Source organism: Lentzea aerocolonigenes (genome assembly GCF_000955955.1).
Classification (GTDB): domain Bacteria; phylum Actinomycetota; class Actinomycetes; order Mycobacteriales; family Pseudonocardiaceae; genus Lentzea; species Lentzea aerocolonigenes_A.
This window is the reverse complement of the sequence record NZ_JYJG01000174.1, coordinates 1-43667: the sequence shown is the minus strand read 5'-3', so window position 1 is coordinate 43667 and position 43667 is coordinate 1. Positions and strand designations below refer to the sequence as shown.

The 43667-nt window shown below is 70.9% G+C and carries 27 protein-coding genes; 22 read left to right on the top strand and 5 right to left on the bottom strand.

Translation table 11 applies throughout. The annotated features are described in order from the left end of the window. Positions 1-38 precede the first annotated feature (38 nt). Complete coding sequence (locus UK23_RS24005) at positions 39-2642, bottom strand: LuxR C-terminal-related transcriptional regulator (RefSeq protein WP_045313865.1); 2604 nt, start codon at positions 2640-2642, stop codon at positions 39-41. 257 nt (positions 2643-2899) lie between these two features. On the opposite strand from UK23_RS24005, the gene UK23_RS24000 reads away from it, so the two are divergent. The 10 genes from UK23_RS24000 to UK23_RS23955 all read left to right on the top strand — a co-directional run bounded on the left by UK23_RS24000 (position 2900) and on the right by UK23_RS23955 (position 21080). Continuing rightward, positions 2900-5332 carry a right-handed parallel beta-helix repeat-containing protein gene (locus UK23_RS24000; RefSeq protein ID WP_045313864.1) on the top strand — a complete coding sequence of 811 codons (2433 nt, stop codon included), beginning with the start codon at positions 2900-2902 and terminating at the stop codon, positions 5330-5332. Positions 5333-5533: 201 nt separating this feature from the next. Beyond that, the gene (locus tag UK23_RS23995; protein WP_196777852.1) at positions 5534-8152 is read left to right on the top strand and encodes a helix-turn-helix transcriptional regulator; all 2619 of its coding nucleotides are present in this window, start codon (positions 5534-5536) and stop codon (positions 8150-8152) included. Positions 8153-8163: 11 nt separating this feature from the next. Continuing rightward, positions 8164-8784, top strand: a complete 621-nt coding sequence (locus UK23_RS23990) for a PAS domain-containing protein (RefSeq protein ID WP_045313862.1) — start codon at positions 8164-8166, stop codon at positions 8782-8784. A gap of 77 nt (positions 8785-8861) precedes the next feature. After that, on the top strand, positions 8862-9608 hold the full coding sequence (locus UK23_RS23985) for an IclR family transcriptional regulator (RefSeq protein ID WP_231114644.1): 747 nt from the start codon (positions 8862-8864) through the stop codon (positions 9606-9608). A gap of 279 nt (positions 9609-9887) precedes the next feature. Beyond that, a complete protein-coding gene (locus UK23_RS23980) occupies positions 9888-12557 on the top strand; it encodes a LuxR family transcriptional regulator (protein ID WP_045313860.1) in 2670 nt (889 codons plus the stop codon). Next, entirely contained in the window at positions 12554-14950 is a 2397-nt protein-coding gene (locus UK23_RS23975; RefSeq protein WP_045313859.1) for an ATP-binding protein, read from the top strand. The genes UK23_RS23980 and UK23_RS23975 overlap by 4 nt, the downstream gene beginning before the upstream one ends. After that, complete coding sequence (locus UK23_RS23970) at positions 14947-17745, top strand: ATP-binding protein (RefSeq protein WP_156213343.1); 2799 nt, start codon at positions 14947-14949, stop codon at positions 17743-17745. The genes UK23_RS23975 and UK23_RS23970 overlap by 4 nt, the downstream gene beginning before the upstream one ends. A 366-nt stretch (positions 17746-18111) precedes the next feature. Then, positions 18112-19062: a PucR family transcriptional regulator gene (locus UK23_RS23965; protein WP_082114920.1), complete on the top strand. Its 951-nt coding sequence runs from the start codon at positions 18112-18114 to the stop codon at positions 19060-19062. Between the two features lie 201 nt (positions 19063-19263). Then, positions 19264-20286 carry a LacI family DNA-binding transcriptional regulator gene (locus tag UK23_RS23960; RefSeq protein ID WP_045313858.1) on the top strand — a complete coding sequence of 341 codons (1023 nt, stop codon included), beginning with the start codon at positions 19264-19266 and terminating at the stop codon, positions 20284-20286. Positions 20287-20387: 101 nt separating this feature from the next. Next, positions 20388-21080, top strand: coding sequence for a GH12 family glycosyl hydrolase domain-containing protein (locus tag UK23_RS23955; protein ID WP_045313857.1), 693 nt, complete (start codon positions 20388-20390; stop codon positions 21078-21080). Positions 21081-21181: 101 nt separating this feature from the next. Here UK23_RS23955 and UK23_RS23950 read toward each other — a convergent pair whose 3' ends face one another. Then, complete coding sequence (locus UK23_RS23950) at positions 21182-21772, bottom strand: superoxide dismutase family protein (protein ID WP_045313856.1); 591 nt, start codon at positions 21770-21772, stop codon at positions 21182-21184. 208 nt (positions 21773-21980) lie between these two features. On the opposite strand from UK23_RS23950, the gene UK23_RS23945 reads away from it, so the two are divergent. Together UK23_RS23945 and trpC are read left to right on the top strand one after the other, a co-directional pair. Continuing rightward, positions 21981-22985 carry a class I SAM-dependent methyltransferase gene (locus UK23_RS23945; protein WP_196777850.1) on the top strand — a complete coding sequence of 335 codons (1005 nt, stop codon included), beginning with the start codon at positions 21981-21983 and terminating at the stop codon, positions 22983-22985. A 30-nt stretch (positions 22986-23015) separates the two neighbouring features. After that, positions 23016-23801, top strand: coding sequence for an indole-3-glycerol phosphate synthase TrpC (gene trpC / locus UK23_RS23940; RefSeq protein WP_045313854.1), 786 nt, complete (start codon positions 23016-23018; stop codon positions 23799-23801). 18 nt (positions 23802-23819) lie between these two features. Here trpC and UK23_RS23935 read toward each other — a convergent pair whose 3' ends face one another. Together UK23_RS23935 and UK23_RS23930 are read right to left on the bottom strand one after the other, a co-directional pair. Next, positions 23820-24791, bottom strand: a complete 972-nt coding sequence (locus tag UK23_RS23935; RefSeq protein WP_045313853.1) for an acetylxylan esterase — start codon at positions 24789-24791, stop codon at positions 23820-23822. A 141-nt stretch (positions 24792-24932) separates the two neighbouring features. Next, positions 24933-27785, bottom strand: coding sequence for a glycoside hydrolase family 3 protein (locus UK23_RS23930; RefSeq protein WP_196777849.1), 2853 nt, complete (start codon positions 27783-27785; stop codon positions 24933-24935). A gap of 161 nt (positions 27786-27946) precedes the next feature. On the opposite strand from UK23_RS23930, the gene UK23_RS23925 reads away from it, so the two are divergent. Genes UK23_RS23925 through UK23_RS23885 form a run of 9 tightly spaced genes read left to right on the top strand, consistent with a single transcriptional unit; the run spans position 27947 to position 42141 of the window. Then, positions 27947-29629 carry an ABC transporter substrate-binding protein gene (locus UK23_RS23925; protein WP_045313851.1) on the top strand — a complete coding sequence of 561 codons (1683 nt, stop codon included), beginning with the start codon at positions 27947-27949 and terminating at the stop codon, positions 29627-29629. After that, positions 29626-30573, top strand: coding sequence for an ABC transporter permease (locus UK23_RS23920; protein WP_045313850.1), 948 nt, complete (start codon positions 29626-29628; stop codon positions 30571-30573). The genes UK23_RS23925 and UK23_RS23920 overlap by 4 nt, the downstream gene beginning before the upstream one ends. Before the next feature lie 29 nt (positions 30574-30602). Continuing rightward, entirely contained in the window at positions 30603-31547 is a 945-nt protein-coding gene (locus UK23_RS23915) for a carbohydrate ABC transporter permease (RefSeq protein ID WP_231114643.1), read from the top strand. Positions 31548-31551: 4 nt separating this feature from the next. Continuing rightward, complete coding sequence (locus UK23_RS23910) at positions 31552-32583, top strand: LacI family DNA-binding transcriptional regulator (protein WP_045313848.1); 1032 nt, start codon at positions 31552-31554, stop codon at positions 32581-32583. Between the two features lie 38 nt (positions 32584-32621). Beyond that, the gene (locus tag UK23_RS23905) at positions 32622-34658 is read left to right on the top strand and encodes a TIM-barrel domain-containing protein (protein WP_045313847.1); all 2037 of its coding nucleotides are present in this window, start codon (positions 32622-32624) and stop codon (positions 34656-34658) included. Next, positions 34655-36634, top strand: a complete 1980-nt coding sequence (locus UK23_RS23900; RefSeq protein WP_045313846.1) for a beta-galactosidase — start codon at positions 34655-34657, stop codon at positions 36632-36634. The genes UK23_RS23905 and UK23_RS23900 overlap by 4 nt, the downstream gene beginning before the upstream one ends. After that, positions 36631-38673 carry an alpha-galactosidase gene (locus UK23_RS23895; RefSeq protein ID WP_196777848.1) on the top strand — a complete coding sequence of 681 codons (2043 nt, stop codon included), beginning with the start codon at positions 36631-36633 and terminating at the stop codon, positions 38671-38673. Before UK23_RS23900 ends, UK23_RS23895 begins: the two co-directional genes overlap by 4 nt. After that, positions 38670-40115: a glycoside hydrolase family 43 protein gene (locus UK23_RS23890; RefSeq protein ID WP_231114642.1), complete on the top strand. Its 1446-nt coding sequence runs from the start codon at positions 38670-38672 to the stop codon at positions 40113-40115. Before UK23_RS23895 ends, UK23_RS23890 begins: the two co-directional genes overlap by 4 nt. Positions 40116-40149: 34 nt before the next feature. Further along, positions 40150-42141 carry a cellulase family glycosylhydrolase gene (locus UK23_RS23885; RefSeq protein ID WP_196777847.1) on the top strand — a complete coding sequence of 664 codons (1992 nt, stop codon included), beginning with the start codon at positions 40150-40152 and terminating at the stop codon, positions 42139-42141. Here the strand turns inward: UK23_RS23885 and UK23_RS23880 are convergent, their stop codons facing one another. Beyond that, the gene (locus UK23_RS23880; protein ID WP_156213342.1) at positions 42142-42489 is read right to left on the bottom strand and encodes a hypothetical protein; all 348 of its coding nucleotides are present in this window, start codon (positions 42487-42489) and stop codon (positions 42142-42144) included. A 284-nt stretch (positions 42490-42773) separates the two neighbouring features. On the opposite strand from UK23_RS23880, the gene UK23_RS50540 reads away from it, so the two are divergent. Further along, on the top strand, positions 42774-43667 hold an 894-nt coding region (locus tag UK23_RS50540), incomplete at its 3' end, for a cellulose binding domain-containing protein (protein ID WP_045313866.1).

Below are 43667 nucleotides of genomic sequence, written 5' to 3'. Positions count from 1 at the left end.
CCTCACGTCGATGAAGGTTCCCTTCATCATGGGCCGGGTCAGGCCGTGAAGCGGCCGGTCAGCATGGCGGCCGCCAGTTCTACCCTCGAGCGGTAGCCGGTGCGGGAGAACAGGCGGGAGAGCCGGCCCTCGACGCTCTTCTCGCTCGTGTCGAGCAACGTCGCGATCTGCTTGTTGCCGAGGCCGTCGGTCACCAGCACCGCCAGCAACCGCTCGTTCTCCGCCACTGTCTCCTGCCTGCCCGGCACCGGGATGCCGCGGCTGCGCATCAGGTTGCGCAACACAGACCGGTGCAGCAGCGCGTCCACGGCGCCCGCCGCCTCGTAGGCCTCCGACAGCAGTTCCGGTGCGCCGACGCCGAACCGGACGAGTCGTTCCAGCCCTTCCGCCAGTTCCAGCGCCGGCCGGCCGCGCAGCAACTCGGCTGCCTCGGCCGCCGCGCCGCGATCGTCGTGCACGGTCGCATGCAGGACGAGCCTGCCGATCTCGGCCTGCTCGGTGTGCATCCGCTTCGCCACCGCGGCGATCCGATCGAGGTGGCACGGCAACGGCGACTGGTCTCCCCGGCTGACGGCGATGTCCGCCAGCGACATCCACAGCGGCTCCGTCAGGGCGACCACGCCCGTGGCCTCGGCGTGGTCCAGCGCCCGCAGGAGCACCGTGACGGCCTCCGCGTGCCGTCCGAACAGGACGTGGTGCGCCGCCTCGGCCGCCGCGGGCAGGTGGGGGAGTGCGGGCCCGCGCTCGCGCGCCGTGGTCACCATCTCCAGCGCCCGGACGAGCTTTCCCTTGCGCAGCAACAAGGTCGCGGCGATGTGGAACATGACGCCCTGACCGGGGTCGCAACCGGTGCGCGGCTCCGTGGCCACGCTCTTGCGCACCAGTTCCAGTGCCTCGTCCGCCCGTCCGCCGGCGGCTGCCAGGGTGGCCTGGCACGCGAGGCTGACCGGTGCCTGGCCGGCGAGCAGCGGTTCGGCGCGCCGCAGCTCGCCGAGCGCCACGAGCACCTCGGCGTCTCTGCGTGCCAGGCCGGGCTCACCGGCCGTGACCTCGGCGTCGAACGCGGCCGGCTCGCCCAGCCACAACCGGTTGACCGGCTCGAGGTCACGCAGGTGCCGTGCGACGAGGCCGGCCTCCGGGTGGTCGCGCACGCCGGCCAGCACCTGCTGGGCCGCCCGCCAGTCGCCGAGGGACGACAGCGCGGCGGCACGGCCGACCGCGCGCTCGACCTCGGTGCCCGGCCACGGCCACCAGCTGCCGTCGGCGACCCGGCGCAGCGTGTCGGGCTCGCCCGCCGCGCCGAGGGCGGCGAGGTGGCTCAGGCAGACGTCGACCAGTTGGTCGTCCGGCAGGTCGTCGAGGTGCTCGTGCAGCAGGGCTTTCGTCGAGTCCAGTGCCCTGCGGGCGGCGCCGTGTGCGAGGCAGGCGCGGGCGTGGGCGAGCAGGATTCGGACTCGTTCGGCCGGCTGCGGTGCCAGGTCGGCCGCGGCGCGTAGCCACCGCAACGGCTGGCCGGTGTGGCTGAGGCCGGGGTGGTCCGGTGTCGCCTGCCGGGTGTGGTCGGGCGGTTCGGCGTGGCACTGGCGGGCCTCGCCGGGAACCGCGTACCGGGCGCGGTCGAGCAGCTCGGCGCGGGCCCGCTCGGCGTCGACCAGGTTGCCCGCGTCGACGATCTGGTCCGCGAGGAACGCCGGGTCGGCGCAGTGCGCGGTGCCCTCCCACAGCGCTGTCACCGCGATCTGGGCGATCCGGCGCCGCTCGTAGGGGCCGAGTGAGGACCGCAGCGCGAGTTGCAGCAGCGGCAGCCGGAACCGCCACACCGCACCCCGCGACGGCAGCAGCACTCCGGCGTCGGCCAGTGCGGAGAGCATGGCGGTGGCCTCGTGTTCCGGCACGCCCAGCACCTGACCACAAAGACGGGGCGCCGCGGGGCCGAGCGGGGCCAGCACGGCGACGGCCTTGGCCGTGCTCCACAACGGCAGCCCCAGGCCGCGGACGTCGCCGACCAGGTCGTGCCCGGTCTGGAACCGCGCGGGCCAGTCCGAGAGGTAGCAGTGGCGGTCGACGACGGTGATCGCGCCGGTGTCCGCGCCGATGCGGAGCGCGGCGGCGACGGCACTGGGCCAGCCCCGCGTCATCGACCACAACTGCGAGCACAGCGAGGTTTCCGGCAGGGCGCCGGTCATCGACACCACCAGCTCGGGCAGTTCGCCGCGCGGCACCGGCCGCAACGTGACGGCGCGGATCAGGCCGTCGCGGTGCAGGCGTGCGAACGCCGTGGCGAAGGCGGATCGCGCGTGCACCGGCAGAGGCAGGACGACGGTGGCCAGGCACTGGGTTCCCGCGACCTGCCGCACCAGCGCCTCCACCGCCGCGGGTGGCAGGCGGTGCAGGTTGGTGAAGGCCGTCATGGCGACCTGGGCGCGCACGGCCGGCAACAGGCCCGCGGTCGACTCGCTGAACGACAGGTCGACGACCTTGAACCCCTGTTCGTGCCGCCGGCGGAGCTCGTCGACCACCGCCGCGAGGTCGGCTTCCGACCGGCCGCACACCACGGTCAGCGGGCGGCCGGGAGCCGAGCCGAGGTCGTCGGGAACGAGCGTGAGACGTTCGGCGGAGACGTTGAGTCGATCTTGCTGCACGGGGCGCTCTACCGGTTCGGGTCGCGGATGACGGTGACGGGACCGGGGTCCGTGAGGGAACTCCCTGGAGTGCCACGGGGTTCGGCGCCGACGGCACCGGTCCCCGCACTGCGGCGCCAGACTAGTCCAATCGGTGGACGGCCGCCATGCGAGCGTGCGCGGGTGCTCTCCGTGGATCGCGGAACTTCTTGCGCGAGAACGGACATGCGCGGGTGACGGCGTGGAGGATCGGACGCGGCGCAGACGGGAGGAAACGAGTGGGCCACGACGTGATCACGGTCAACGCCTCGGCGGCTCGCGGGTACCGGTCCATTTCGGACGCTCTGGCGTCCGCTGTGGACGGTTCCGTGATCCTGGTGAGTCCTGGCCGGTACCAGGAGTCCCTGGTGCTGACCAAGGCGGTCACCATCACCGCGGAGGACGGCCCCGGCACCGTCGAGCTGCTCGCCGCGGACGGGCCCGCGGTGCTGCTCCACGACGGTTCCGCGGCGCTGACCGGGCTCACCGTGTCCTCCGCGGACACCGACTCGCCCGCGGTGCTCGTCGCCGCCGGCCAGCTGAGCTTCACCGAGTGCGTGATCACCGCCGCCGCGTGGTCCGCGGTCTACGCCACCGGCAAGGGCACCGTGCTGATGCGCGGTTGCGAGGTCCGCAACCCGGCCGGCGCCGGTGTCGTGATCACCTCCTCCGGCGGCAACCTGATGGACTCCTGCCGCCTGCACGACCTCGGCACGTCGGGCGTGGTGATCGCCGAGCACGGCGAGCTCGTCATGCGCGCGTGCGGTGTGCGGGACGCGGGCGGCAACGGCATCTGCCTCAACGGGCACGGCCGCATCACGGTGACCGACTCGACCGTGACCGGCACCGCCAAGCCGGCCGTGGCGGTCGAGCAGCACGCGGGCGCGGTGGCCACCCGCCTCGCCGTGAGCGACGTCGAAGGCATCGGGTTCTACCTGGCGTCCTCCGGCGACGTCCTGCTCGAGGACAGCTCCGTGACCGGCGCCGGCGCGGAGGGCGTGTTCACCGCCGAGTCCTGCGCGCCCGTGCTGCGCCGGTTCCAGGTCCGCCGGACCAGGGAGCACGGCTACCTGTTCACCGGTCAGGCCGCGGGCACCGCGCAGGACTGCGAGGCTCGCGACGTCGTCGGAGTCGGCATCGGGGTGACCGACCGCGCCACCACCGAGATCACCCGCGCCTCCGTGTCCTCGTGCACGGGCGCCGGCGTGCGGCTGGGCACCTCGGCCGACCCGTTCTTCCGCCGGCTGCACGTCGTCGGCTGCGACGGCGCGGCGATCGAGGCGGGTGACGGCGGGCTCGGCAGGTTCGAGAACGTCGAGCTCGAACGGTGCGGCCGCAACGGCGTCGCGGTGGTCACCGGCGCCCGCACGTCGATCACCGGGGCGAGCGTCCGCGGTACCGCGGGTGCGGGTGTGCTCGTGCGGGAGGCGACACTCAGCCTGACCGACTGCGAGATCGCCGAGTCCGGTGGCGACGGCGTGCTCGTCGACACCGCGGGTGAGATCAACGCCGTCCGCTGCCGGGTGCGCGACGGCAAGGGCAGCGGCTTCCTGTTCGGCGTGGGTTCGTCCGGCACGCTGGAGGAGTCCGAGTTCACCGCGAACAGCGCCGACGGCATCGGCGTGCAGAGCGAGCTGAGCATCCGGATCGCCAACTGCCTCGTGCGCGACAACCTCGGTTCCGGCCTCCGGCAGACCAGGGGCAGCACCGCGCTGCAGGTGCTGGACCTGCGCAGCACCGGCAACGCGACGCGCGACGCGTACGGAACGATGTCGGCCAGCGGCACCACGACCTCCACGACCACAAACGCGAGCACAGCCGCACCCGCCCCGCCGCAACAACAGGAACGCGGCGTGGCAGGCGACCCGATCAGCGAGCTCAACGCCCTGGTCGGCCTGGAGGGCGTCAAGCGCGAGGTCAACTCGCTCGTCAACCTCAACCTGATGGCCAAGCGCCGGGTCGAGGCCGGTCTCTCGGCACCGCCGATGGCCAGGCACCTCGTGTTCGCCGGAGCGCCCGGCACAGGCAAGACCACCGTCGCCCGGCTCTACGGCACGGTCCTCGCGGATCTCGGCGTGCTGCGCTCCGGCCACCTCGTGGAGGTCGCGCGCGCTGACCTGGTCGCCCAGGTGATCGGCGGCACCGCCATCAAGACCACCGAGGTGTTCAACACCGCGCTCGGCGGCGTCCTGTTCATCGACGAGGCGTACACGCTCGCCGCCGGGCAGGGCGGTGGCACCGGCCCCGACTTCGGCCGCGAGGCGATCGACACGCTGCTCAAGCTGATGGAGGACCACCGCGAGGACGTGGTGGTGATCGCCGCCGGCTACTCGCGCGAGATGGCCGAGTTCCTGCGGTCCAACCCCGGCATGGAGTCGCGGTTCAGCCGCACCATCGAGTTCGAGAACTACAGCGCCGACGAGCTGGTCACGATCGTCCGGTCGCACTGCAAGCGGCACGACTACCGGCTCGACGAGAGCGCGGCCGAAGTGCTCGCCGACTACTTCGAGCACATCCCCAAGGACGGCACGTTCGGCAACGGCCGCACCTCGCGCAAGGTGTTCGAGGTGATGGCCGACCGGCAGGCGACCCGGCTCGCGCTGTCGTCCGAGGTGACCGCCGTCGACATGACCGTGCTGCTGGCCTCGGACTTCGACGCCTCAATGGTGTGACACGCGTCGGTCGCGAACATCCCGGAAATTGTTCAGTGCACTGCGGAAATCGCTGGGCTGACGCCGTCGTCCGCTTGTTTGCGAACTTTGCGGAAAGTCTTTCAGGCAACAGCTGACCTCCTCCTTTTCATGCTTAGCCTTGCGCATCGGTAATACCCGCTCGTGATTCCGCCCACCATGCGCAGGCGAGGAGACGTGATCGTGGCCAACGAACGCAAAGCTGTGGTGGGGCGCGCGGCGGAGCTCGCGGCGATGGGCGAATTCGCTGAGGCTGACGCGCTGGTCCTGCTGCGCGGGCCCGGTGGAATCGGCCGGACAACTCTTTTGAATGAATTCGCGCGGACGGTCCGGGAACGCGGAATCCGGGTGATCGCACTTCCGTGCACGACTGGTGAAGAACGCTGGGACCTGTTCCGGGTGAAGGCGGTGGTCGAATTCTTCCGGAGCTCGTTCGCCGAGTTCGGCTGCCCGGACGTGCTCGACTCCCTCGCGGCGGTCAACAGGTCGTTGCGGCCGGAGGCGTACGAGTCGAGCCGGTCGCGGATCGCGTTGTTCGCCGATCTGGTGCGCCTGTTCGAACACGTCCGCGCGGAGGGGTCTCTGGTGATCCTCGTCGACGACGTGCACCTCGCGGCACGGCCCGCGCTCGCCGTGGCGGCCGCGCGGCGGGCCGGGTGCACCGTCGTCGCCACCTCCAGGACGGACGGTGTCGTCGCCGGACCGGCCGCGTTGAGCGGGCTCGCCGACCAGGTGCTCGACCTCGGCCCGATGTCCGCGGGTGAGATGGGTGAACTGCTCAACCGTGCCGCGGGCGGCCGGCTGGACGTGGCCGTCGCACCCGCGCTGCGCACCGCGCTGGGATCGCTCTCGGGCAACCCCGCCGCCGCGCTCGCACTGCTCGGCCAGGTGCGGTGCGAGGGCGGCCTCACCGACGTGCTCGGCAGGTTGTGCCTGCGTGAGCGGAACGTCGTGACCGCGCTGCCGGCTGATCACGACCTGGTGCGCCACACCACGGGACTCGGCGCCGTGGCGGTGCGGCTGGTCGCGCTGTCCTGCGCGGCGGGATGGTTCGGCGTGGACGAGCTGCCGCTGTTCGCCGAGGCCTTCGGCCACGACCTCGCGGACAGCGGTGCCGCGGTCGACCGGCTGGTCTCGGCCGGTGTCCTCCGGTGTGCCGACGACGGGGTGCTGACCACGGCCTCCCCGGCGCTCGCGGACGCTGTCGCCGGCACGCTGGGTGCCGGGGAACTGGCGACCGTGCGGCGCACCTTCGCCGCCCATCTGCTGCGCAACGGGTCGGCCCGGCCCGCGGTGCTCGCCGCCCACGTCGCGCACGCCGGTACCGCACTGGCGCCCGAGGCCGCGCTGGTGCCGGTGCTGGACCGCGAGGCCGCCCGGCTGCTGCGCGTCGACCCGGTGCCGGCCGCACGCTGGTACCGCGCGGCGCTGTGGCACTGCCCGGCCGGCTCGCCGGACCGCGAACGTCTCCTGTGGACGGTGCTGCACCTGCTGGTGCGCGTGGGAGACCACGAACTCCTGGCCGAGGTCGTCGAGGAGGCGGTGGCGGCGGGAACCGGGAGCCGGTACGAGCTCGCCGCCGCCGCCGCGCTCGCCTCCGTCCACATCGGACGACCGCTGTCCGCCGCCGTCCACAGCACGCTGGCGGGGTACACCGAGACCCGTGCTCCGCTGGCGTTCGCGGTGCGCTGGTTCGCCGGAACACCGATGCGGGTAAGCGACGTCGCGGCCGCGTTCGCCGAGTTCCGGATCGACCCGTGCGCCGTCGTCGACCTGGCGGAGATCGAGGCGATCCGGGCCGCCGACGACAACTACGACGTGGTGGCGATGTTCCGGCTGGTGCTCGGCGACGAGTACGGCGAGCCCGCGAACGGTCCGCTCGCGATCTACACCTGGTTGCTGCGCGACTACCTCGGCGGGAACTGGCAGTCGATCTCGTCGCACGCCCGGCGGCTGGAGCTGGACGCGGCACCGCGAGTCGCGATCCACGACGCCGCACGCCTGCTGACCGCGGACGTCCTGTCCTCGACGGATCACAAGGACGCCGTGCGGTGGCTGGAACTGGTCGACCACGACTGCCCGTTGCCCGCGTTGCGCGCGTGGACCGAGATCGGGCTCCTCTACCGCGCCGTCGGCTGGCGCGAGGCGGCCGAGCTCGGCCGGGCCGCGTACGACCGGGTCCGGGAAGAGGCCGAACTGGACAACACCGTGGGACTGCGGTGGTTCCTGGCCCGGATGGGCTACCTGGAGTGGACCGTCGGAGACACCGGCGCGCTGGCGCGGGTGCACGCCGAGACCGAACGCTGGCACGACAGGTTCGGCGGCTCTGGCCTGCGCGCGGCCGAGCGCATCGTCCGCGCCCTGGCCGCTCGCGACGGCGCCGCGGCCGCCGAGGCGGTGGAGTTGTTGCGCGGCGGGGAAAGCCAGGCGGAACTGATGCGGGCGTGCGTCACCGCGGCCTACGTCGGCGACGATCCCGCCACCTGGTTCCAGGAGGCGCTGACCATCGCGAAACGCCTGGGCGAGGGCTGGATGGACGCCCACATCAGGCGGATGATGCGCGAGATGGGCATGGCGCCGCCCCGTGCGCGGGCCGCCAGGGACGACTTCTCCGACGTCGAGCTCCGGATCATCGCGCTGGTCAAGCAGGGCAGGACCAACCGCCAGATCGCCACGTCGGTCCGGATGAGCGAGAAGACCGTCGAGAACTACCTCACCCGGCTGTTCTCCAGGACGGGCTGCCGCACACGCCTCGACCTGGCGGCCGCGAGCCTCGAAGGGCGGCTCGTCGCACAGCCGTGACAGGACTTCCCTTGAGCACCGGCCACGTTGCCGCACCGCCGGAGCCGCGCGGCAACGTGACCTGCCCGAACATCGCCTTCCTCGACGAGAACCTGGTGGTCCGCGAGGCCAACGACGAGTTCGTCCGGTACTTCGCCGCCACGGCGCGCGAGGTGGTCGGGCAGCCCTTCGCCGCGTTGTTCCACCCGACGTCCCAGCGGATGATCCGGTTCCGGTGCGATCAGCTGGTCGACGGGGGCGGCGGGCGGTTCACGCAGGGCGCGACCATCGCCTCCCGCGGCCCCGGGCGGCGAGTCCAGGTGAGCGTGCTGTCCTATCGGCGGCTGCTGGCGGCGCGGGTGTCGACGTACGCGCCTGGGCCGGTGGCGGCGGGCGAGTTCCACGCGTTGCTGCTGGAGGCCCTCGCCGAAGGCGGCGAGCTCGCGGGCATCGCCGAGCGGTTGTCGTGCGGGCAGGACGTCGTGGGGAGCCATCTCGACGCGCTGATGCGCGCGTTCGGCGCCGGAAACCGGACCGCACTCGTGGCACGGGCGTATTCGGCGGGGGTGCTGGACGCCCGCGTGTGGCCGCCACGCGTGCGCGGCAGAGCGATGCCGGGCGCGCTGCGGAAGCGAATCGCGCCTGCCGAATGAAGAATGAGCTAGATTCACCCTGTTTCTTTTTGGCTGGTGAGGGAGTCGATTTGGACACCGTGCGGTCCTTGCGATCGGTGGAGAGCAAGTCGCCTGCCGTGACCAGGGCTGTGGCGCTGGTCGAAGAACTCGCCAGGCAACGCCGGCCGCTCGGCATCGCGGAGCTCGCCCGGTCGCTCGACCTCGCCAAGTCGACGGTGGCGAACCTGTGCACCGCTCTCGAGGGCACGCACATGATCCGGCGGGTCGACGGCAGGTGGGCGCTCGGCTACAAGGTGGTCGAACTCGGTCAGGCGTTCCTCGCCGGCACCGACCTCGTCGAGGAGTTCCGCCGGACCGCGAACGAGCTGCCCGTCGGTGCGCCGGAGACGATGCTGCTCGCCGTGCTCGACGGCCTGGAGGTGGTCTACCTCGCCCGGCACGACGGCAGCCAGCCGGTGCGGCTCGCGAGCGACATCGGCCGCCGCATGCCCGCGGTCGTGACGGGGCTGGGCAAGGCGATGCTCGCGTCCCTGCCCGACGACGACCTGGAGGAACGGCTCTCCCGCGTCGACCGGCTCCCCGTGCTCACGCCCCGGTCGCATCGCAGCATGGACGAGCTGCGCCGCGACCTCGAAGCGACGCGGCAGCGCGGGTACGCGATCGACGACGAGCAGAACACCGAGGGCGTCGTCTGCGTCAGCGTGGCCCTGTCCGGCACCGAGATCCCGACCGCTGTGAGCGCGACCCTGCTCGCGGTCCGGATGACCGACCAGCTGCGCGCCGGTCTCGTGAAGGACCTGACCGCGCTCGCCGACAGCCTCGCGCGGTCCGCGGCCCGGTAGCGACAGGGGGCTGAGCGCGGATCACCTCGCGGGCCTTCCGGCACACCTTCAACGCAATCGCGTCATGATCCGCCACGCCGGGCGTCTCGATTCGTGAACAGCTTGAAACCGTGGCAGGCCAGCGTTTACATCGACGTGAAACATCAAGCGGTGCTCAAGTTGTCGAAGCGCTACGACGAATCTGAGTAACCTGTTTCGTGTTTGAAAGTTGTACCAAATGCTGAACGGTGGCGGACTGACTCGTTCGGTAAGACCCTGGTGCGGGCAAGGGAGTCGGGGATGGCGCTGTCCGAGGTTGGTGAGCGGCTGATCACCCGGCGGCCGGCCGGGCGCCGTCGAGAGTTGCGCCGGGTCGTCGCCGGGGTGCAGGACGTCGTCGCCGGCCGGTTCGGTGTTCTGCATGTGCGCGGGCCGCGTGCCATCGGGAAGTCGGCGTTGGCCGAGTTGCTGCGTGGCGAGGTGTGCGACGAGGCGGACGTCCTCGTGACCACCTGCACCGGCGGCGAGGACTTCGCCGCCGCGAGGAGCCTGTTCGGCGCGGACGCGGTCGACGAGGTGCTGGCCGGGCGCGACGAGCACGCCCGGTTGTACGCGATGAACGACCTGGTCGTCCCGCGCACGGTGGACCGGCCGCTGGTGCTCGTGCTGGACGACGCCCACCGCTGCGACCGCGCGACCGCCCGGTGGCTCGCCGTGCTCGCCCGCCGCATCCCGGAGCCGCGCGTCTACGTCGTGCTGGTCTACCCGTGTGCCGAGCGGATTCCCGCGGAGGAGATGTTCGCCGAGCTCAGCGGCGCCCTGGACACGAGCACGGTCGACCTGGGCCCGTTCGACGAGGCCGACGTGACGGAGCTGATCGCCCGCGAGTGCGGGTTCATCCCCGAGCGCGAGACCGTTCTCAGCGCGCTGGAGCAGACCGCGGGGATTCCGGAGGTCGTCCTGGCCTGGGCCGCGAAGGCGTGTACCCGCGGTGCCGCGCCCGACGTCGAGGCGGAGCTCGTCGCGTGGCAGCTCGCGTGGCTCGAGGACCAGCCGGAGTCGACGCGCCGGTACGTCACCGCCGTGGCGGTGCTCGGCGGCACCGGACCCGCGAGCGCGGCGACGCTCGCCGAGATCTCACCGGCGGCGGCCGGGTCGAAGCGCGCCGAACTGGTGGCGGTCGGCCTGCTCACCCCGGACGGGTGCTTCCGGTCGCCGGCGTTGCGCGATCGGGTGCTCGCCGCATTGGACGACAACGAGCTCGCCGAACTCCGGACGAGGGCGGCGCGGCTGCTGACGGACGAGGGCCGTCCACAGGAGGAGATCGCCGAACTGGTCATGCTGCTGCCCGCGCTGACCGAGGTGTGGATGTTCTGCGCGCTGCGTGGCGCCGCACGGGAGAGCACGCTGAGCACGGAGCTCGCGGTCAGCTACCTGAGGCGGGTGCTGGACGCGGTGCCTGGCCACGCCGACACGCGGCAGGAGCTGGCGACCCGGTTGGCCGAAGTCGACCCTTCGGCGGCGATGGACGTCTACGCGGAGTTGCTCGCCGACGTCACCGACCCCGCCGTGCGCGCGTCGGTCGCGATCAGCTGTGGCGCGGTGGCGCTGCGGGCGGAGCGCGGCCCCGAGGGCTTCCGGTTGCTCACCGGCTACCTGGCCGAGGAGGAACGCACCGGCCGGCTGACCGCGATCGACCCGGAGCTGCGGGCCCAGGCCGAAGCCATGGCACTGGTCAACGGGTTCGGTGGTTCGGCCACCGTCAGCCAGGCGATGGACCGGGCGCGCGTGATCACACCGTTCGAGGGCAGGGCGGAGGGCGGCCGCCGGCTCGCGCAGCAGCTCGCCAGGGCCGAGGTGTTGCGTGGCGAGTCGCTGCCCACGGCACTGGGCCATCTCCGCTCCGCGCTGCCCGTGCCGGGTGGTGCCCGCGGGTTCTGGGACGTCTTCACGGCCACGTCGCTGCATTTCTGCGGTGAGCGGGCCGCGGCCATGACGCTGGCGGACGAGATCGCGGAGGCCGCGTCGGGCTCTGGCGACGCGGAGACCTACAAGGTCGCCCTCGCGACGAGGGCGGGCCTCGCGTTCGACACGGGCGACCTGCTGCAGGCGGAGCGGGACGCCGGCGCAGTGCTGGAGATGGCCGGTCCCGAGGACTTCTGCGCGCTGACGGTGCTGGCATCGGTGCTGGTCCGGCGCGGCGACACCGACCAGACCGAGCAGCTCCTGCACCGCATGCGCACGCCCCGCGACGCGGTCGAGTACGGCTGGGCGCTGGACGCCAAGGCGCACTGGTTGTGGAACTGCGGCGACCACGAGGCGGCGGTGGACATGCTTCGGCGGTGCGGCCGCGAGCTCGACGCGATGGGCGTGCACAACCCGGTGCTCGTGCCGTGGTGGATCGACGCCGTCGCGGTGACCATGCGGCTGGGCAGGCTCGACGAGGCCGCCGAGTTCGCCGAGCGCGGCCTGGACGCGATGCGCACCTGGAACACGCCGGCCGCCCGCGGCTACGCCCTGCTCGCCGACGGGATGAGCACGGGCGACATCGAGACGCTGGAACAGGCCGTGGTCGAGCTCGGCGAGGCGGGGTCGTCGCTGTGCGAAGCGCAGGCGTTGCGCGCGCTGGGCAACGCGCTCCTGCGCGAGCAGGACGAGAAGACGGCCCGCAAGCACCTGCGCGCGGCGATGGACATCGCGGTGCGCTGCGGCGCGACCATGGCCGCGGACCGGGCACACGAACTGCTGACGGCGGCCGGCGGACGGGTGAGCGCGGTGCACGCCTCACCCCGCGACGCGCTCACCAGCGGCGAGCTCAGGGTCGCGGAGCTCGCCGCCAACGGGCTGACCAACCGGGAGATCTCCGAGAAGCTGTACGTCACCGTGCGGACGGTGGAAAGCCATCTGTCGAACGCCTACCGGAAGCTCGGTGCCCAGACCCGCGCCGAGCTCGCGGTGCAGCTGCGATGAGCCGCGGCGCAACGACCACGCTGGTCGAACGGGACGCCGCGCTCGCGGTGCTGGAACGGTCGGTGCGGATGCTGGCTACCGGCCGGTCGTCGCTGCTGGAGGTCTGCGGCCACCGCGGCACCGGCCGGACCGCGGTGCTCGGCCACCTGGTGGACCTCGCCCTGCGCGCGGACGTAACGGTGCTGACCGCCGCGGGTGGTTGCCCGGCGGTGAGCGGATCCGGTGGTGCGGTGGCCGAGCTGATGTCCCAGCTGCACCGCGAGGACAGCGGTCCGGCGGCCATCGGCGCGCTCGTGGAGCTGGCCCGCCGCACGCCGGTGCTGGTCGCGGTCGACGACGCGGACCTGCTCGACCCCGAGTCGCTCGACTGGCTCGCGAACCTGGCCGGGCGGGCCGTCCAGGTGCCGATGGTGGTCGCGGTCGTCACGGATGCCCGCCTTCCGGTGCTGCCCGGTGCCACGTCGGTGCCGTTGCGGCCGCTCGGGCACGACGGCGTCTCGGCGTTGGTGGCCGGCAGGTTCGGCAGGCCGGGCGACGACGAGTTCGCCGGGGTGCTGCACGACCACACCGGCGGGCGCCCCGCGACGTTGTGGCCGCTGCTCGACCGGTGCGCCGAAGACGGCCTGGAACCCCTCGGCACCAACGCCGGTGCGGTGGCCGGCATCGCCGCCGACGTGCTCGCCGGCTTCACCACGCGAACCGTCCGCTCGCTGCCCGCGGAGGTCGTCGACCTGCTCCGGGTGGTCGCCGTCTGCGGTCCGTTGTTCCCGGTCGACCTGATGGGGGTGCTGGCCGCGCTGCGGACGATCCCGCTCGGCCGCGCACTGGAGCTGCTGACCTGCGCCGGGCTGGTGACCGAGCCGGGCAAACCGGAGCTGACCGCGGGCATCAGGGTTTCGCGGGTGCTGGAGGGCATGCCCGAGCAGGCCCGGGAAGACCTGCACGCACGGGCGGCCCGGCTGGGGCATCAGTGCGCCGTCCTCCCGTCCGAGGTGGCGCGCCTGCTCGTCGGTGCGCCACCGCTCGGCGAGCCGTGGGTGGTGCCGCTGCTGCGCGCGGTGGCACGCGACAAGGACGAGGCCACCGCGTACCTGCGCAGGGCACTCCTCGAACCCCTGACCCCGCTCGTGCGCGCGGAAGTCGAGCTGGAACTGGCCGTCGCGGAGTACGCGGTCGCGCCGGTCGCCGCGGACCGCAGGCTCGCCAGGATGCTGCTGGAACCCCAGCCTGCGGAGTGCGCGGACGTGCGGCTGGCGGCGACCGACCAGCTGTGGGGACGCGGTGACGCCGCCCTGCTGCGGCGCACGCTCAGCGCCGTGCGGTCGGCCGGTGGCGATCACGACGCCGTCACGTCGTTGTACTGGATCGCCGACGACGCTCCGGTCGAGACCCCGGAGCTGGGCATTCTCGACACCGCCGAACTGCCCGTCTCGTGCGGGAACCCGGACCGCGCCGGCGTCGCCGCGTGGATGCAGGCGTGCCAGGGCGTCGATGCCGAGAGTGCCGGGGCCACGGCGCGGATCGCGCTCGAGGCACCCGCCAAGCTGCTCACGTCCCGCCTGTTCGGTTGCCTCACGCTGGCCGCGCTCGACGACGTGGCCGGTGCGGTCGCCGGCCTGGACCAGGTGATCGCCGAGGCCGGCCGCAGGCGCCTGACCACGGTCGTGCCGCAGGCGCTGATGATGCGGGCGAAGGTGCGCGCGATGACGGGCGACCTCGACAACGCCGCCGCCGACATGGAGCAGGCGCAGTCGGCGTACCCGCTGGAGAACCTGCATCCGGACGCACGCCCGATCATGGTCGCGGCGGACATGCTGGTGAACATCGAACGCGGCCGCCTCGACCGCGCGATCGAGCTGTCCGCGAGCCAGCCGGACGAACGGATCGGCTTCGGCTACGCGCGGACGTTCTTCAGCTTCGCCCGCGCCGTGCTCGCGCTCGTGACCGGCGACCTGGCCGAGGCCGTGGCACGCGCGGACGAGTGCGGCCGCTGGATGCTGTCGCGGCAGTGGGTGAACCCCGCCGTGCTGCCCTGGCGTTCGATCGCCGCGGCAGCCCTGGCCGCGACCGGCGATCACGAGCGCGCGGCCCGCACGTGCGCGCGCGACCTCGAGCTCGCGCAGCGCTGGGGCGCGCCCAGCACCACGGCCCGCGCCCACCTGAGCTGCGCGGCGGTCGTCGGCGGAGAGGCTCACCTGCGGGAGGCCGTCCGCCTGCTCACCGGCTCGCCGTTCCGGCTGCTGCGCGCCACCGCACTGCTCGAACTCGCCCAGGTCGTGGATCCCGCTTCCGCCGCGCCGATGATCAGCGAGGCGGCGGAGATCGCCGTCCGGTGCCGATCGACCCCGCTGATCCACCGGGCCCGCGGGCTCGGCTGGGAACCCACCGGATGACGAGAGGATGCGCGACCGGAGTGCTGCTCGAACGCGATGACGAGACGAGCCTGGTGGCCAGGGCTCTCGAGCAGGCCCGTGACGGCATCGGCAGCGTGGTGGTGCTGGCAGGCCCCCTGGGCAACGGCAAGACCGCGCTGCTCCGCGCGCTGGCCCGGCATCCCGGCGCCGCGTCCTTCTCCGTGCTGCACGCGTCCGCGACCCTGATGGAACGCGGTCACGCCTACGGGGTGGTGCGGCAGTTGCTCGAACCGGTGCTGGCCGCCGCGCCGGCCGAGGTGTGGGCAGGGCCCGCGGCACTCGCCGGTCCGGTGTTCGACCGGGGCGGGGCCGATCAGCCGCTCGACGACGCCGCGCGGTCCGTCCACCTCGGCATGCTCACCCTCGGCCGCAACCTCAGCGCCATCAAGCCGCTCTTCGTGCTCGTCGACGACCTGCAGTGGGTCGACGAGCCGTCGCTCGCCATGCTCGAGCTGCTGGCCGGCCGCATCCGCCACCTGCGGGTGGTGCTGGTGGTGACCGTGCGCGAGGGAGATCCACTCGCCGAACGGCCAGCGGCGGCGGCCGTTCTCGCGGCGGCCACGAAGCGGCTGCGACCCCGGCCGCTGAGTCCGGCAGGGGCCGCCAAGCTCGTGCGCGCCAAGCTGGGACGCGAGTGCGACGAGGCGTTCGGGCTGGCCTGTCACGAGGCGACCGGCGGCAACCCATTGCTGCTCACCGGGCTCGCGCTGGCGTGGGCGGTGGGAGGTGAGCCGCCGACGGAGGCGAACGCCGAGCTGGTGCGCGCGGCACGTCCGGCGCAGGTGCGGGAGCGCGTGGTCGCCTGCATGCGGGCGCAACCGGAACCGGTGCGGCTGCTGCTGAAGGCGGCGGCGGTGCTGGGGGAGTCCGCCGAGCTGGACGCGGTGAGCGTGCTCGCCGGTCTCGACGAACCGTCGACCGCGGAGATCGTGCGCGGGCTGGACCGACTCGGGTTGTTCCGCGGTGCCGTCTTCGCCCATCCGGGTGCGCGGGAGGCGGTCGACGACCTGATGACCGCCACCGAACGCGAACAGCTCCACCTCCGGGCCGTGCGGTTGTTGTACGACCTGGGCAAACCCGTGGAGACGGTGGCCGGGCAGCTGCTCGCCACCTCGACGCCTCAGGGGCTGTGGGCGGTGGAGGCTCTGCGGGACGCCGCGCACGTCGCGCTGCGGCGCGGCGCACCGGACACCGCCGTCGCCTACCTGCGGCGCGCTCTGCTGGACACGTCCGTCGACGGTCCTGACCGGGCGACCGTCCTCGTCGACCTGGCGAGCGCGGAACGCCTGCTGGACGTGAACGCGGCGGTGCGCACGCTCTCCTACGCGGTCGCGCTGCTGCCCGGCCCCCGTGAACGGGCGGCCGCGTTGATCAGGCTCACCCCCGCGGTGATGGGCGACGCGCCGGACGCCGTCGTCTCCATCCTGCGTGGCGTCGTCGACGAGTTCGGGCCGCCGGAGCGGCTCAGCGGGGTCGACCGCGATCTCTCCTTGCGGCTCGAGGCCAGGCTGCGCTTCATCTGCCGCAGCGAGCCGTGGGGGCTCGCCGGCACCCGCACGCGACTGGACGAGCTGCAGGAAGGCGAGTGGACCGACAGCGGGGCTGCCCGGGAGCTGCTGTCGGTGCTGGTCAACTCGGCGGCGTTGACCGCGAGCGTGTCCGCGCGCCGGGTGGCGGTGCTGGCCGAGCAGCTGCTGGCACGCCAGCCCGCGTCGTCGGCCCACTCCGCCAGCGCGGCGCCGCTGCTGGTGACGGCACTCGCCGCGGCGGACTCGCCAGGGGTGGTGGCCGGCTGGCTGGAGCGGGCGCTCGGTGCCGCGCGCCAACGGGGTGACGTCGTCGAGCAGGCGATGATCCGCACCGAGCAGTCGCTGATCCACCTCGTCGCGGGCCGGGTCGCCGAGGCGACGCGCGCCGCGTCCGACTCGTTCGACCTCGGTGCGTGGGACTGGACCTCGGTCGGCACGTCGGCCGCCATCGTGTCCGGCGCCGTCGCACTGCAGCTCGGGGACCCGGTCCTGATCGACCAGGTGCTCGCCTCCGTCGACGCGGAGCAGTCGAACCCGTGCCTCGCCACGGTGACCGGGCTGCTGCGGGGGCACACGGCCGTCGCGCGCGGTGAGCACGCCGCCGCGGCGCTGACGCTCGCCGACTGCGGCGCGCACCTGGACAGGTCGGGCTGGCGCAACCCCGTGCTGTTCCCGTGGCGGTCGGCGCTCGCGCTGGTCAAGCTCAAACTCGGCGCCACCTGCGACGCGATCGCGCTCGCGGAGGAGGAGCGGCTGATCGCGGAGGAGTGGGGGGCGGCGTCGGGCATCGGCAGGACGTTGCGGGTGCTCGGGCGGGTCGTCGGCGGCGACCGCGGCCTGGACCTCACCGGCCGCGCGATCGAGGTGCTGCGGACCTCGGCGCACCGGCTGGAGCTCCTGCACGCGCTGCGGCAACGCGCGGAACTCACGGAATGCCCGGACTCGTGGCGTTCCTGTCTCGAACTCGCCGAGGAAATCGGTGCGCAGCGGATCGCCAATCGTGCTCGGATCGCACTCGGTTTCAGCGCCCCCGCGAGGTCCGGCGGGAAGCTGACGCGGTCGGAGCAGAAAGTCGCGATGCTGGCGGTGAGCGGCCGGTCGAACCAGGAAATCGCCGAGATGCTCGACGTCACTTCGAGAGCTGTCGAGAAGCACCTCACGAACACCTACCGCAAGCTCGGGGTGCGGCGGCGTGCGGAGCTGGCCGAGGCGCTCCGGAGCGTGGGGTCGGCGTCACCAGCCTGATGACGCGCTGTCACCAGTTCGGAGCAGCGAAACCGATGCAGTACGGCTAATGCAATCCCCTGAACAGCCCATCTTCCAGCCAAATGACGTCATACGTCTGACCGAACCGTCACGCTCTGTGGACCTCGTACCGAACCATAGGTGGAACGGCACCACAGTATTTGGTACGCGACGTTGACCCGGACTCCCGCGACTCCCTAATATTTTTCGTAGATCGGTGGAAGTTTCAACGAACTCGGCGCGATTGTGCGAGAGCTCGGAGAAAGCGCGTCCTCGCTCAGCCGAGTGATTGCGGTCACGCGATCGAGTAGTCCAGGAATCGTGTTTCGTCGACACGACCGTGTCCTTCGGGAAGGTGGATCGACAATGACGGAAACCGCGGTCGAGTGGGAATCCTCGGTGGATGTCAGGACCCCGTTTTCGGGCCTGCGGCCGGTGAGCGACTCCTCGCCGGAACCGGTGGACTTCCTGGCCAGGGTGCGGGCTGTCGGCGAGAAGTGGAGCGGCGACCGCCAGGGGAAGCTCGTGGACGTCCTGCTGCAGGCGGCCGGTGACAACCCCGAGCTCGCGAACCTAGTGCGCAGCAGCGGGTCGATCCTGGAGGAGTTCCTGGAGGGCTTCCGCCGCAACGCGGGCACCGGGGCGGCCACGAGCGTGCCGCGGGACCTGGCCGCCGACCTGATCGCGGGCCGCTCGGTGCCGCAGGCCGTGCTGGACAGCCTGGCCACCCGCTACCTCGTCGCGGTCGTCCGCAGCGGTGTGAACGGGCGCGGCAAAGCCGTGTCGGCCGAGATCGCCGGTCCCGGTGTGCTCAGCACCCGCCACGACGGCGACCTCGTGCTGCTGATCCCGGACATCGACGACGGGCGTACGACGCGCATCACCGGGCATCTCACCCAATGGCTGGGCGGCAGTGGCTGGCTCGCGGTCGCGAAGCGGGGGAGGGCCCAGCTCGCGGACGGCTTCCGCGAGGCGGGCGACGTGCTGCGGCTCGTCGCGGCGGGCAGGCGTCCCAGCGGGATGTACAGCATCAGCGACGTCCTCGTCGAGTACGCGGTGATCCGCCACGAGGAGGTCGCCGAGAACCTGGCCGCCGTGATCAAGCCGCTGCGGGCTCACGCTGTGCTGTGGGAGACGCTCACGGCCCTGATCGACGCCGACTACAACCGCAACAAGGCGGCGAAGAACCTCTTCATCCACCGCAGCACGCTCGACTACCGGCTGCAGCGGATCGCCGGCGTCACCGGGTGCGACCCGACGAGCGGGCGCGGTGTACAGCTGCTGACCGCCGCGTTGATCGCCGACTCGGTGCGCTGACCGGGCCGCTCACCGTTTGCCGCGAAATAGAATTTCGCCGGCGGTGTGGCAATGGTGCGCGCGTCGAACAGGCGTCGAACATCGACGAGCCGTTCGACCACGCCGTCGAACGCGATGGATTCTCTTGACGTTCGTGTTCCGCGCGTGCCACATTCTGGTATCGCATTCGAAGCGCTTCGATTCTCCTTCGGAGGTGGCGGCGTGGTCACCATCGTGGACGTGGCGAAACATGCGCGCGTCGCGCCCAGCACGGTTTCGTACGTGCTGACCGGAAAGCGTTCGGTTTCGGCCGAGACCCGCGCGCGGGTGCGGGACAGCATCCAGTCGCTGGGCTACCACCACCCGCGGGCGGGAGTCAGAGCGCCGGCGAACAGCCGGACCAACGTGCTGGCGCTGGTGTTGCCGCTGCGGGAGGGCGTGCGCGTGCCGGCGGTCATGCGCTTCGTCACGGCCGTGGTGTCCGCCGCGCGTCAGCAGGGCATGGACGTGTTGCTGGTGACGGCGGACCAGGGCGCGGACGGGCTGCGTCGCGTGGCCGGCGGGGCCGTGGCCGACGGGTTCCTGATGATGGGCGTGGGCCAGGACGACGAGCGCGTGTCCGTGGTGCGCGAGCTCGGCCGCCCGGCGGTCTTCATCGGACATCCGGCGGCCGGCGGGCTCACCTGCGTCGACCTGGACTTCGAGGCGGCGGGAGCGCGGTGTGTGGAGCACCTCGTCGGTCTGGGGCACCGCAGCATCGGCTTCCTCGGTGCGCCGAGCGCCGCCTATGCGCGCAACACCGGGTTCGCGCGACGGGCCCTGGCCGGGTTCGGCGCGGCGGCCATGCGCCGGGGCGTCGTGTCGGCCGCGCTTCCGGCCGAGCACCGGTACGACTCGGTGCGGGCGGCCGTTCGGACGCTGCTGCGTGAACTTCCCCGGATGTCGGCGCTGGTGGTGCACAACGAGGCGGCGCTGGGCTGGGTGGTGGAGTGCCTGCACGCCGCTGGCCGGCGGGTGCCGGACGACCTGGCGCTGGTGGCGATCTGCCAGGACGAGCTCGCCGAGCGGATGCGGCTCACCTGCGTGCGGGTGCCGGCCGAGGTGCTGGGCCGGCGGGCGGTCGAGTTGCTGATGGACGAGCTGAACGGGCAACAGCCGCCGCCGCTGACGTTGTTGCCGCCGGAGTTGTCGAGCCGCACGGGCAGTGCGGCTTCTTCTGGCATTTCCGGAAGATTCGTCGAATAATTCGTGCATTTGTGTTCGATGCATTCGATGTTAGGTTCGATCGCGTGGAATGCCCGACTGCGGGCGTCAATTCCGTTCAATGATGTGCGGAAGGGAAATCAATGAACAAGATCATGCGTGCGTTCGTCGTCGCGATGGCGGCCGTCCTGACCGTCTCGCTGGGGACGAGCACCGCGCTGGCGGCCGCCTGGTCCTCGTCGGATCGGTGGGGAACCTGGTCGAACGGCGGCTACACGGTGCGCAACAACGTCTGGGGCAACGGCCACGGCCCGCAGTCGATCTGGGCGAACTCGTACAGCAACTGGGGTGTCTGGGCGAACCACCCGAACACCGGCGGGGTCAAGGCCTACCCGCATTCGGAGAAGGTGGTGAACCGCAGGCTGAGCTCGCTCGGCAGCCTGTCGAGCAGCTTCAACGTCTCCTACCCCAACGCCGGCGCCTACACCACCGCCTACGACATCTGGGCCAACAACAACGCCTACGAGATCATGCTGTGGATGAACAAGGTCGGTGCGGTCGGCCCGATCGGCTCCTGGCAGGCGTCGGTGTCCGTGGGTGGCCACAGCTGGAACGTCTACCGGGGCTCCAACGGCAGCAACGAGGTGTTCTCGTTCGTCCGCACGTCCAACACGGGATCCGGCTCCGTCGACATCAAGGGGATCATGAACTGGATCCGCAACCGCGGCTGGTTCGGTGACGTGACGGTCGGCGCCGTGCAGTTCGGCTACGAGATCACCTCGTCCAGTGGTGGCCTCAACTTCACCACCAACAGCTACTCGGTCTCCGCCGGCTGATCGGGTGGACGGACCGGAGAGAAGCAAGCGCCGTCCGCCGGAGATCCGGCGGACGGCGCTCTGTCTGCTCCATGCCGGTGCGGGAGGGCCGAGCAGACGACTCAGAAGGCGTGCGTGAGGCAGGCCAGCCGGTCGCCGGCCGTGCCCGCCTTGCCGTGCTCCGTGCTGGTGTGCGCGGCGTGGATCACGACGGAGTTCGCCTCGCCCTTGCGGAACTCCCAGCCCACCGTCGCCGTGGACGCCGCCCAGCCCTTGTCGTCGGTGGTGAAGTCGAGCCAGATCTCGTTGTCCGCGTTGGCGTAGTCCGGGTCGACGCTCGGAGTGACCGGGTCCTTCTTGCTCTGGTAGTGCGGGCCGGAGTCGGCAGGCTTCGCGCCGCACGGCTTGGTGTGCACGTGCGAGCCGTACTTCGTGTTCGGCAGCAGACCCGTGACCGTCAGCGTCACCGTGGTCCGGCCGCCGTCCGCCTTCGCCGACGCCGCGATCTGCGCGCCCGCCGGAACCCGCTTCGTGTCGTAGGTGATGCCCTGCGGCTGCGCACCGGAGGCGGCCGGCTCGGTGACCTCGACTCCTGTCACCGGGCTCGGCCCGGTCGAGGCCGGGGCCGGGCTCGCGGCGCCGCCGGAGGAGCAGGCGGCGAGTCCGGCCGCCAGCAGGACAGTGCCCGCGAAGGCCGTCGCAGTCGTGCGCATCGTTACTCCTTGTTGGTCCGTCTGAAGTGGACGATAGCTGTGCGTGCGCCGCGTTTCGGTTGCCAGAACGGCAGAACTTCGCGGAATTCGTTCCTGGAAAGTCCGAAGAGGACTTTCAGGGGAGGATGCGGTTCAGAAGTTCGGGGAAGAAGTTCCGCCGATGCCGGAACGGTCCGGCCGGACCCGGATGCCGTGGAACCATCGGCCGGTGGCGTATCCGCGAGTTGCCCGGAAGCCGTCCGCGACCGACCAGCTGGACCTCGTCAGCCTCGCCGCCGTGGCGGCGGCACTGCGGCTGCGGTCCGGCGCGGTGAGATCGATCGGCGACACCACGCGGACCCTCGGTGTCATCCCGCGGCACGAATGGCTCGTCCGGCGCTGGCTCGGGGCGCTGGCCAGGTGCGGCGTGGTCGAGCTCGACGGTGACACCTACCGAGTGCGTGGCGAAGTGCCCGGCACAGGAGCCGAGGACCTGGACGTCCTGCACGTTCAGTCGCGAATCCCCGAGGAGGTCGCACGACTGCACGGCCGCGCGCTCCGGCACCTGCCGGAGCTGCTCAGGGACGAGGTCACCGCGGCGGAGCTGCTCGCGCCGGAGAGCACCGTGCACGGCGCGCTCGCCGGCGAAGGACTCTCCCTGTTCACCCAGCAGCTCGACGAGGGCTGCGCCGACCTCGTGGCGCTGGCAGCCGGTACCAGGCGGCATCGGACCCGGGTGGTGGAGCTGGGCTGCGGCACCGGGCGGTTGACCACGGCGGTGCTGCGCGAGTCACCGGACCTGACCGAGCACTACCGGTTCACCGACATCGGGTACCAGCCGCTGCGCTCGGAAACCCTCGACGTCGACGAGGACTTCGTCGCGCAGGGCTTCGCGGACGCCACGGCCGACATCGTCCTCGCGGGGCACACGCTGCACCACGCGGCCAACATCGGGCAGACGCTGGCACGGATCCGGAATCTCCTGGCACCCGGCGGCGAGCTCCTGTTCACCACGCCGGCCGAGGACGATCCGGTGTCGCTCACGTCGACCCACTTCCTGCATTCGCGCCAGCGGCTCGCCGCGGCGTTCCGCGATGGAGTGATCTTCCCGGCGATGGTCGTGTGGCGGAACGCGTTGTACGCCGCGGGTTTCACCGTGAAGGTGGAGTTCTCGGTGGGGGCGCGTACGTCGGTGCGGCACCACCTGTTCCATGCGGTCCGTGAGAATGTGTGAGCACGTGTACCGCGGACGAAGGGTGAGAACGTGACGGTGCTGGACGGCATCCTGGCAGGTGTTCGCGAGGACCTGGCGGAACGGGAGAGCGCGGTCGGGCTGACCGAGCTGAAGGCGCGCGTGGCGGACGCGCCGCCCGCTCTGGACCCGTTGCCCGCGTTCCGGTCGGCGGACGTGTCGATCATCGCCGAGGTGAAGCGCAGGAGCCCCAGCAAGGGCGACCTCGCCGTGATCGCGGATCCGGCGGCCCTGGCCGCGGACTACTCGGCGGGCGGTGCGGCGGCCATCAGCGTCCTGACCGAGCGGCGCCGGTTCGGCGGCTCGCTGGACGACCTGGCGGCCGTGCGGGCGGAAGTGGCCGTTCCGGTGCTGCGCAAGGACTTCATCGTCACGCCGTACCAGCTGTGGGAGGCGCGGGCGTGGGGCGCCGACCTCGCTCTGCTGATGGTCGTCTCGCTGCCGGGCGGCCTGCTCGAGGACCTGCACGGCCTGGCCCTCGAGCTCGGGCTCACCCCGCTGGTCGAGGTGCACACCGAGGACGAGCTGGCCAGGGCGGCCGAGCTGGGCGCCGAGGTCATCGGTGTGAACGCCCGCGACCTGACCACGCTGGACGTCGACCGCGCGGTCTTCCAGAAGCTGTCGCCGCACATCCCGGACGGAGTCGTGCGGGTCGCGGAGTCCGGTGTGACCGGACCCGAGGACGTCGCCGAGTACCACGGGTGGGGCGCGGACGTCGTGCTCGTCGGTGAGGCACTCGTCCGCTCCGGCGACCCGCGGTCCTCGGTGCGCGAGTTCATCCGGCAGGCGCGGAGGTAGGCCCCTCCGGCGACCGCGTCACGGCGCCAGGCCGCGCTCGCGCAGCCATTCCAGCTGCGCGACCGAGTTGGAGCCGTGCCCGCCGCCGTGGTCGGCGAACGGCCACACGGTCATGGTCCGGTCCTCGCCGCCGTAGTGGTTGAACGCGGCGTACACAGTGGACGGCGGGCAGATCGGGTCCATCAGCCCGACGCTGAACAACGCCGGTGCGGTCGCCCGCCGCGCGAAGTGGACACCGTCGAAATAGGACAGTGTGGAGAAGGCGGGCTCCACGCCGTGCCGGCTGTGCCAGCGCAGGTACTCCGCGATCTCCTGGTACGGGCCTTCGCCGCACATCTCCGCCGCCCGCCGGAAGTGGCACAGGAACGGCACGTCCGGCAGCGCGGCGGCGACGCGGGTCAGCCCCGCCACGGCGATCGTCAGGCCACCGCCCTGGCTGCCGCCAGCGACGATGACCCGGTCCGGGTCGAGGCCGGGCAGTTCGGCGACCGCGTCCACCGCACGGACGCAGTCGGTCATGAGACGCCGGTAGTAGTAGTCGGCGGGGGAGCTGATGCCGCGGGTCATGAAGCCCTTGGCCCACTGGGTGCCGCCGCCCGCGTCCCGGTCCGGTGTGTCGTGGCCCTGGCCGCGGCTGTCGACGACGAGCTGCGCGTACCCGGCGGCCGAGAAGAAGAGGTGGTCGGTGGGCAGGCCGCGACCGCCGCTGTAACCGATGAACGTGACGACGACGGGCAGCGGTTCCTCCGCGCCGCGCGGCCGCAGCAGCCAGGCCGCCACCGGTTCGCCGTTCCAGCCGGGGAAGCGGACGTCGTCCACCTCGACCGTGCGCAGCAGGTGGCGGTCGGTGACGCGGTCCGCCTTGACCGCACCGCCGGCGGCGCGCGCCTCGGCGAGGGTGCGGTCCCAGAAGGCGTCGAAGTCCGGTGGCGCCGGCAGGTCCGGGCGGTAGGTGACGAGCTCGTCGAGGCTGGCGTCCGTCAACGGCATCGAAGCTCCTTCTGAAGGGATGTCGGTTGTGGATGAAGGGAACCTTCCTCCACTTCAGGTGCAGGAAGGTTCCCTTCATCGACCTCAGGGGCCTCAGGTCGAGGTGGTGGCCCGTCTCCCGCCAGGAACGGGCCACCGGTCTCAGCCGGTCGCGGAGAAGCGGAAACCCGTGAGCCGGAACGTGCCGTGCAGGACCACCCGCAGGTCGTGGACCCCTGCCGCCGGCACCGCGAGCTCGGCGGAGGCGGTGGTCCACTCGTAACGGCCGCCGGTGGCCGGCACCGGGATCTCCGCCAGCAGACCCTCGTCCGTCCAGAACTCCAGCCGCTCGCCCGGATCGCCGTTGTCCGAGGCGATCTCGGCCTCGACCCGCACGGCACCGGACAGGTCGGCGGACCGGAACAACAGCGTCGCGGACGCGGACCCCGGTTCGGCCGGGGTGACGGCGTCACCGGTGGTGCGGGTGGCGTCGACGATGGTCGCGGCCGAGTAGTCGTCGAAGTCGACGGCCAGGACGCGGTGGCCGACGAGGGCGCGCGGTGACGGCGCCGGGCCGACCACCGTGAGCGGCGCGGTGAGCACGACGTTCTCCGCGGACCGCGCGACGAGCACCTCGTAGTGGCCGGGATCGACGGTGAACGCGCCGGTCGCCACGTCCCAGTGGGAGAGCGCGTCGGCAGGCAGCCGGAAGGTCAGCACCCGGCTCGCCCCGGCGGCGAGCCCGACCTTGCGGAAGTCGGCCAGCCGCAGGCGCGGGGCCTCGTAGCGGGCGTCGAGCGCGCGGACGTAGAGCTGGACCACCTCGCTGCCCGGACGCAGGCCCGTGTTCGTCAGCGTCACCGAGACGTCCACCGAGGCGTCCTGCGTGACGGTGGCGGAGGAGAGGACCAGGTCGCGGTGGGCGAAGCCGGTGTACGACAGGCCGTGGCCGAACGGGTACAGCGGTGGCGTGCGGTGGTACTGGTAGGTCCACCCCGCCTTGATGACGTCGTAGTCGAGCGGGTCCGGCAGCTCGTCATCGGCGCGGTACCAGGTCTGCGGCAGCCGCCCGGACGGCTCGGCCTGGCCGAGCAGCACGGCGGCCAGCGCGCGGCCTGTCTCCTGCCCGCCGTGGGAGGTCCACACCACGGCGGGCAGGTGCTCGTCCGCCCAGTCGAGGGCGTAGGGGTAGCTGCTCATCACGACCAGCGCGGTCTCGCGGCGCACTCCGGCGACCGCGCGCAGCAGGGAGTCCTGGGAGGGCGGCAACGCGATGCCCTTGCGGTCCTCGGTCTCGCGGCCGTGGATGAGCGGGTGGTTGCCCAGGACGACCACGGCGACGTCCGAGGACACGGCGGCGGCCAGCGCCTCCGCGGTGCCGTCGCGCAGCAGTTCGTGCTCCCAGCGCTCGGCGGCGTCGGGGGTCTCGGCGGTGACGCTCACCCGGCCGTCGACGGGATCGACGACGGCGTACCGGCCGGTGAGGACGTTCTGGAACAACACCGAGTCGTCCACCGGCACCAGGCGGAACGTCTCGGCGACGTCCCAGCTCTTGATCTGCTCCTGGTCGGCGGCGAGTGAGCCGTCGTCGCGCTTGAGGCTCAGGTATCGCCCGTTCTCGACGGACCGGAAGGTCAGCACCCCGTCGCCCCAGTCGACGACGTCGAACACGGTCTTGCCGAGCAGTTCGCCGCTGGTCCGCGAGCGCAGGGCCACCCGGTCGGCGCCGTCCGCGACGACCACCTCGCCGTCGTGGTCGCCGAGCACCGCCTCGAGACCGTCGGCGACCGTGACCTGGTACGGCAGCGTGCCGCTGTACCAGTCCTCGCACAACGTGTCGGCGAGCGGGCCGATGACCGCGATCCGGCGCGCGCGGGTCGCGTCGAGCGGCAGCAGGCCCGTGTTGCGCAGCAGCACCACCGACTCGGTCGCTGCCTGCAGCGCGAGGGCGCGGTGCTCGGCGCAGTCGATGACCTCGGGACCGATGCCCGCGTACGGGTCGAGGTCCGGGTCGAACTCGCCGAGGCGGAAGCGGATCTCCAGCTGGCGCCGCACCGCGCGGTTCACGTCGGCCTCGTCGATCAGGCCGCGGTCCAGCGCCTCGCGGAGCCTGCCGAACGGCGTCGCGCTGTCCTCACCGTGGTCGGTGAAGCTGTCGATGCCCGCCTTGAGCGCGGCGGCGTGGGACTCGGCGTGGTCGTCGAAGTAGTGCTCCGGATCGACCAGGTTGGACGGCGCTTCGGCGTCGCTGACCACGAACAGTTCGTGCCCGGTCGGCTCGGCCCAGCGGCGCAGCTCCGTCTCGATGAGCGGAGTCACGTGGCACGGACGGCCGTTGACCAGGTTGTAGGCGGCCATGGCGCCGGTGGCGGCACCGGAGGCCACCACAGGACGGAAGGCCGCGAGGTCGTACTCCTGCAACACGCGCGGGCGCAGCGCAGAGGAGGTGACGCAGCGGTCGTCCTCGTTGTTGTAGGCCAGGAAGTGCTTGAGCACGGGGGCCGTGCGCAGGAACCGGTGGTGGTCGCCGGTCAGTCCCCGGCAGAACGCCACGCCGATGCGTGCGGTGTGCACCGGGTCCTCGGAGTAGCCCTCCTCGTTGCGGCCCCAGCGAGGGTCGCGCAGCAGGTTCAGCACCGGCGCCCACGCCTGGAGACTGTTGGGGCCCCGGCCCGTGCCGATCATGGTCGGGCGGTGGTAGTGGAACGCCCGCTGCTCGACCGAGGTGGCCTCGGCGACCCGGCGCACCAGCTCCTCGTCCCACGTGGCACCCAGCCCCACGGCCTGGGGGAAGACGGTGGCCAGGCCCAGCCAGGCGACACCGTGCAACGACTCGCTTCCAGTGCGGAACGCGGCGATGCCGAGACGCGGCACGGCGGGCGAGTACTGGTGCAGCATCGCGATCCGCTCGTCGAGCGTGAGCCGCCCGAGCAGGTCGTCGATGCGCTTGCGCGTCGACAGCGCGGAGTCGTGGAAAGGCAGCCTCTCGGCGGCGGACACGGACTCGGTAACCACGTGGAAACCCCTCGGATCGGAGCTAGCAGCGAAGCGTTTCGACGGTGACACGCCTGGGTTTCTGCTGTCAACGGGCTTGTCTGATGCGACCTGGGTCACTACTCTGCGCCGCAACTGTTTAAGCGCTTCGACACTTCGACGATGAAGGATCGGGTTCCGCCATGGGCAACGAGTTGAACCGCAGAAGCTTCCTGAACGCCGCCGTCTCGGCCGCCGGGCTCGTCGCGATGGGGCCACTGCTCTCCGCCTGTGGCGGTAGCGGAGCACAGCGCGCAGGCGTGAACTCCGACGCCGGCCTGAAGGCCGTGCTGCCGACCTACGTGCCGAACCCGTTGATCAAGCCGGACATTGCCTCCATCGCGGGTGGCCCCGACGTGATGACGGATCCCGGCTTCCTCAGCTACCCGTCCAACCGGATCGCCACCGTCTCCGGCATCCCCGGCAAGGGCGGCAAGTACTCGGCGGTCACGCCGTTGTGGGGAACGATCCCGCCGGCCGACAGCAGCTTCTACCAGGCCATGAACAAGGCACTGGGCGCCCAGTTCGAGATGAAGCCCGCGGACGGCAACAACTACAACACGATCGTCCCGACGATGACCGCGGCGAAGAAGCTGCCCGACTGGATCAACCTGCCGGGCTGGTGGAGCTCCAACTTCAACACCGGCGGCCTGGTCGGCAACCAGCTCGCCGACCTCACGCCCTACCTGTCCGGCGACAACATCAAGAAGTACCCCAACCTCGCCGCCCTGCCCACCGCCGCGTGGCGGGCCGGTGCCTGGGGCGACAAGCTGTACGGCATCCCGGCGTTCTCGACCGGTTTCAAGGTCGCAGGGGCCATCTTCTACCGCCGTGACGTGCTCGAGGCGAAGGGCATCACCGCCGACCAGGTGAAGTCCGCCGAGGACCTGATGAACCTCGGCAAGGAGCTGACCGACGCCAGGGCGGGCGTGTGGGCCTTCGACGACGTGTACCGCTACACGTACACGGCCTTCGGCGCACCGCTGAAGTGGAAGGTGGACAACGGGAAGCTGGTCCATCTGTACGAGACGCAGGAGTTCCTGGACGCGGCCGACTGGAGCCGCAAGCTCGCGGTGGCGGGTTACGTGCATCCCGACGCGCTCGCGGGTGACAACGCGGGCGGCAGCACCCGGTTCTACGGCGGCAAGACGCTGATCTCGGCTACCGGCACCGGCGTGTGGAACCTCTCCGACTACCAGTCCGGTCAGGCCGCGAACCCGAACTACCGGCGCGGCGCGTTCAACTTCTTCTCCGCCGACGGCAAGAGCGCCCCTCGCGTCGACACGGGCTCGGCCACCGACATCGTCAGCTACCTCAACATCAACCTGAAGCCCGAGCAGATCGAGGAATGCCTCGCGATCGCGAACTACCTGGCCGCGCCGTTCGGGTCGGCCGAGTACACGATGGTCAACTTCGGTGTCGAGGGCACTCACTTCACCATGCAGGGCGGCGTGCCGACGCCCACCGACGCGGGCAAGAAGGAGGTCCAGGCGCAGACGTACCCGTTCCTCGCCGCCCCCGCCGCGGTGATCAGCACCCAGTCCGCGCCGAACGTCACCAAGGACATCACCTCCTGGCAGGCCGCCAACGTGAAGGCCCTCTCCAAGCCGGTCTTCTGGGGCATGAACATCAGCATGCCGCAGGCCCAGGCCACGGCCGACGCCGCGCAGCCCGTCGAGGACACGCTCAAGGACGTCATCCACGGCAAGAAGTCGATCGAGGACCTGAAGAACGCCGCCACGACCTGGAAGTCCAGCGGCGGCGGTGACCGGCTGATCCAGTGGATGAACGACAACGTCCTGCAGAAGTACGGCACGGGCCAGTGACCACGCTGCGATCGGGCCGCACGGGACGACCGGCGAGGCTGAACTGGCGGATCAGGCTGCGCCGGGACCGGTCGCTGATCCTGATGACGCTGCCCGCCGTCGTGCTGCTGCTGGCGTTCAACTACGCGCCGCTGTTCGGGCTCGTCACGGCGTTCCAGGAGTACGACCCGCTGGCCGGGGTCTGGAACAGCCCGTGGGCCGGGCTCTACCAGTTCGAGCGGCTGATGAGCGACCCGCTGTTCTGGGGAGCGGTGCGCAACACGCTGTACCTGAGCTTCGTGCAGCTGATCCTGTTCTTCCCGGTGCCGATCGCGCTGGCGTTGCTGCTCAACTCCGTGCTGTCCCAACGGGTGCGCAACTTCATCCAGTCCGTCGTGTACTTGCCGCACTTCTTCTCGTGGGTGCTGGCCATCACGATCTTCCAGCAGATGCTCGGCGGTGCCGGGGCGGTCAACCACTTCCTGCGCAACAACGACATCGGCACGTGGGACGTCATGACCAACCCTGACACCTTCGCGCTGCTGGTCACCTCCCAGGTGATCTGGAAGGAAGCCGGCTGGGGGATCATCGTGTTCCTGGCCGCGCTCGCCGCCATCAACACCGATCTCTACGAGGCGGCCGCGGCGGACGGCGCCGGCCGGTGGCGGCGGCTGTGGCACATCACGCTGCCAGGGCTGCGCGCGGTGATCGTGCTGATGCTGGTGCTGCGCCTGGGCAACGCGCTGACGGTCGGGTTCGAGCAGTTCCTGATCCAGCGCAACGCCGTGGGCCACGACACGGCCGAGGTGCTGGACACCTTCTCGTTCTACTACGGCATCGCCACCAACGACTACAGCTACGGCGCGGCGGCGGGTCTGTTCAAGAGCGTCATCTCGTTGTTGCTCATCTGGGGTGCGAACAAGCTGGCGCACGCCTTCGGTGAAGACGGGTTGTACCGAAAATGACACTCGCGATCGAACGCACCAGTACGGGCGTGGACTCGAAAACCTCCGTGCCGCAGGCGGTTCGCCGCAAGCGGCGGACCGAGCGCCCGTCCTGGGAGGAACCACCGACCCTCGCCGGCGAGGCCGCGAAGGGCGTCACCCTCGGCGGTGTGCTGCTGGTCATGCTGGTGCCGCTGTGGATCATCCTGGTGACGAGCCTCTCCACCCAGGCCGCCATCAACCGGGCCGGCGGCCTCGTGATCTGGCCGGACGGCCTGACCTTCGAGGCCTACCGGGTGATGCTCTCGGACTCGACCGTGCGCAGCGCGCTGATCGTGAGCTTCGGCATCACGGCCGTCGGCACGCTGCTCTCGATGGCGGTCTCGGTCACGTGCGCCTACGGGTTGTCCAGGCGGGGGTCGCTCGGACACCGCTTCCTGCTGACGCTGATGATCATCACGATGTTCGTCAACGGCGGTCTGATCCCGACGTTCCTGGTCGTCACCGGGCTCGGCGGCTACGGCCAGTGGTGGTCGCTGATCCTGCCGAGCGCGGTGTCGGTGTTCAACATCCTGATCCTGCGCCAGTTCTACTCGACCACGTCGGTGGACCTGATCGAGGCGGCGCGGATCGACGGCGCGGGGGACTGGCGAATCCTGTGGTCCATCGTGCTGCCCACCTCGCGGGCCGTGACCGCGGTGATGGCGCTCTTCTACGGCGTCGGCTACTGGAACTCGTTCTTCAACGTCATGTTGTACATGCCGACGGACAGCGAGAAGTGGCCGCTGCAGTACGTCCTGCTCACCTACGTCAACCGGGGCAACGGAATGCCGGGCTCGGTCAACTCCGGGTTCGGTGACCAGTTCTCCCAGACGGCGCCGCTGGCGCTGCAGATGGCCGTGGTGGTGCTGACGCTCGTGCCGTTGCTCATCGTTTATCCGTTCGTGCAGAAGCACTTCCGCACGGGTGTCCTGACCGGCGCGATCAAGGGTTGATCTCATGGTGACGATTGCCGATGTGGCCAGGCACGCGGGCGTGTCGTCCAGCACGGTGAGCTACGTGTTGAGCGGCAAGCGCGCGATCTCCGAGGAGACTCGGAACCGGGTGCAGATTTCGGTGCGGGAGCTCGGTTACCACCCCAACGCCGGTGCACGGGCTCTGGCCGCCCGGCGGTCGCACATCGTCGCGCTGATGGTGCCGCTGCGCACGGACGTCTACGTCCCGGTCATGATGGAGATCGCGATCTCGGTGACCATGGCGGCCCGTCAGCACGGCTACGACGTGCTGCTGATCACCAACGACGAGGGACCGGACGGGGTGAAGCGGATCGCTGCCAGCGGCCTTGCCGACGGCGTGATCCTGATGGACGTCGAGATGGACGACGAGCGCATCCCGGTGTTACAGGCCCAACGCACCGAGGCCGCGCTCATCGGCCTGCCGCAGGACACCAGCGGACTGTCCTGTGTGGACCACGACTTCGCCGCCGCCGGCGCCCTGTGCGCGGACCACCTGGCCGATCTCGGGCACCGCGAGATCGCTTTCATCGGCTACGGATCCGGTGTCTACCACCGGCACGCCGGCTACGCCGAGCGCACGCTCACCGGTTTCCGCGAGCGGGCCGAGCAGCGCGGCCTGCGCTTCCTGCACCGCTCCTGCGAAGGCACCTACGAGAGCACCGCGGGGACGCTCGCCCGGATCCTCGCGGACCGCCCTGACACCACGGGTTTCGTGGTGCAGAACGAGGGCGCGGTCGGCCCGCTGCTGACGCTGCTGCGCACCAGCGGGCGGACCGTGCCCGAGGACGTCTCGGTGATCGCGCTGTGCCAGGACCAGCTCGCCGAGCAGTTCGCGCCCAGGCTCACCGCGGTGACCGGGTCGGCGCAGGAGCTCGGCCGGGTCGCCGTCGAGCAGATCATGCGCAGGCTCACCGCGGCCGCCGCCGGTGACCGGCCGGTGGACGACCGGGTCCTGCTCACACCGGTGCTGACCATCCGGGACAGCACCGGACCCGCGCCGCGTCAGCAGTCCTGACCTTCTCCGCACTCCCCAGGAACACGAGGAGTTCCCGCATGCCTGCACACTTCCGAGACCTCGGCACCGCCCTCGAATGGCGGGCCAAGGGCGAGACCCTGCGCGTCGAGGCGTGGGGCCCTGATGCCGTCCGCGTCAGGGCCACCCCCGGCGGGCCGCTGCTCGAGGACCTGCCGGGAGCGCTGCTCGGCACGCCGCCCGCCGGTGCCGAGGCGGAGATCAAGATCGGTGAGCACCACGCGACGCTGGTCAACGGCAGGATCACCGTCCGGGTCGACGCCGACACCGAAGGAAAGCTCACCCCCGAGCTCGGCGCGTCCGCGGGCAGGCTCACGTTCCTGCGCACCAAGGACGGCACCGAGCTGCTCGCCGAGCAGTCCGCCCACTTCTGGTGGCCGGGCCCGCGCCTCGCCACCGCGACGGGCAACGGCTACCACCGGCTCGAGCAGCGTTTCCAGGCCTATCAGGGAGAACGGTTCTACGGCCTCGGCCAGCACACCCACGGCCTGCTGGACCAGAAGGGCGCTGTCATCGACCTGGTGCAGCGCAACGCCGAGGTGACCATCCCGCTGCTGGTCTCCGACCGCGGCTACGGCCTGCTGTGGAACTCGCCCGCCGTCGGCCGGGTGGAACTGGCCGAGACCGGCACGCGCTGGGTGGCCGACAGCGCCCGCCAGATCGACTACTGGATCACCGCCGGTCAGCCGGCCGACGTGCTGGGCAGGTACGCGGACGCGACCGGGCACGCGCCGGAACTTCCCGAGTGGGCCTCGGGTTTCTGGCAGTGCAAGCTGCGCTACCGCACCCAGGACGAGCTGATGGAGGTCGCGCGCGAGTACAAACGGCGCGGGCTGCCGTTGTCCGTGATCGTCTGCGACTTCTTCCACTGGACGCATCTCGGCGAGTGGAAGTTCGACCCCGCCGAGTGGCCGGACCCCGCGGCCATGGTGCGTGAGCTGGACGAGATGGGCGTCAAGCTGATGGTCTCCGTCTGGCCGTCGGTGAGCCCGGCGAGCGAGAACTACCACCCGATGCTGGACCAGGGTTTCTTCATCGGTACCGAGTTCGGGCCGATGGCGCACGCGGACTGGCCGGACAAGGGCCTCGGCGCGTACTCCGCCCAGGTCGCCTTCTACGACGCCACGAACCCTGAAGCCCGCGACTTCGTGTGGGAGCGCATCCGGCGCGGGTACCACGATCTCGGCATCAAGGTCTTCTGGCTGGACGCCGGTGAGCCCGAGCTCAAGCCGGGGCACCAGTACAACCTGCGCTACCACGCCGGTCCGGGCCTGGAGGTCGGCAACCTGTATCCCCGCGAGAACGCCCGCACCGTCCATGATGGACTTCGCGCGGCGGGCGAGACCGAGATCATCTCGCTCAACCGCTCGACCTGGGCGGGTGCGCAACGGTACGGCGCCGCGCTGTGGTCCGGCGACATCGCCACGGACTTCGCCTCGCTGCGCACCCAGATCAAAGCTGGGCTCAACGTGATGATGTCCGGAATCCCTTGGTGGACAACGGACATCGGCGGCTTCCACGGCGGCGACCCGGACGACCCCGCCTACCGCGAGGTCCTCGTGCGCTGGTTCCAGTACGGCACTTTCTGCCCGTTGTTCCGCCTGCACGGTTTCCGCGGCGACGAGCAGGTGCTGGAGCCCGCGATGACCGGACTGGCCAACGAGGTCTGGTCGTACGGCGAGGAGGCCTACGAGATCCTCGCCGACCACCTCCGGCTGCGGGAACGCCTGCGCCCGTACGTGATGGAGCAGATGCGCACGACGTCGGAGACCGGGGTGCCGCCGATGCGCCCGGTGTTCCTGGAGTTCCCCGGCGACCCGGTGGCGTGGCAGGTCGAGGACGCGTTCCTGCTCGGCCCCGATCTGCTGGTGGCTCCGATCACCGAGGCCGGTGTGCGTGAGCGTGACGTCTACCTGCCCGCGGGTGCGCGCTGGACCGACGCGTGGACGGGCGAGGAGTTCGAGGGTGGCTGGACGGTGTCCGTCGCGGCCCCGATCGAGCGCATCCCCTTGTTCCTGCGTGACGGCGCCAGTCTGCCCGTGCGGGAGGAACCATGATCACGGAACGACTCGGCGGGCTGGCGTTCGGTGGTGACTACAACCCCGAGCAGTGGGACGAACAGGTGTGGAAGGAGGACGACGAGCTGATGCGCCAGGCCGGGGTCAACCTGGCCACGGTCGGCGTCTTCTCCTGGGCGTTGCTGGAACCGGAGGAAGGTCGTTACGACTTCGCCTGGCTCGACGCGCACCTGGATCGCCTGCACGCCAACGGCGTTCACGTCGATCTGGCCACGCCGACCGCCTCGCCGCCGCCGTGGTTCACGCTCGCTCACCCGGACGCCATGCCCGTCACCCCGGACGGCACCAGGCTGGTGCACGGCAGCCGCGACACCTACTGCATCAGCGCCCCCGCCTACCGCGCCGCGGCCCGGCGCATCGCCGCCGCGCTCGCGGAACGCTACGGCGACCACCCGGCGCTGGCGTTGTGGCACGTGCACAACGAGTACGTGACGCTGTGCTGGTGCGATCACACCGCGGCCGCGTTCCGGGTGTGGCTGCGGGCGAAGTACGGCTCGCTGGACGCCCTCAACGATTCGTGGGGGACGGCGTTCTGGAGCCAGCGGTACGGCAGCTGGGAACAGATCCTGCCGCCGCGCGCCACCCAGTGGCACCGCAACCCCGGCCTCACGGTGGACTTCAGCCGGTTCTTCTCCGACGAGGTGATCGCCGCCTACGCCGAGCAGCGGGACGCGATCCGCGCGCACAGCGACCGCCCGGTGACGACCAACATGATGCTGCCCGGCTACCAGAACATCGACCTGTGGGCGCTCGGGCGCGAGGTCGACCTGGTCGCCATCGACTTCTACCCGTCCGCACCTGGCCTGGACGCGGCCGCGGAGGCCGCGTTCACCGCCGACCGCGCGCGCTCGTTCGCGGGCGGACGGCCGTGGCTGCTGATGGAACAGGGCACCAGCACCGTCTACGACCGGGGCCGGACGCTCGCCAAGGAACCGGGCGAGATCATGCGTCACTCGCTCGGCCACATCGCGCGCGGTTCCGAGGGCGCGCTGTTCTTCCAGTGGCGCCAGTCGAAAGCCGGTGCCGAGCAGTGGCACTCGGCGATGGTCCCGCACGCCGGGCCGGACAGCCGCGTCTTCGCCGAGGTGACGGCGACGGGCGAGGCCGTGTCCCGCCTGGCCGAGCTCGCCGGGTCGACGGTCACGGCTCACGTGGCCGTACTGCACGACTCCGACGCGTGGTGGGCGCTGAACTCCGATGGCCTGCCATCGTCCGATTTGGACTATCACGCCGCACTGCGTGATGCCCACCGTGCGCTGTGGGACGCCGGCGTGGTCGCGGACTTCGCGCACCCGGAAACGGAACTGAGCCGCTACCGGTTCGTCGTCGCCCCGGCGTTGTACCTGCTGTCCGACGCGGGCGCGGAGAACCTGCGCCGGTACGTCGCCGACGGCGGCACCTTGCTGGTTCAGCACTTCAGCGGCGTTGTCGACGAGCGGCTGCACGCCAGGCTCGGCGGTTATCCGGCCGCGCCCTTGCGCGAGGCGCTCGGCATCCGGGTCACGGAGTACCGGCCGTTGCGGCACGACGAGCGGATCACGCTCTCGGACGGTTCGCACGGCACGGTGTGGAGCGAGATCTTGCAGACGCGGGGTGCCGAGACGGTCGTCGCCTACACCCACGGCTCACTGGCGGGTTCCGCCGCGCTCACCCGGTACGGCTACGGCAGGGGAGAGGGCTGGTACCTGTCGACGCGTTTCGACGACGCGGACTACGCCGCACTGATCGCCCGGCTGCTGGACTCCGCCGGCGTCGGCCCGGTGCTGCCGGGTCTGCCGCCGGGGGTCGAAGCGGTTGCGCGCGAAGGGTCGGACGGCCGCCGCTGGCACGTCGTGCTCAATCATCGTCCGGAATCCGTGTCCCTGCCGGAAACCGCCCACGACCTGATCACGGGCGGACCGGTCGGGGAACTGCCACCGGGTGGATGCGCTGTGCTGCGGGGAGGAACGCCGTGATCCACTGGGGTCACGACGAGTTGTCGTGGGACTTCGACCTCGTCGAGGGGCGCCTGCGCCGGTCCGGCACCTCGCTGCCGCTGGTGGAGGTGACGGCCGCGAACCACGGCCGCATCTGGTCCAGCAACCGCCTGATCGACACCGCCATCGGCGAGCGGCTGCGGTACCGCGGCCACCGCACACCGTCCGAAAAGGACTGGCAGGTGCTCGTCGTCGAGCTGCACGACGAGGAGTCCGGCCTGGCCGTCGAAGTGACCTACCGTTCGCCTGACGGCATTCCCGTGGTGCGCGGCCAGGTCGTCGTGCGCAACGAGGGAAGTGCTCCGGTGCGTCTGGAGTCGGTCACGTCGCTGGTCGCGGGCGGTCTCGCGGCACCGGAGGACGCCGACGTGCTGTGGGCGGAGAACGACTGGCTGGCGGAATGCCGGTGGCGCCGCGAACCGATGCGCCTGAAGACGCCCGAACGTGGTGGACGGCATCGCGACATCCGCCACAAGGGTGCGATGTCCCTTGCAGGACAGGGAGTCTGGTCCAGCTGCGGTCATCTGCCGATGGGCGGGCTGACCGACCGCACGACGGGCACGACGTGGCTGTGGCAGATCGAGCACAACGGCGGTGGCTGGCGCTGGGAGTGCGGGGAGCACGACAGCGCCGGTTACCTGGCGCTGTGCGGGCCGGAGGAGCACGACCACGGCTGGAGCCGGGTGCTGGCGCCCGGCGAGGAGTTCCGCACCGTGCCGGTCTCCCTGGCGTACAGCGCGGACGGCGGACCGGACGGCGCGTTCGCCGCGTTGACCCGCTACCGCCGCGTGACCCGCCGGCCGCACCCCGACCACGAGGGCCTGCCGGTCATCTTCAACGACTACATGAACTGCCTGATGGGCGATCCCACCACGGCCGAGCTGCTGCCGTTGGTCGACGCCGCGGCCGAGGCGGGCGCGGAGTACTTCGTCATCGACGCGGGCTGGTACGCCGAGGTTGGCGAGAGCTGGTGGGACAGCGTCGGTGCGTGGCAACCGTCCCGCACCCGGTTCCCCGGTGGCCTCGAGGAGGTCCTGGCGCACATCCGGGAACGCGGGATGGTTCCGGGACTGTGGCTGGAGCCCGAGGTCATCGGCGTCAACAGCCCGCTGGCGGACACCCTGCCGCAGGAGGCGTTCTTCCGCAGGGACGGCGTGCGGGTCGCCGACTGCGCCCGCTACCACCTCGACCTGCGGCACCCGGCCGCTCGTGCCCACCTGGACGAGGTGGTCGACCGCCTGGTCGGCGAGTACGGCGTCGGTTACCTGAAGCTCGACCACAACATCAACCCCGGTTCCGGCACCAGCTCACGTGACGGCGAGGTGCCCGCCGACGGCCTCCTGGGGCACAACCGGGCTCAGCTCGACTGGCTCGACGGCGTCCTGGACCGCCATCCGCAGCTGGTGCTGGAGAACTGCGCCTCCGGTGGCATGCGCATCGACCACGCGCTGCTGTCGCGGACGCAGCTGCAGTCCACCAGCGACCAGCAGAACCTGGACCGCTACGCGCCCATCGCGGCGTCCGCACCCGCCGCGATCACGCCGGAGCAGAGCGCGGTCTGGGCCTATCCGCAGGCGGAGGACTCGCTCGACGAGGTCGCCTTCACCATGGCCAGTGCTCTGCTCGGCCGCATCCACCTGTCCGGCAAGCTCGCGGACCTCTCGCCGGAGGCGAGTGCGCTCGTCCGCGAGGCGGTGGCCGTGTACAAGGCGATCCGCGCCGACCTGCCGCACGCGGTGCCGTCCTGGCCGCTCGGCCTGCCAGGCTGGGACGACCCGTGGCTGGCCGTTGCGCTGAGCACTTCGTCGACGACCTACCTCACCGTCTGGCGCCGTTCCGGTGACGAGGACACCGCGACGCTGCCGATGCCGCATCTGTCCGATGTGGACGTCGAGGTGCTCTACCCGGCCACCAGCCGGGCATCCGCGCGGTGGAACTCCACCGACCTCGTGGTGACGCTGCCCGCGGCGCCGTCCGCCGTGCTGTACCGGCTCACGACCAGAGGAGTGGACGGGTGACTCCCGTGATTCCCGGCATGCATCCCGATCCGAGCGTGTGCCGGGTCGGCGACGACTACTACCTGGTGTGCTCCAGTTTCGAGTACTTCCCCGGCATCCCGGTCTTCCACAGCCGGGACCTGGTGAACTGGACGCAGCTCGGCAACGCGCTGGATCGCACGAGCCAGCTGCTGCTGACCGCCGAGACCCCGTCGTCGGCCGGGATCTACGCGCCGACGTTGCGCCATCACGACGGCAGGTTCTGGCTGATCGTGACGAGCGTGAGCCACGGCGGTGGCAACATGGTGTTCACCGCCACCGACCCGGCGGGTCCGTGGTCCGACCCGATCCCGTTGCCGGACGTCGGCGGCATCGACCCGGATCTGGCCTGGGACGACGAGGGCAACTGCTGGTGCACGGTCGCCGGGGTGTCGCAGTACCGGATCGACCTGGCCACCGGTGAGACCCTGGGCGAGCCGGCCCGGCTCTGGTCCGGCACGCCCGGCGCCAAAGCCCCGGAAGCGCCGCACCTGTACCGGATCGGCGAGTACTGGTACCTGATGATCGCCGAGGGCGGTACCGAACGGGGCCACGGTGTCTCGATCGCGCGCGGCCCGGCGCCGGACGGCCCGTTCGAACCCTGTCCCGCCAACCCGATCCTGTCGCACCGCAGCACCGACGAGCCGGTCCAGAACACCGGTCACGCGGATCTGGTGCAGGGGCCGGACGGGGCGTGGTGGATGGTGCTGCTCGGCGTGCGGCCGGGTGGCGGGACTCCCGGCTGGCACGTGCTCGGCCGGGAGACGTTCCTGGCACCGGTGAGCTGGGTCGACGGGTGGCCCGTCGTCGGTGAGCTCCGGTCCGGTCCCGTTGCCGCGGTGTCCGAGCGGGACGACTTCGACGGCAGCGAGCTGCGGCCGTGCTGGATCTCCGTCCGCGACCGCTCCTCGCGGCACTGCACCACGGAGGAACGGTCCGGCTGGCTGACCCTGCACGCACGCGGGTCCGGTGTGGACGATCCCGCCGTCGTGTTCGCCGGTCGGCGTCAGCAGCACCTCTCGTGCCGGGCCCGCACGTTGCTCGATCCCGCGGAGGGAAGCGGTGGCCTGGCGGTCCGGTTCGACGAGGAACACCACTACGAGATCGAAGTGGCGTCCGGAGAGGCGCGGGTGCTCGCCCGCATCGGTCCACTGCGGACGGTGGTGGCCTCCCGGTCGATAGCCGCCGGACCGGTGGTCCTGGGTGTCCAGGTGGACCAGGCGCGGGAGCTGCGCGACGCGCGTTCCGGGCCGGACACGATCTCCTTCGGCATCGAGGAGTCCGACGGCACGTTCACCGTGCTCGCGACCCTCGACGGCCGGTACCTCTCGACCGAGGTGGCCGGCGGCTTCACCGGACGGGTCATCGGCGTCTACGCCGCGACAGGAACCGTCCACTTCGACTGGTTCGACTACGTCGCTTGAGATTGCGGGGCGCTTCATGTTCACCTCAACCGGAATGAGAGTCCTGGCCGCGGTCACGACCCTGGCCGCGAGCCTCACCATCGCGCCGGCGCAGGCCGGCGCGGCCGATGCCGGATGCCGTGTCACGTACGCGGTGACCGGCCAGTGGGAGGGCGACTTCAAGGCCGACGTCGCCGTCACGAACCTCGGCGCCGCCGTCGACGGGTGGAAGCTGACCTGGCAGTGGCCGTCCGGCCAGCAAGCGGGCAACGCCTGGAACGCGAAGATCACCGAGTCCGACGACCAGGTGACCGCCACCGGCTCCGGCCACAACGCGAAGATCGCGTCCAACGGCACGGTGAAGTTCGGCTTCATGGGCACCTGGGGAGCCGCCAACACGGCGCCGCTGGCGTTCTCGCTCAACGGCGTGACCTGTGTGCACGGCGGGAAGCAGCTCAGCGCGATGGACGCCACCGCGGCGATGCAGCCGGGGTGGAACCTCGGCAACACGCTCGACGCGACCGGCTCCGACGAGACGTCGTGGGGCAACCCGCGCGTCACGGAGGCGTTGCTGGACACCGTGCGGGCGCAGGGCTTCAAGAGCATCCGCATCCCGGTCACGTGGGGCCAGCACCAGGGTCCGGCACCGGATTACACGATCGAGGCCGACTACCTCGCCCGCGTCAAGGAGGTCGTGCGCTGGGCGTTGTCCCGCGACCTCTACGTGATGATCAACGTGCATCACGACTCGTGGCAGTGGATGTCGAAGATGCCTGCCGAGCACGACCGCGTGCTCGACCAGTTCACCAGCATCTGGAAGCAGCTGACGCCCGCCTTCACCGAGTTCGGGCCCAAGCTGACGTTCGAGAGCTGGAACGAGCCGCAGTTCGCCGGCAGCACGGGCAAGGCCCAGGAGATCGCGCTCAACGCCGAGCTGAACGCCTCGTTCCACGACATCGTGCGCGGGTCGGGCGGCAACAACGCCACCCGGCTGCTCGTCTTGCCGACCCTGCACACCTCGTCGGAGCAGGAGCTGATCGACCCCCTGGTCGAGCAGATCCAGGGCCTGCACGACCCCAACCTGATCGCGACCGTGCACTCCTACGGCTACTGGCCGTTCAGCGCGAACGTCGCGGGTGGCATCCGCTACGACGCCACCGCCCAGAAGTCCGACACCGACTCGTTCGACCGCGTGTACAACAGCTTCGTCGCGCGGGGCATCCCGGTGATCCTCGGCGAGTACGGCCTGCTCGGGTTCGACCGGCACACCGGCACGATCGAGCAGGGCGAGAAGCTGAAGTTCTTCGAGTACGTCGGCAACTACGCCCGTGCCAAGAAGATCACCACCATGTTGTGGGACAACGGCCAGCACCTCGACCGCACCACGTTCCAGTGGAAGGATCCCGAGCTCTTCGCGCAGATCAGGTCGAGCTGGACGACCCGGTCCGCCACCGCCTCCACGGATCAGGTGTTCACCGCGAAGCCGAGCCAGATCACCGCCCGGACGATCAGGCTGAACCTCAACGGCACGTCGTTCTCCGGGCTGTACAACGGGAACATCGCCCTGACCCGTGGCCGTGACTACACGCTCGACGGCGACCAGCTCACCCTGACCGCGTCGGCGCTGACCAGGCTGAGCGGCTCGCGGACCTACGGCGTCAACGCGGTGCTGACGGCCCGCTTCGCCAAGGGCGTGCCGTGGCGGTTCTACGTCATCACCTACGACGTGCCGGTGATGTCCAACGCCACCGGCACGACCGGCAAGTTCGAGTTTCCGACGGACTACCGCGGCGACCAGCTCGCCACGATGGAGGCCAAGTACGACGACGGCACCGCTCCCGGGCCGAACGACTGGACGCCGTTCAAGGAGTTCGACACGGTGTTCGCGCCCAACTACACCGACCGCCTCACCGTGCTGAAGCCCGAGTTCCTCGCCGGGCTCAAGGACAACCAGCGGGTGACGCTCACGTTCCACTACTGGAGCGGTACCAAGGTCACCTACTACGTGACCAGGTCGGGTAGCGCGGTCACCGGCACGACCGCCTGACTACGTGAGCGAGAAAGTCACGGTCGAGCCGTCCCGCTCGGACGACGAGAGGGTGAAGTCCCAGATCGTCAGGGAGTTCCTGCGCATTGCGACGTGCACCGTCTGGCCCGTCTTCCACCACCAGTTCGCGAAGAGCCGGCAGCCGTTTCCGGAGATGGTGGTGAGCGGCGTGGAGACTCTGGCGTCGTGCTGGTTGAGTCCGGTGATCTCGGCCGTCCCCGTCTGCGGGGAGTTGTTGCAGATCTGCAGCTGCACGGAAGGTGACGAGGCGTGGGCGGGGGCCGTCAGGCCCAGTCCGGCCGCGACGACGGCCGCGGCCACCAGTGCGTTGCGCGTAACAGGAAGCATGGTTCTTCTCATCTCTCGTCGGGCCTCTTCCGCCGAAAGGTAAATCCACAGTGGACCACTCGGGCATTTTTCCGATCGGCGCGCAACACGTTCCGCGAAAGGCCGATACGGCGTTCGACGACGGTCGTCGAACGCCGTCGAACTCCTCCAGCGTGTTCCCCGGAACCTCACATCTCCGTTACGGTCCGGACTCGGGAACGTTTCCAGGCCGTACTGCCGCCTCGTCCACAGAGGACGGTCGTCGACTTCTCCCGCCCGCGCACGGCCATTCGAGGAGGAACCGGGTGCACAGGTCAAAGACGGCGGCAGTGGCCGCCATCGCCGTCGCGCTGACGACGGCAGCCACGATCAGCGGAGCCCTTCCGGCAGCGGCGGCCGCCGGGTGCAAGGTCGACTACCAGGTGACCAACGAGTGGCAGGGCGGGTTCATCGCCTCGGTGAACGTCACCAATCTCGGTGATGCGGTCACGAGCTGGCGGCTGACCTGGTCGTTCGGTGGTGGTGGCCAGACGGTCGGCCAGATCTGGAACGGAACCGTGCGCCAGTCCGGCGCCCAGGTCACCGTCGACAACGCCGGCTACAACGGTTCGCTCGGCACGGGGTCGAGTGCCGGGCTCGGCTTCGTCGCGAACGGTCCGACGACCCCCGTGCCGACCGACTTCGCGCTCAACGGGACGGCGTGCACGGGTTCGGTACCGGCGCCGGACGTCCTCGCCCAGGCGCACACGGCGGGGCGGGTCACGAAGCAGGCCCAGTACTCCTGGCCCGGCGTCTACTTCGAGGGCCGGTTCCGCGGCACCGGGGTCGGCGTCTCGCTCAACGACTCGGTGAACGAATACGACGTGCAGGTCGACGGCGCGACCGTGGCGACGCTGTTGAAGCCGGGCCGCACCACCTACTGGGTGAACAACCTGAGCAACGCCGACCACGCTGTCCGGCTGGTCAAGCGCACCGAGAGCCCCTGGGCCGCAGGGGAGTTCGGCGGGTTCGTCGCCGCGAGCGGCGGCACGGTCCTCGCGAAGCCCGCCGCGCGCAGCCGGCAGATCGAGTTCATCGGCGACTCGCTGACGGCGGGTTACGGCAACCTGTCGACCACGCGTGACTGCTCCACCAACGGCGGCGTCGACCGCAACACCAACACCGACATCAGTTTCGGTGCACTGACGTCCCGTGCGTTG

Excerpts from the sequence above, each read along its gene's own strand:
- UK23_RS23925 (WP_045313851.1), top strand. The coding sequence starts at position 27,947 with ATGGGCAACGAGTTGAACCGCAGAAGCTTCCTGAACGCCGCCGTCTCG.
- UK23_RS23970 (WP_156213343.1), top strand. The coding sequence starts at position 14,947 with ATGACGAGAGGATGCGCGACCGGAGTGCTGCTCGAACGCGATGACGAG.
- UK23_RS23965 (WP_082114920.1), top strand. The coding sequence starts at position 18,112 with ATGACGGAAACCGCGGTCGAGTGGGAATCCTCGGTGGATGTCAGGACC.
- UK23_RS23885 (WP_196777847.1), top strand. The coding sequence starts at position 40,150 with ATGAGAGTCCTGGCCGCGGTCACGACCCTGGCCGCGAGCCTCACCATC.
- UK23_RS23955 (WP_045313857.1), top strand. The coding sequence starts at position 20,388 with ATGAACAAGATCATGCGTGCGTTCGTCGTCGCGATGGCGGCCGTCCTG.
- UK23_RS23880 (WP_156213342.1), bottom strand. The coding sequence starts at position 42,489 with ATGCTTCCTGTTACGCGCAACGCACTGGTGGCCGCGGCCGTCGTCGCG.
- UK23_RS23950 (WP_045313856.1), bottom strand. The coding sequence starts at position 21,772 with ATGCGCACGACTGCGACGGCCTTCGCGGGCACTGTCCTGCTGGCGGCC.
- UK23_RS23910 (WP_045313848.1), top strand. The coding sequence starts at position 31,552 with ATGGTGACGATTGCCGATGTGGCCAGGCACGCGGGCGTGTCGTCCAGC.
- UK23_RS23900 (WP_045313846.1), top strand. The coding sequence starts at position 34,655 with ATGATCACGGAACGACTCGGCGGGCTGGCGTTCGGTGGTGACTACAAC.
- UK23_RS23980 (WP_045313860.1), top strand. The coding sequence starts at position 9,888 with ATGGCGCTGTCCGAGGTTGGTGAGCGGCTGATCACCCGGCGGCCGGCC.
- UK23_RS23935 (WP_045313853.1), bottom strand. The coding sequence starts at position 24,791 with ATGCCGTTGACGGACGCCAGCCTCGACGAGCTCGTCACCTACCGCCCG.
- UK23_RS23975 (WP_045313859.1), top strand. The coding sequence starts at position 12,554 with ATGAGCCGCGGCGCAACGACCACGCTGGTCGAACGGGACGCCGCGCTC.
- UK23_RS23905 (WP_045313847.1), top strand. The coding sequence starts at position 32,622 with ATGCCTGCACACTTCCGAGACCTCGGCACCGCCCTCGAATGGCGGGCC.